At 40.1% G+C, this 57671-nt stretch carries 44 protein-coding genes (2 of these 44 cut by a window edge); 29 read left to right on the forward strand and 15 right to left on the reverse strand.

What is annotated here, in order from left to right:
• Together HDE70_RS02160 and HDE70_RS02165 are read left to right on the forward strand one after the other, a co-directional pair.
• A protein-coding gene (locus HDE70_RS02160; RefSeq protein WP_183887776.1) for a FecR family protein crosses the window boundary here: on the forward strand, positions 1-609 show its 3' portion. 420 nt of this gene lie to the left of the window's left edge; 609 of the gene's 1029 nt are visible here — the last part of the coding sequence; its start codon lies beyond the left edge, outside the window; its stop codon occupies positions 607-609.
• A 16-nt stretch (positions 610-625) separates the two neighbouring features.
• On the forward strand, positions 626-1348 hold the full coding sequence (locus tag HDE70_RS02165) for a M949_RS01915 family surface polysaccharide biosynthesis protein (RefSeq protein ID WP_183887778.1): 723 nt from the start codon (positions 626-628) through the stop codon (positions 1346-1348).
• 48 nt (positions 1349-1396) lie between these two features.
• On the opposite strand, the gene HDE70_RS02170 is transcribed toward HDE70_RS02165, so the two are convergent.
• Positions 1397-1672 (reverse strand): YtxH domain-containing protein, encoded by a 276-nt coding sequence (locus HDE70_RS02170; protein WP_260159875.1) that lies wholly within the window; start codon positions 1670-1672, stop codon positions 1397-1399.
• 52 nt (positions 1673-1724) lie between these two features.
• Between HDE70_RS02170 and HDE70_RS02175 the strand changes: the two genes are divergently transcribed.
• Positions 1725-4685 (forward strand): VIT domain-containing protein, encoded by a 2961-nt coding sequence (locus HDE70_RS02175; protein ID WP_183887780.1) that lies wholly within the window; start codon positions 1725-1727, stop codon positions 4683-4685.
• 85 nt (positions 4686-4770) lie between these two features.
• Here the strand turns inward: HDE70_RS02175 and HDE70_RS02180 are convergent, their stop codons facing one another.
• From HDE70_RS02180 to HDE70_RS02190, 3 genes are all read right to left on the reverse strand, one after another.
• On the reverse strand, positions 4771-5451 hold the full coding sequence (locus HDE70_RS02180) for a type 1 glutamine amidotransferase domain-containing protein (RefSeq protein WP_183887782.1): 681 nt from the start codon (positions 5449-5451) through the stop codon (positions 4771-4773).
• Positions 5452-5461: 10 nt separating this feature from the next.
• On the reverse strand, positions 5462-6460 hold the full coding sequence (locus HDE70_RS02185; protein WP_183867674.1) for an NADP-dependent oxidoreductase: 999 nt from the start codon (positions 6458-6460) through the stop codon (positions 5462-5464).
• Positions 6461-6536: 76 nt separating this feature from the next.
• On the reverse strand, positions 6537-6974 hold the full coding sequence (locus HDE70_RS02190) for a MarR family winged helix-turn-helix transcriptional regulator (RefSeq protein WP_183867673.1): 438 nt from the start codon (positions 6972-6974) through the stop codon (positions 6537-6539).
• A gap of 119 nt (positions 6975-7093) precedes the next feature.
• Between HDE70_RS02190 and HDE70_RS02195 the strand changes: the two genes are divergently transcribed.
• Complete coding sequence (locus HDE70_RS02195; protein ID WP_183887784.1) at positions 7094-7630, forward strand: hypothetical protein; 537 nt, start codon at positions 7094-7096, stop codon at positions 7628-7630.
• Here HDE70_RS02195 and HDE70_RS02200 read toward each other — a convergent pair.
• Complete coding sequence (locus HDE70_RS02200; protein ID WP_183867671.1) at positions 7627-8073, reverse strand: DUF2059 domain-containing protein; 447 nt, start codon at positions 8071-8073, stop codon at positions 7627-7629. The genes HDE70_RS02195 and HDE70_RS02200 overlap by 4 nt on opposite strands.
• A gap of 221 nt (positions 8074-8294) precedes the next feature.
• On the opposite strand from HDE70_RS02200, the gene HDE70_RS02205 reads away from it, so the two are divergent.
• The 6 genes from HDE70_RS02205 to HDE70_RS02230 all read left to right on the forward strand — a co-directional run bounded on the left by HDE70_RS02205 (position 8295) and on the right by HDE70_RS02230 (position 17006).
• Positions 8295-9566, forward strand: a complete 1272-nt coding sequence (locus HDE70_RS02205) for a Gfo/Idh/MocA family oxidoreductase (RefSeq protein ID WP_183887786.1) — start codon at positions 8295-8297, stop codon at positions 9564-9566.
• 43 nt (positions 9567-9609) lie between these two features.
• A complete protein-coding gene (locus HDE70_RS02210; RefSeq protein ID WP_183887788.1) occupies positions 9610-13029 on the forward strand; it encodes a DUF1080 domain-containing protein in 3420 nt (1139 codons plus the stop codon).
• Positions 13030-13039: 10 nt separating this feature from the next.
• The gene (locus HDE70_RS02215; RefSeq protein ID WP_409339006.1) at positions 13040-14497 is read left to right on the forward strand and encodes a Gfo/Idh/MocA family protein; all 1458 of its coding nucleotides are present in this window, start codon (positions 13040-13042) and stop codon (positions 14495-14497) included.
• A gap of 12 nt (positions 14498-14509) precedes the next feature.
• The gene (locus tag HDE70_RS02220; RefSeq protein WP_183887790.1) at positions 14510-15595 is read left to right on the forward strand and encodes a Gfo/Idh/MocA family protein; all 1086 of its coding nucleotides are present in this window, start codon (positions 14510-14512) and stop codon (positions 15593-15595) included.
• Positions 15596-15642: 47 nt separating this feature from the next.
• Complete coding sequence (locus HDE70_RS02225; RefSeq protein WP_183867666.1) at positions 15643-16563, forward strand: response regulator transcription factor; 921 nt, start codon at positions 15643-15645, stop codon at positions 16561-16563.
• A 224-nt stretch (positions 16564-16787) separates the two neighbouring features.
• Complete coding sequence (locus HDE70_RS02230) at positions 16788-17006, forward strand: hypothetical protein (protein ID WP_183867665.1); 219 nt, start codon at positions 16788-16790, stop codon at positions 17004-17006.
• Here the strand turns inward: HDE70_RS02230 and HDE70_RS02235 are convergent, their stop codons facing one another.
• On the reverse strand, positions 17007-17591 hold the full coding sequence (locus HDE70_RS02235; RefSeq protein WP_183887792.1) for a GyrI-like domain-containing protein: 585 nt from the start codon (positions 17589-17591) through the stop codon (positions 17007-17009).
• Between the two features lie 279 nt (positions 17592-17870).
• On the opposite strand from HDE70_RS02235, the gene HDE70_RS02240 reads away from it, so the two are divergent.
• Positions 17871-19175 (forward strand): alpha-L-fucosidase, encoded by a 1305-nt coding sequence (locus HDE70_RS02240; RefSeq protein WP_183887794.1) that lies wholly within the window; start codon positions 17871-17873, stop codon positions 19173-19175.
• Positions 19176-19255: 80 nt separating this feature from the next.
• Here HDE70_RS02240 and HDE70_RS02245 read toward each other — a convergent pair whose 3' ends face one another.
• The 4 genes from HDE70_RS02245 to HDE70_RS02260 all read right to left on the reverse strand — a co-directional run bounded on the left by HDE70_RS02245 (position 19256) and on the right by HDE70_RS02260 (position 26236).
• A complete protein-coding gene (locus HDE70_RS02245; protein ID WP_183887796.1) occupies positions 19256-20665 on the reverse strand; it encodes a sugar porter family MFS transporter in 1410 nt (469 codons plus the stop codon).
• Between the two features lie 17 nt (positions 20666-20682).
• Positions 20683-23589, reverse strand: coding sequence for a glycoside hydrolase family 38 C-terminal domain-containing protein (locus tag HDE70_RS02250; RefSeq protein ID WP_183887798.1), 2907 nt, complete (start codon positions 23587-23589; stop codon positions 20683-20685).
• Between the two features lie 20 nt (positions 23590-23609).
• Positions 23610-25415, reverse strand: a complete 1806-nt coding sequence (locus HDE70_RS02255) for a class I mannose-6-phosphate isomerase (RefSeq protein ID WP_183887801.1) — start codon at positions 25413-25415, stop codon at positions 23610-23612.
• An 86-nt stretch (positions 25416-25501) separates the two neighbouring features.
• Positions 25502-26236, reverse strand: a complete 735-nt coding sequence (locus HDE70_RS02260; protein WP_183867659.1) for a GntR family transcriptional regulator — start codon at positions 26234-26236, stop codon at positions 25502-25504.
• A 403-nt stretch (positions 26237-26639) separates the two neighbouring features.
• Here HDE70_RS02260 and HDE70_RS02265 point away from each other — a divergent pair, with 403 nt between their 5' ends.
• The 3 genes from HDE70_RS02265 (at position 26640) to HDE70_RS02275 (ending at position 32589) form a co-directional block, all read left to right on the forward strand.
• Positions 26640-27935, forward strand: a complete 1296-nt coding sequence (locus HDE70_RS02265) for a hypothetical protein (RefSeq protein ID WP_183887803.1) — start codon at positions 26640-26642, stop codon at positions 27933-27935.
• Positions 27936-27998: 63 nt separating this feature from the next.
• On the forward strand, positions 27999-31067 hold the full coding sequence (locus tag HDE70_RS02270) for a SusC/RagA family TonB-linked outer membrane protein (protein WP_183867657.1): 3069 nt from the start codon (positions 27999-28001) through the stop codon (positions 31065-31067).
• 10 nt (positions 31068-31077) lie between these two features.
• Positions 31078-32589: a RagB/SusD family nutrient uptake outer membrane protein gene (locus HDE70_RS02275; RefSeq protein WP_183867656.1), complete on the forward strand. Its 1512-nt coding sequence runs from the start codon at positions 31078-31080 to the stop codon at positions 32587-32589.
• 64 nt (positions 32590-32653) lie between these two features.
• Here the strand turns inward: HDE70_RS02275 and HDE70_RS02280 are convergent, their stop codons facing one another.
• From HDE70_RS02280 to HDE70_RS02290, 3 genes are all read right to left on the reverse strand, one after another.
• Complete coding sequence (locus HDE70_RS02280; protein ID WP_183867655.1) at positions 32654-33046, reverse strand: GreA/GreB family elongation factor; 393 nt, start codon at positions 33044-33046, stop codon at positions 32654-32656.
• 31 nt (positions 33047-33077) lie between these two features.
• On the reverse strand, positions 33078-33314 hold the full coding sequence (locus HDE70_RS02285; protein WP_183867654.1) for a hypothetical protein: 237 nt from the start codon (positions 33312-33314) through the stop codon (positions 33078-33080).
• A 94-nt stretch (positions 33315-33408) separates the two neighbouring features.
• Positions 33409-33567, reverse strand: coding sequence for a hypothetical protein (locus HDE70_RS02290; protein ID WP_183867653.1), 159 nt, complete (start codon positions 33565-33567; stop codon positions 33409-33411).
• Positions 33568-33921: 354 nt separating this feature from the next.
• Between HDE70_RS02290 and HDE70_RS02295 the strand changes: the two genes are divergently transcribed.
• The gene (locus tag HDE70_RS02295) at positions 33922-34308 is read left to right on the forward strand and encodes a group III truncated hemoglobin (protein WP_183887805.1); all 387 of its coding nucleotides are present in this window, start codon (positions 33922-33924) and stop codon (positions 34306-34308) included.
• Between the two features lie 134 nt (positions 34309-34442).
• Here HDE70_RS02295 and HDE70_RS02300 read toward each other — a convergent pair whose 3' ends face one another.
• Both HDE70_RS02300 and HDE70_RS02305 read right to left on the reverse strand, forming a co-directional pair.
• A complete protein-coding gene (locus HDE70_RS02300) occupies positions 34443-34847 on the reverse strand; it encodes a hypothetical protein (protein WP_183887807.1) in 405 nt (134 codons plus the stop codon).
• A 169-nt stretch (positions 34848-35016) separates the two neighbouring features.
• Entirely contained in the window at positions 35017-36099 is a 1083-nt protein-coding gene (locus HDE70_RS02305) for a Fic family protein (protein ID WP_183887809.1), read from the reverse strand.
• Between the two features lie 779 nt (positions 36100-36878).
• Between HDE70_RS02305 and HDE70_RS02310 the strand changes: the two genes are divergently transcribed.
• From HDE70_RS02310 to HDE70_RS02375, 14 genes are all read left to right on the forward strand, one after another.
• Positions 36879-37787: an SMP-30/gluconolactonase/LRE family protein gene (locus tag HDE70_RS02310; RefSeq protein ID WP_183887811.1), complete on the forward strand. Its 909-nt coding sequence runs from the start codon at positions 36879-36881 to the stop codon at positions 37785-37787.
• 48 nt (positions 37788-37835) lie between these two features.
• Positions 37836-38618 carry a helix-turn-helix domain-containing protein gene (locus tag HDE70_RS02315; RefSeq protein WP_183887813.1) on the forward strand — a complete coding sequence of 261 codons (783 nt, stop codon included), beginning with the start codon at positions 37836-37838 and terminating at the stop codon, positions 38616-38618.
• A gap of 64 nt (positions 38619-38682) precedes the next feature.
• Complete coding sequence (locus tag HDE70_RS02320; protein ID WP_183887815.1) at positions 38683-39219, forward strand: dihydrofolate reductase family protein; 537 nt, start codon at positions 38683-38685, stop codon at positions 39217-39219.
• A gap of 365 nt (positions 39220-39584) precedes the next feature.
• Positions 39585-39806 (forward strand): hypothetical protein, encoded by a 222-nt coding sequence (locus HDE70_RS27220; protein WP_260159877.1) that lies wholly within the window; start codon positions 39585-39587, stop codon positions 39804-39806.
• A gap of 294 nt (positions 39807-40100) precedes the next feature.
• Positions 40101-42446 (forward strand): TonB-dependent receptor, encoded by a 2346-nt coding sequence (locus HDE70_RS02330; RefSeq protein WP_183887817.1) that lies wholly within the window; start codon positions 40101-40103, stop codon positions 42444-42446.
• A gap of 12 nt (positions 42447-42458) precedes the next feature.
• On the forward strand, positions 42459-43421 hold the full coding sequence (locus tag HDE70_RS02335; protein WP_183887819.1) for a DJ-1/PfpI family protein: 963 nt from the start codon (positions 42459-42461) through the stop codon (positions 43419-43421).
• A 245-nt stretch (positions 43422-43666) separates the two neighbouring features.
• Positions 43667-45526 carry a CocE/NonD family hydrolase gene (locus HDE70_RS02340; protein ID WP_183887821.1) on the forward strand — a complete coding sequence of 620 codons (1860 nt, stop codon included), beginning with the start codon at positions 43667-43669 and terminating at the stop codon, positions 45524-45526.
• A 398-nt stretch (positions 45527-45924) separates the two neighbouring features.
• Positions 45925-47064, forward strand: a complete 1140-nt coding sequence (locus HDE70_RS02345; RefSeq protein ID WP_260159878.1) for a formylglycine-generating enzyme family protein — start codon at positions 45925-45927, stop codon at positions 47062-47064.
• Positions 47065-47094: 30 nt separating this feature from the next.
• Entirely contained in the window at positions 47095-47709 is a 615-nt protein-coding gene (locus HDE70_RS02350; protein ID WP_260159879.1) for an RNA polymerase sigma factor, read from the forward strand.
• Positions 47710-47770: 61 nt separating this feature from the next.
• Entirely contained in the window at positions 47771-48943 is a 1173-nt protein-coding gene (locus HDE70_RS02355) for a FecR family protein (protein WP_183887825.1), read from the forward strand.
• A 131-nt stretch (positions 48944-49074) separates the two neighbouring features.
• The gene (locus HDE70_RS02360; RefSeq protein WP_183887827.1) at positions 49075-52527 is read left to right on the forward strand and encodes a TonB-dependent receptor; all 3453 of its coding nucleotides are present in this window, start codon (positions 49075-49077) and stop codon (positions 52525-52527) included.
• A 19-nt stretch (positions 52528-52546) separates the two neighbouring features.
• Positions 52547-54217 (forward strand): RagB/SusD family nutrient uptake outer membrane protein, encoded by a 1671-nt coding sequence (locus HDE70_RS02365; RefSeq protein WP_183867640.1) that lies wholly within the window; start codon positions 52547-52549, stop codon positions 54215-54217.
• Positions 54218-54219: 2 nt separating this feature from the next.
• On the forward strand, positions 54220-55626 hold the full coding sequence (locus tag HDE70_RS02370) for an arylsulfatase (protein ID WP_183887829.1): 1407 nt from the start codon (positions 54220-54222) through the stop codon (positions 55624-55626).
• Between the two features lie 8 nt (positions 55627-55634).
• Positions 55635-57671, forward strand: partial view of a glycoside hydrolase family 2 TIM barrel-domain containing protein gene (locus HDE70_RS02375; RefSeq protein ID WP_221301999.1) — the 5' portion only. 1134 nt of this gene lie beyond the right edge of the window; 2037 of the gene's 3171 nt are visible here — the first part of the coding sequence; it begins with the start codon at positions 55635-55637; the stop codon falls past the right edge of the window.

Raw genomic sequence — 57671 nt, forward strand, 5'->3', positions numbered from 1 at the left:
GGTACCGTAGTTACGCTAAATGCCAATTCTAAATTACAATATTCTAAAAATTGGGATAAGACAGCTATCCGGGAAGTGTGGATAGAAGGGGAGGCCTTTTTTAAAGTGAATCATTTACATCAGTCAGGAATAATAAAAGATGCTGAAAAGTTTATTGTACATGCTCAAAAGCTGAATGTAGAGGTACTGGGTACTTCTTTTAATGTCAACAACAGAAGGAATCTTGTGAAAGTTGCTTTGCTTACAGGAAAGGTCAGACTTGGAGTAGCAGGTATCCAGGATTCGGAGATCAATCTTCAGCCAGGAGAAATGGGTGAATACCTGGGACGTAAAACTGCGCTGGTGAAAACTAAGGTACAGGCATCGGATATTGCCGCATGGAAAAATGGAGAACTGCATTTTGACAATATGCCGCTTTCCAAAGTTTTAACGCTCATTGAAGATAACTATGGTTATCAAACAATTTTAAAAGATAAATCAATTGGTGATAAAAGACTTTCAGGTACTTTCTCTGTGAGCTCGGAAGATGCGCTGTTCAAAGCGATTGCAATCTCACTGGGCATCTCGATAGAAAAGGATGAGTTAAAGCATCAGTTAATTATTAAATAGACTAGCTTTACTGTTTATGAACAGACCGCTTTCTTCATTTTTGAGCATTGGCCTGCGTGTCAGTGTTGTTTTAGTATTTACCCTTTTATTGTTTTCTTGCAGCCAATCCAAAAATGCTGAAAATAAGAACGGTGCCAGCGTCGATAGTACTGGTATTAATGCTGATCAGACAGCCTCGGGCGAAATTAAAAGTGATACGTTGAAAGCCACAGCTTTGCCTGCCGCTATAACTTATAAAGGAAAACCTGTTAAAATTATGGGCTGGAAAGATAAATTAGGGGACAATCTTTTGCTGCTAACCGAAACCGGTGAGTTTGCTTCAGCAGATTCGGCTGAATATGAAGATAACAGAGATGCGGAATTACATGTTTATCATTATGTGAAAACTGGTGCCGATTGGAATAAGGTGGCTACTGTGAATGATCAGATCAGTTCATGCCCGGTAGATATTGTGACCAGATTTATTCCCGGTGCTTTGTTTATTACCGACCTGAATGGTGATGGAATTGCCGAATGTACCTTCGCTTATCATTTAACCTGTACAGGCGGGGTTGACAATAAAGTAATGAAATTGATTATGCTGGAGTATAAAAATAAATATGTGATCAGAGGGACGACTTCAGTAAATGTCGGGGAGGAAATTCCAGGAACGATGAAATATGAAGCAGGGATACCTGAACGTTTTAAAATTTTTATGATTGCCAAATGGAAAGCATTTGAAAGAGAACACTATAACTAATAAAAATGGCCGGAATTTCTTCCGGCCATGATTACACACAGTCTTTATTTATGGCTTGACTTCCGTATAAGGATCAAGCTCTGAATTATATTTCTGTTCTATATCGTCTTTAAAGCGTTTTGCTTTATCAACCCATTCAGGAGCTTTGTCCTGAAGATCGTCAACTATAGATCTGCCAAAGGCATCTTTCTTTGTTATATATTTAATTGCACCGTAAACTGCGGCTCCAATTAACGCTGTTTTTAATAATCCCATTCCTTTTAATTTGTTGATATATCTAAGTAACAGCATTCTATCAGAAATGTTTAGAAAAAGATATTCCATACCTTCTATTATGGAATATCCGCCTTATCTGCATCTGAATAAAAACTACATTATGAAATTACAATCTATTTTTCAGACGCTGTTCCTGTCCTTATTACTTTTTGTAACACAATTTTCTGCGGGTTATGCACAAACCCCTCAGCTTAAAGTTGTAGGAACAACCGATCCGGCTGTACTCAAAGCAGTCCGCCTGAAATCAATGCATATCGAGGTACAGGTTTACGGAAACATTGCAACTACAGTGATGACCATGTCATTTATAAATACCAGTTCCCGTACACTGGAAGGAGAACTTACCTTTCCAATGCCCGGGGGCGTAAGTATAAGCGGGTACGCACTGGACATCAATGGTAAAATGCGGGAAGCAGTACCCGTAGAAAAAGCGCGGGCTACAGAAGTTTTTGAAAGTGTAGAACACCGGAGAATAGACCCTGGATTACTGGAAAAGGTAGAAGGAAATAATTTCCGTACCCGTATTTATCCTTTCCCTGCTGGTGGTTCCAGAACAGTGAAAATCAGTTATGAAGAAGAACTCCATTTTTCCCCTGCACAGCAACTTAGTTATCATTTGCCATTAGCTTATAAAAAAGCAGTTCCTGAATTTTCGTTGAAAGTGAGTGTATTGGAAAGTATTGAAAAACCTTCGATGGTTGAACAGCCTGATGGCAGTTTTAACTTTCAGCGTAAAGACAAAGCTTATATCGCGCAGCTGGAACGAAAGGACTTTCTTCCTGAACATGGATTGCTGATTAATCTGCCTGTTACAGATACTCCGGTTCATGCATTAATGCAAAAAGCCGGGCAGAGTTATTATTTTCTCGCCAATGTGGCGGTAAATGCACCATCACGCACCCACCTGTGGAGTAGTCAGGTCGGGTTGATCTGGGATGTATCTTTAAGCGGTCTGCAAAGAGATCAGGCTAAAGAACTGGCTTTACTCGATGCATTAATCAAAGAAAAAAAGAACTTAACTATAACATTGGGTTTATTGAATAATACTTTCAAAAAAGGTGGTGTATTTGTCATTAAGGACGGAAACTGGAAAGAATTGAGAGAAAAACTGAGACACGTGGTTTATGACGGCGGTACGGATTATAGTCAAATCAATTCAGGATTGCTTAAAGCGGATGAGTATTTGTTTTTTACGGATGGCTTCTCTGGTTTTGGCCATGCTATAGTCTCAATAACTAAGCCTGTATATACAATTAACTCCTCTTTACGTGCTGATTTTAGCTTACTGAAAAATATCAGCGCCAAAACAGGCGGACAGTTTATTAATTTGAATGTACAGTCTGCGGAAGCTGCTTATCAGCAAATGGCAAAAGATGAAATGCAATTTATAGGAATCAAAAATAATCCAGGGATCAGTGAATTGTACCCTGCTTTGCCAGTTGGTGTCAATGGTTATCTGAGTGTCGCTGGGATAGCAGCTTCGGAAGCTGAAGACCTGACGCTGCAATTTGGCTACGGTAAAGACGTAACACTGGAGCGTAAAGTGAAGTTGAGCGCGGCGGTACAAAGTGCCGGGGTAATTGAAGTGAGCAAAATCTGGGCACAGAAAAAGCTCTCCGATATGGACGTGAATTATGAACAGAATAAAGAGAAAATCAGTGCACTGGGCCAGCAGTTTGGAATAGTGACCAGGAATACCAGCTTGTTGGTTTTAGAATCGGTCGATGACTATATCCGGTATGGAATTGAGCCTCCTGCCGAACTAAAAGCAGCTTATGCACAAGGAATGAAAGGCCGGGTGCAGGAAAAAGAAAACCGGAAAGAAGGTTTGATGAAAGAAGCTATTGCCATGGCTGTAGAATTGAAAGCATGGTGGAACAAGGTTTTTAAACCGGAGAAGTTTTTCCCTAAACCTGATAGAAAAACGGTTGCTGGTGATCCAGTACCCACACCTGATCAACCCGCAGAAGCACTGCAAGGACAAGTTTCTGGTATAAGCGTTAGAGGAATGAATGCTCCGCAGAGGGAGAACCGAACCGAATCCAGTCAAATGTTGTATGAAACGGTAGTGGTTTCACCCTCAGCGACCAGCAAACTAAGGCCTCGTGCTTCGGATGCTATTGCAGACAGAGCGGCGGCAGAACAACCTGTGATTATTGTTCCGGAATTCAAAAGTGATAAGGAGTATATGAAAAAGATAAGTGGCAGTACGGATGATGCTTATCAGCAATATCTTTCTATTAGAAAAGATTATCAGACTACGCCTTCGTTTTATCTGGATCTTTCAAATTGGTTTCAGCAGCATCAGGATGCTGACAGGGCATTGCTGATTTTGAGTAACCTGACTGAACTGGATTTAGAGAATGCTGAAATCTATAAAACATTAACCTATAAACTGAGAGAAACGGGCAATGTAAAGGCAGAATTATTTACCAGCCATAAAGTATTGGAATGGCGGCCTATGGATGCGCAAAGTTATCGTGATTATGCACTGGCTCTCGCTGATTGTGGTTACTATCAACGTGCACTGGACACTTTATATACTGTGCTGAATCAAAGCTACAGTATGGATAATGCAAACCGTGACCATGGAATTGAAGAAATTATCCTGGCAGAAATCAATAATCTGGTCAGTCTTTACCGCGGGAAACTGAATACAGGGAAAATAGATAAAAGTCTCATTTTTAATTTTCCGGTTGAGGTGAGGGTGGTCATGAACTGGAACAAAAAAGATACCGATATAGATCTTTGGGTAACAGATCCTAATGGCGAAAAATGTTTTTACGGTAATAACCGGACTAAAGCGGGGGGAAGGTTAAGTGATGACTTTACCAGTGGATATGGGCCTGAGCAGTTTATGATTAAAAAAGCAATTAAGGGGACTTATAAAATTGAAGTAAATTATTATGGGGACAGCCAGTTGAGTATTAGCGGGCCAACTACAATTATGGCTGAGATTTATACGAATTACGGAAATGCAAACCAGAAGCGTAAAATAATTGCATTACAATTATCAGCTGAACAAAAGGGGGGTGTATTTATTGGAGAATTTACTTTTTAATACCAATGGCAGGTAAATCCAGCTAATTGAAGTATACCGTCTGCTGAATGAACGGCAGACGGTATGCTCCTAAATTCAAATTCAATTATTTTTTCAGTGCTTTTAACAATTCTAAAGCTGCTTCTTCCGAAGAACCTGGATTCTGACCAGTAATTAATAAACCGTCTTTTTTTACATAAGGGCCCCAATCAGCACCTTTGCTATAGTCTCCGCCTAGTTTTTTTAATTCGTCTTCTAATAAAAACGGAACAACATCGGTCAGCTGAACCGCATCTTCTTCAGAATTTGAAAAGCCTGTTACTTGTTTACCTTTTACAAAAGGGTCACCATTTCCGGCCTTAACTTTTACTAAAGCTGCTGGTGCATGACAAACCAGTGCTATTGGTTTTTGTTGCTGAAGGAAGGTTTCTATCAATTGAATAGAAGTCTTATCATTCGCAAGATCCCACATTGGCCCGTGGCCTCCCGGATAAAATACAGCATCATAATCAGCTGCATTGATCTCACTTAATTTTACAGTTTGTGCTAATCTGCCTTGCAGTTCAGTATCCTTATCAAAACGATGCGTTGCTTCGGTTTGGAAGTCAGGCAATTCACTTTTAGGGTCAATAGGAGGCTGGCCACCTTTTGGAGATGCCAAAGTTAATTCTGCACCTGCATCTGCCAGTACATAATAAGGTGCTGCAAATTCTTCTACCCAAAAACCGGTTTTTTCACCTGTGTTACCCAATTCACTGTGTGAGGTTAATACAATTAAAACTTTCATAATATTTATTTTAGATTTTTACGACCATTTTACCTTCATTCTTACCTTCAAAAAGATCCATAAAGGCTCCTGGAATATTGTCGAACCCTTCTACAACAGTCTCAGTATACTTTAGTTTATCTTCTTTCAGCCAGCCAGCCAGCTGCGTAATTGCCTGCTGAGACTTCGCCGCAAATTCGGAGACAATAAATCCACGCATCAAGACACTTCTGGTCACCAGGACTGGTTGTAATCTTGGGCCCGTTTGTGCCTCAGTTGTATTGTATAAAGAGATAGCACCACATACCGGTACACGTGCAAATCTGTTCAGGTTTACCATCACAGCATCCGAAATTTCACCACCTACGTTGTCGAAATAAATATCTACGCCATCCGGACATGCTGCCGCAATGGCTGCTGTCATATCTTTAGTCGTTTTGTAATTGATTGCTTCATCAAAGCCAAAACGGTTCTTTAACAGTGCTGTCTTTTCATCAGTTCCAGCTATTCCAACTACCCGGAGACCTAATATTTTACCAATTTGTCCGACAATACTTCCTACCGCACCCGCTGCTCCGGATACAACCAGCGTTTCCCCTGCTTTAGGCTGTCCGATTTCTGTTAGGCCCAGGTAAGCGGTTAAGCCCGTCATACCTAATGCACCCAAATAAGCACTAAGGGGAGCTGCCTCAGGGTCAACTTTTGAAAGTCCTTTTCCAGCAGAAACTTGAAATTCTTTCCAGGCTAAGCCCCCGGAAACAAAATCACCTTTAACAAATCCGGTATGGTTAGATTCAAGAACTTCAGCGATAACGCCGGATTCCATAGGTTTATGGAGTTCAAAGGGTGGAATATATGATTTTGAATCGTTCATCCTGCCTCTCAGATAAGGATCAACAGATACATATAGTGTTTTTAATAAAACTTCATTTTCACCTGGCACTGGCATTGGCTCAGTGATAAATTTAAAGTTGCTAAGCTGAGGTTTGCCAACAGGCCTGCTATTTAAAGTGATTACATTATTCTTCATAACTGGTATTAATTTAATTTGATACTCTTTTGTTCCACGGAATTATAATCCATGGATTATAATTAGGTAAATTTTTTTAAGGACGCATTTTTTCTAAAAGGTCATTTAATAAATCTGCATGTTCATCGCTGATGCCAATAGAAATATTGTTTAAAATCTGCCTGCCTTGTATCCTTAATTTTTCTCCGGCAGGAGTTAGTTTAACATAAACAACCCGTTGATCGGAAAGGTTTCGTTCTTTTTGGATTAATCCTTTTTCCATCAGTTTATTTAACAGGCGGGATACATTGGGCATCCGGTCAATTAAACGGTCTTTGATTAAATTAACGGTTGCGGTATGCTCTGGTTGTCCGTTTAAAATACTCAGCACATTAAATTGCTGTAAAGACAGGCCAGTTGGTTTTAAAGAAACTGAGATCTTGTTTAAAATCCAGTTCGCCGTGAAGATAATATTGGTACTCACTCTTTGTTGAGCATTTAAAAACTGATGTTGTAATTCATCTTCGATCTTCATGGAACAAATATATATACCATGGATGATACTTTGGCTAAAAGCATTTGTTTTTTACATTGTATTGATGTTTGACGGGTAGCAAATCAGTAATTTTAGCTATCAAACTGATAGATTGGAAGATGAGCCAAAATGATTTAATCCTGGATTATGATGGAAATAACGTATGTATTACGATTAAAAGTAAGGTGAGTTTGGCGCACCGGATCTTTTTAATCAGTAGTAACCTGTCATTTTTAGGAATGGCGGTTCTTGCTGTGGTTTTCCGGATGCCGGCGGTTGCTTTTGCAGCGATTATATTTTTTGCCTTTTTTTTACGGTATAGCCTATGGAAGCTTTATGGCAGAGAGCGGTTGACAATCAATAAAAGACTGGTTACTTATCGCCATAGCTGTCTTTTCTTTAAAACTGATTTACAAACCAGGCAGGTTGGTAAAAAAATAACAGTCATCCCTTATGAGTTATATGGCCGGCAATCACCGAAAATGGTCAATGTGATCTTTGAAACTTGTAATGTCAACAATGTACCCGAAAATGTTTATGAGTTTTCTCTGCCTGTCCGGGTAGAGCAGGCAGAGATGATCAGTTATATGCTTAGTCTTTTATATTTAAATAAAGTGAATTTTGATTTTAACAGGACTAAGCTTTGTCTGAATTAGTTTCCTTTTTCTGCAAGCTTTTTAGCGAATTCCTCCCCGATTTTCCGGCCCCAAACTTGTCCGGCCTGCATTGATTCTTGTGTAATAGCAGGGGTTTTTTCTGCAAATCTTTTGCCTGTTGGCGTTTGATAAAATGCTGTCATGTTATTGATGTCTTCCAGTGATAAATGTTTCTGGTAAACTGGTAAAAGCAGATCTAAAAGTTCTTCAATTCCTATTTTGTGAAAAGACTCTCCAAGACCATCCCAAAGCTCTTGCTTCACTTCTGGTCTTTCTAATTTATAGTTATTGATCATCTGATCAATTACCGTTTTAAAAGTTTGCTCAGATCCGTTGGCGATCATCATTTTTTTGAAACTCTCTCTGTAAGCAGCTTTATCCTGGCTAAATGATAAGGTAGCGGTCAATAAGCTGAGCGCGAATAACAGGACTATTTTCTTCATATTGTTGTTTTTTCGTGCAATGTTAAGAAAAATAACGTTTAATCAGTGCTTTAACTTTATGTTAACAATTTGCTTTTTATCAACAATAATACATCGGTTTTTCGGTAATAATATTATATTTGAAATAAGAGAGAAGCTGTTTTTAAGGTTGGTGGGGGAACGTATTAAAATAAAAAAACTGAACAATTAATATATATGAAACCTAACCAAATACTATATATATGCAACCTGAAGAACCAAATTCAAGAAGAAACTTCATTAAAAAAACGGCTGTGGGACTGGCCGTATTCTCTATTGTCCCGAGATACGTCCTTGGCGGAAATGGATTTATAGCCCCAAGTGACAAACTAACTAAAGCTGTTATTGGTGTCGGTGGAATGGGCCGGAACCATTTTCCTTACGACGGTACGCAAGTAGTTGCAATTTGTGACGTTGATAAAAGGCATCTGGCTTTGTCTTTGCCAATGCTGGATAAAGGCGTAAAAACTTTTAGTGATTACAGGGAGCTGATCAAACTTCCTGAAGTAGATATTGTACATATTGCTACCCCTCCGCACTGGCATGGGATTATGGCTGTTGATGCAGCAAATGCCGGTAAAGATGTTTGGTGTGAAAAGCCGATGACCCATAGTATAGGCGAAGGAAAAAGGGTAATGGAAGCAGTACAGCAGCACGGCAGGATTTTCCGCCTGAATACCTGGTTCCGCTTTAAGGATGATTTTTATGGCATGGGAACCCCTGTAAAACCGATTAAGAAATTGGTTGATAGTGGACTGCTGGGCTGGCCTTTAAAAGTTACAGTAAGCAAGCATACCGGTTTTGACTGGAAATTTTACTGGGTAGGGAAAGATAATTTACCTGTAGAGGCTGTACCCGCAGAGCTGGATTATGAAGCCTGGCTGGGCCCTGCACAATATAAACCCTATAGCACGCATCGTGTACATCAGACTTTCCGGGGATACTGGGATTATGATGGAGGTGGATTAAGTGATATGGGACAACATTATATTGATCCGATACAGTATTTTCTGGGTAAGGATGACACCAGTCCGGTATCCGTAGAAATAGACGCACCGCAACAACATACTGATGCAGTGGGCACCTGGCGCAGAATTACTTATACTTACGCAGACGGCTGCCAGATCATTCTGGATGGCGAAGGAAAAGATACTAATGTACCTTATATCGAGGGCCCAAAGGGAAAACTCTATCCTGGATTTAAATCAGATATTCCTGATTTGGAAAGAAAGCTGGCCAGTTTCCCTGATCCTGCGCCGCAGCTGACTGATTTCACACAAGCGGTTAAAACCAGGCAGCAATTTGCATTAAATGAGCAGAATGGTCACCGGTCTTGTAATATCATTAATATTGGATTGATTGCTTTACGTTTAGGACGATCTCTGAAGTTTGATCCCGTAAAACAGGTATTTATAGACGATGATGCAGCTAACAGGTTAATCAACCCGGTTTTGCGTGCACCATGGACTATTTAAATCATTCATTTCTCTATTTAAAACCTGCTAATTATTCTAGCTCATGATAAAAAAGATATTTTTTATACTGCTGACTGTTGCCCTGTTACAAAACAATGCTTTTGCCCAGGGAAAAACCGACCAGCGCACAACAACAACTCAAATCGCAGATTTATATGCGCAGCTACCAGCTCAGAATGCTGAATTGTTAAACGCTGGAATGCAGGAAATCTCCAATATGGGAGAAGATGGCTATGCAACGATGATCGGCGGAATGGCTGCCCAGGGAAAAGGCAATAATACTTTATTGGAATATGCAGTAGGTGGTTACTCTGCTTATGCGAGCAAAGCCGGCCGTGAAAGTGCAAAAAAGATGAGCATCCGTGCTTATTGTAAAGCTTTAACTAAGTTATCCGATGCTAAAAATAAGGCCTTCATCATTAGTCAGCTGGAATTAGTTGGAGATGATAGCGCAATTTCATGCTTACAAGGATTTTTAAGCGACAACCAGCTTTCAGATCCTGCGGCCAGAGCTTTGGTGAAAATCAATTCTCCGGCTTCTCAAAGTGCCTTATTAGCTGGCCTGGCAAAAGCTGCCGGCCCGGCACAACTGGCTATTGTGAATGCTTTAGGAGATAGCCGTTCTAAAGATGCAGCCGAAGCAATCCATAAACTTGCTGGTGATGGCCAGCCGGAATTAAAGAAAATAGCCTTATATGCACTGGCTAATATTGCTGATCCCTCATCAGCAAAAATAATGACCGGGGCGGCAGAACAAAGTGGGTTTCAATATGAAAATACGAACGCTACTGCCTCTGCACTGCTTTATGCAGAAAATCTGTTAAGAGATGGAAATAACACCTTATCTGGTCAGATCGCTGAATCGTTTTTGAAACAAGCATCAGCAGATAACCAGGTAGGTATCCGCTCTGCGGCGCTTAAAATATTGACAGACAGCCGCAAAGATCAAGGCTCAAATATTTTAATTGAGGCGGTGGGGGACAAAAATAGCCAATACCGTGCTGCGGCATTAAAATTTGCTGCACCATATTTAAATCCTTCATCTACGGTACTTTGGGTTGATAAATTAGAAAAATCTGATGCAATTACCAAAGCGGAAATAATCAATATGCTGGGCGCGAATGAGGCAAAAGATGCTTTACCTGCGATCCTTAAATTATTGAATAGTAATGATCAGCCAGTTAGATACGCAGCTATTAATGCGGCTGCAAATATAGGGCAGAGCCAGGTACTGAATAATTTACTTCAGGTCATGAGTAAAAGCGATGCGGCTACAGCAGCCGTGGTTTCTGACGCGATCAAAAGAATGAAAGGTGACGGGATTACCTCACAATTAGCACAATATATAGCGAAATCAAATCCTGCAATGCAGGTTGCTTTGGTTGATCTGCTGGCATCGCGCGCAGCAAATGACCAGCTCAATACAGTTTCTGGTTTGCTGAAAAGTAAGAATCCGCAGGTCAGACAAGCTGCTTTTACTGGCTTGAAATCGGTAGTGACCAGTGCTGATTTGCCTCAATTGTTCACCTTGCTAAATGAAAATTCTGATCAGACAGCATTAATCAGCCTGCAAGATGCAATTATTGCGGCTAATCGCGGAACAGCAAACAAAGCCGGACAAACAGCTCAGCTATTGCAACAAATGGAAAAAGTTTCGGCTGATAAAAAGCCTCTTTTTTATAAGATGCTGGCAAGTTTAGGTGGGACTAAAGGTCTGGAAACAGTTCAAAATGGCTTTACTACAGGAGATGAACAGCAGCAGAAGCTGGCAATTGGTGCTTTGGCTTTCTGGGCTGATGGAGAAGCTGCCAGACCGCTGATCCGGATTGCAAGGGAAACTAAAAATAGTGAGCAGCTGAACCAGGCAATTGATGGTTACCTGACCTTAGTCAGAAAAGGTGATTATCCTGCGGAACAACGATTATTGTTATTGCGTGAAGCCATGAGCCTGGCAAAAACACCTGCACAGCAACAACAAATCTTAAAAGATACAGAAAATGCTAAATGCTTTAATTCGTTAATTTTTGCGGGTAAATATCTTGATGATCCTGCACTTTCGGCAACTGCTGCTACTACAGTGATGAATATTGCATTAGCAGATAAATCGTATCATGGAGCTTTAGTGCGAAGTTTACTGGATAAAACGATCGCGTCTTTAAAGGGGGCTGACGGTGAATATCAAAAGCAGGCTATCCGTAAATATCTGGCAGAAATGCCTCAGGGTGATGGCTTTGTATCCATGTTTAACGGAAAAGACCTGACGGGCTGGAAAGGTTTAGTAGAAGATCCGATCAAAAGATCTAAAATGGATCCTAAAGACCTGGCTGCTGCACAGGAAAAGGCAAATGTTGAAATGCTGGATAGCTGGCACGTAGTTAATGGCGAACTGCTGTTTATGAGCCATGGAAATAACCTGGCAACGCTTAAAAAGTATGGTGACTTTGAAATGCTGGTGGACTGGAAAATCATTGACGACCATAAACAAAAAGGTGATGCCGGAATTTATCTCCGCGGATCTCCACAAGTACAGATTTGGGATAATGCAAGGGTAAAAGAAGGTGCACAAGTAGGTTCAGGTGGTTTATATAATAACCAGGTGAATGAAAGTAAACCTTTGAAAGTTGCTGATAACAAGCTGGATGAGTGGAATACCTTCCGTATTTTAATGAAAGGCGATCGCGTAACAGTTTATCTGAATGGTGAACTGGTAACAGATAACGTAATCCTTGAAAATTACTGGGACAGAACGCTGCCAATCTTTGCAGAAGAGCAAATTGAGTTACAGGCACATGGTTCGCCGGTAGCTTACCGTGATGTTTATATCCGGGAAATCCCGCGTGCAAAACCTTTTGAATTAAGTTCAGCAGAAAAAAAAGAAGGTTTTAAAATCTTATTCGATGGGACTAACATGCATAACTGGATGGGCAATACAACTGATTATGTAATTGAGGATGGAAATATTGCGATTCGTCCGAAGCCGGGAAAAGGTTCTGGTGGTAATTTATTTACAAAAGACGAGTACAGTAATTTTGTATTCCGCTTTGAGTTTCAACTTACTCCGGGTGCAAATAATGGACTGGGAATCAGGGCGCCCCTTGAAGGAGATGCAGCTTATGAGGGAATGGAATTGCAAATTTTAGACAATGACGCCCCAATTTATAAAGATTTGCATGCTTATCAGTTTCATGGATCAATTTACGGAGCTATTGCTGCAAAAAAAGGATTTCTGAAACCTTTGGGAGAATGGAATTATGAGGAAGTAATTGTGAAAGGCCCTAAAGTTAAAGTAATCTTAAATGGCACGGCTATTTTGGATGCAGATATCACAGATGCCAGGAAAAATGGTACCGTTGACGGACAGAAACATCCGGGGTTAAGCCGTGAGAGCGGTCATATCGGCTTTTTAGGTCATGGTTCTCCGGTACAGTTCAGAAATATAAGAATCAAGGATTTAGGTAAATAACACATTTATGATGGAAGAGCAAAAAGATTCAGCTGCTGATAATTCAAGAAGAGACTTTATTAAAAACTCTGCGATTGCAGCGGCGGCATTTATGATTGTACCCCGCCATGTTTTGGGAGGAAAGGGGTTTTTAGCACCTAGTGATCGTTTATTAGTTGCCGGCGTTGGAGTTGGTGGAAAAGGAGAGAGTAACTTAAGCAATATCTATAAAGGAGGAAAAGCTGACATTGCTTTTCTCTGTGACGTAGACGACAGAAGAGCTGCTAATTCAGTGAAGAGCTTCCCTAAAGCAAAATATTACAAGGATTACAGGGAAATGCTGGATAAAGAAGGCAAAAATATTGATGGCGTAGTGGTTTCTACGCCAGATCATAACCATGCGATGATTGCTATGGCTGCCATGCAATCAGGAAAACATGTGTATGTAGAGAAGCCTTTGGCGCATGATATTTATGAGGCGCGTAAATTAACAGAAGCGGCAGCTCGTTACCGCGTGGTTACACAAATGGGCAACCAGGGTGCATCAGGAGATGGCGTAAGGCAATTGCAGGACTGGTGTGATGATGGAGTAATTGGAAAGGTACATAATGTATATTGCTGGACTGACCGTCCGATATGGCCACAAGGGATTCCCTGGCCTGCTGCGGGTGGTACTCCTGTTCCTAAAGAGCTGGATTGGGATCTTTGGCTGGGTAGTGCACCCAATAAGCCTTATATCGATAAATTAGTCCCTTTTAACTGGCGGGGCTGGTGGGATTACGGAACCGGAGCAATTGGAGATATGGGCTGTCATTTGGTGGAACCACCTTTCAGGGTATTAGGTCTGAGTACACCTATTGATGTGCAATGCAGCGTTGGCAGCATTTATATAGATGAATTTAAACGTGGATATTTCCCGGATAGTTGTCCTCCTTCAAGCCACGTCATTATGACGTTTGAGAAAACTAAAAAGACGAAAGATGATTTGCAGATTCACTGGATGGATGGGGGGATTAAGCCTGCACGTCCTGAAGAACTTGGTGCAAATGAGCCTTTTGGAGCTAACGGAGTTTTATTTGAAGGAACAAAGGGTAAAATGATGTGTGATGTTTATGGATCTAATCCAAGACTTTTACCTTTATCGCGCAATAATGAAGTACATACCAAACAGAGAATAGAAAGAGTAAAAGGTGGCGTAGACGGACACTATTGGCAATGGGTAGAGGCAGCTATTGCCGGTTACGGTAAAATACAGCTGAGTTCTCCTTTTGATATTGCAGGCCCTTTGACTGAAACACTTTTAATTGCCAACCTGGCAATCAGGGGTACTGAAATTCAAAAAGCTAAAGCAACAGGTACCGGGTTTGATTATCCGGGAAGAGATATTAAATTGCTATGGGATAAGCAAAATCTCAGGGTAACGAATTTTGATGAAGTCAATCAATACATCAAAAGAGAATATCGTCAGGGATGGAGTTTAGGCGCTTAATGGAATAAAATAATGACTTTAAATAAAAAGAACCTGCGGGTACTTGTAGTAGGTTGCGGTAACATGGGGGCTTCCCATGCTACCGCTTACCATATTTTAGAAGGGTTTGAAATCTGCGGACTGGTTTCAACAGGAAATAGTAAAGTAGTTTTAAATGAACGGTTAGGGGGTAATTATCCCCTGTTCAGTGATTATGAAGAGGCCTTAAAAGCTACCAGTCCGGATGCGGTCTGTATTGCTACTTATCCGGATACGCATGAGGCATTTGCAGTTAAAGCGATGGAAAATGGGTGTCATGTTTTTATTGAGAAACCACTGGCTGATTCTCTGGAAGGTGCGCAGCGTGTGGTCGATGCAGCTCAAAAATTTGGTAAGAAGTTATTGGTGGGATATATTTTACGTTATCATCCTTCCTGGCAGAAGTTTATTGAGCTGTCTTCAGAATTAGGTAAACCACTGGTGATGCGGATGAACCTGAATCAGCAGAGCCAGGGAGCGAAATGGACGGTACACCGTAACCTTTTGAAGAGTTTAAGCCCTATAGTAGACTGTGGAGTACATTATATTGATGTCATGTGCCAGATGACGCGGTCTAAACCTGTTCAGGTCAATGCGATTGGTGCAAGGCTTACGTCTGATATCAGTGAGGACACCTATAACTACGGACAGTTGCAGATTCGTTTCGAAGATGGTTCAATAGGATGGTATGAGTCCGGATGGGGCCCTATGATGAGTGAAACTGCTTTTTTTATTAAGGATGTGATCGGGCCGGAAGGAGCAGTGTCAATTGTAGCAAAAGATGCAGGGGGGGCAGGTAAATCGGCTTCTATAGCGGCACATACAAAAACTGAATCCATAAAAGTACATTATGCAGCGCTGGATGATCAGGATCGTTTTCTAAAACAAGATACCTGGATTGATCTTGTCGATGAACCAGACCATCAGGAGCTTTGCAATCGGGAACAACGTTATTTCCTAAAGTCAATTTTAGAAAATATAGATTTGACGAACCCTTCAAACGATGCGATAAATAGTTTGAGAATTGCATTTGCTTGTGATGAATCGGTCAAAACCGGGCAAACAGTATTGCTTTCTTAGCTAAACTTAAATAAAAACGCTTTATTTGTCATTAATCTATTCGTCATATGCTAGTATTCGGTACAGAAATGGAGCTGATAACCTTCATTTTTGTGTTATTCGAATGTCTTATATTCTTTTTTCAGTTTATCTATTACTTGTTCAGACCGCAGGATAAAAAAAGATTATTCTACCTGATCTTACTGTTTTTATTGCTGATTTATAATTTCGGTGCGAATCTTTTTCCTGATGAGCGGATCCCACTGCCCATTATTCTTCAGAATATTATCGCTTACAGTAGTGGTTTTTTGATGGCTGCTTATATTCCTTATTATTTTTATAAGGTATATGATTTGAAGAAACTTCGTTTTCTGGCCTATTATGGAACATTGCTGTTTATCGTTGCTCCTTTTGTCTTATTTTTTATTATTGGTTACTCTCTGGACGGAGACCTGGATAATGCCAGTCAGCGGGGACTTTTTATACCCATGTTATATGGTGGATATTTTGTCTATGCGATTTTTAAAGAGGTTTATAAAAAGCTAAAGGAGAATGTAAACAGTGAAAATATTATCAATGCTGTGATTGTCTGCTGTGCTGTTTTACCCTGGTCAATTTTGCCTGTTATTGTTTATATGGATTGCAGTCAGACCATAGAGGTGCTGGTGTGTAACAGTGGTTTCTGTATCATGACTATTATTTTTATCAGGCAATCTATTAAAGAGTCGAAAGCTGAATATAAGTTATTGCAGGAGATGAACAAAGGACAAATCAAACAGGAAGAAAGGTATGAACTGAATTGTAAACTTTACAATTTGACGGCCAGGGAAACGGGAATTGTAAAACTGATCGATAAGGGATTAAAGTATAAATCTATTGCAGAAGAATTGTTTATTTCCGAGAGAACGGTGTCTAAACATGTTCAAAATATCTTTATAAAAGTTGGAGTGTCCAATAAAGTGGAGCTGATCAAAAAACTTAACGAATAATCCTGTAATTCAATTTAAATGAGGCTCTGTTCATAAAATACGCTGTTTCACGTACTCAATTTACTTGTTTTTACGTATTGGGTTTTCCATACGATGTGACGAGTTTTGTGAATAGGTATTAACCTCTTGGGGGTGTTTTGAAAAATACAGGATTGAAGTGTAGTGCCGGTTGGTACTACATTTCAAACACCTGTATACTAATTAATCAGTTGACTAATGATACGATGACAAAGAGTTTAATTTTGGATTTGACGGATACCTATCCTGGGTTTGAATACTCCGCTCATTTATTACATAAGTTTATATTTGCTGTAGACATTTTTACAATCTTGCTGAAGGATGGAAAAATCGTTCATCACAGAGCTGCGGATACGGAGTCGTTCAAAGAATGGCTGATTACGCACCGGATAGAAAATATCAAGCCCGATCAAATTGAGTTCTGATTATCTTACGGGCTGACGTAATATTGTCTTTAGCTTTTCAGGGACAGTGTTCCGAAAATCACTCAAATACACTTCGTGATGTAATCCGGTTTTCTCCAGGCCTTTCCTGGCAATAAAGGCATGCAATTGTTGTATTGCTTCGGGTTCTGCACTAAATGACCCGGTATGCAGCACCTGTACTACGTTATTTTCCCGCATCGTATAAAGCTCTATTTCTTTGGCCAGGATTATTTGCTTTTTTGAACAGACCTGTTCAATAGCAGTACACAAGGAGTCTTGCCGGATATAAGCTGGCATACGAATCAACAATTTGTATTTCCATTTTGAACGGGGCGTTTGTGCGTCAAGATCCCATAAACCTTCCAGTTTGGAGACCACGAAATCCTGGTTTATTGCCTTATGCATAAACTTAATGGCATAAGCGGTTGCATATAAAGCCTGAACCTTAGCTGCAAAAGACTGATCGTTTGGGTCTCCAATACCTGAAATGGCTATGTAGTTAGCTTGATCCAGGTCTAATAAAGCGGGAGCTTTACCTGCGGAGTAATAAGTTTTAAAAAGTTTTGTCAAGTCTAATTTTCTCATCTTCTGTTTGATTGAACTGCTAAGAAACGGCCCTGTGGTGACAGCCCTATGTCAGCAGTTGTGAGAATTATTTTAATTAAAAGATAGTCGCGGCGAACAGGAGTGATATCTACCCGGATAGGTATTGAAAGCCTGAACAGACTTTGTATTATTTATAGGAGGAATAGAATTTTCGGGGAAATTATTCGGTAAAAAAAACAGATAATCTTATGTTTATGAACCAAATAATAAACAACTATGACAGGACGGTTCCTTTTAAAATTAAGCTGTGTTTTTTTAATGACTACGATGCTTGTTACTACTGTAACAGCACAATCAAAGATTAATCCTGATTCCATCAGGACTAAAATGCAATGGTTTGCCGATGCAAAACTCGGCATATTTGTTCACTGGGGTATTTATGCAGTAAACGGGATTGATGAAAGCTGGAGCTTTTACAATAAAAAGATTAGCCATGTTGATTATATGAAACAGCTAAAAGGCTTTACTGCTGCCCGGTACAATCCTGAAGAATGGGCTGCACTGATCAAGGAGAGCGGAGCTAAATATGCGGTGATGACCACCAAACATCACGATGGTGTTGCACTTTGGAACACGAAACAAAAACACTATAGTGTTGTGAAAAATACACCTGCAAAAAGAGATCTGCTCACTCCATTTTATGCTGCCCTGGATAAACAGGGGATTAAGCGTGGCGCTTATTATTCTTTGATAGATTGGAGTTCGCCAGATTATCCGGCATTTACAAAAGATAGTACGCGTTATAAAATAAGTGATGATCCGGCACGCTGGCAGCGCTTTCTGACCTTTAACCAGGCTCAGATCGACGAAGTAAATAAAACATTCAAACCTGATTTGTGGTGGTTTGATGGCGATTGGGAACATTCCGCGGCAGAATGGAAAGCACCGTTAATCCGTCAGAATATCTTAAAAATCAAGCCAGATGCTATCCTGAACGGACGCTTGCAGGGTTATGGCGATTATGATACTCCTGAACAGAATTTCCCGGTCAGCAGACCTCATTTTAACTGGTGGGAGCTTTGTATGACAATTAATAATAACTGGGGTTATCAGCCACAGGACACCGCATGGAAAACACCTGCTGAAGTGATTTCTATTTTTGCAGATGCGATCAGCAATGGCGGAAATATGCTGCTGGATATTGGCCCGAAAGAAGATGGAACCATACCTGAACAGGAGGTTCATATTCTGAAAGAACTGGGTAAATGGAATAAGAAAAATGGGGAAGCCATCTTTAATACATTAGGTGGTTTACCACAAGGCCATTTCTATGGGCCTACTACTTTATCAAAAGATTCTGCTACGTTGTATTTATTCCTTCCGGGGAAGGTTTCCGGAAATGTAGTAGTGAAAGGATTGAAAAATACGATTAAGAAAATCCGTATAGTTGGTACTTCCAGAACAATTGAACCCAAAATTGTTGGGAAAATCTCCTGGAGCCCGGTCCCGGGATTAGTATTTATTGATATTCCTGAAGATACACAGGATGAATACATGTCGGTACTGGCGCTGGAGCTCGATAAGCCAGTAAGCTTATATCAAGGTCAGGGAGGGCTGAAATAGCATAGCTTATAATTAAATACTTATATAAAGATATATAGATTTCTATATGTCTTTATATAAGTATTCTTTGATATGTAATGCTAATGTATAAAGATATCCTGTACCTCTTCCAGTGACTTTCCTTTAGTTTCGGGTACCATTTTGCAGACCACTATAAATGAAACCAGGCAGCAGGAAGCGAAAAACCAGAACGTGACAGCTGCACCAGCAGACCCCAGCAGTAAAGGAGTTAGCTGACCCACTATCGTATCTGCAATCCACATGATCATGATACTTAATCCCATGGCTCTTCCGCGAATTCGTGTTGGAAAAATCTCTGAAGCAATTACAAATTTTAAAGGCCCTATAGAGAAGGCAAAACAGGCGAGAAATAAAATAATACTTATAACCAGCGCAATACTGTTTGTGGCTCCGCTGTAAAAGCACCAGCCTGTGAAAAACAAAGAAATAGTCGCACCAACAGAACCAATAATATAAAGAGGCCTGCGGCCCATCTGGTCAACTTTCCATACCGCAATCAGGGTAAAAAGGAAGTTCGCCAAACCGAAAATGATCTGTCCTGACAAAGCATTGGTTATATTGACCCCTGCATCATTTAAAATACGGGGGCCATAATAAATAATCGCATTGATCCCGCTAAACTGAGAGAATAAAGGGAGTAACAACCCAATCAATAACGGCCTCCTCATCTCTTTCGCAAATAATTCTTTATAAGAGCCTGATTCTTGTTTTGGCGTTTTTTTAAGCAGGAAAACATCCGCAGCTGCGCTTGCTGAACCACTGATCCTGGTTAAGATATTTATTCCTTCCTGCTCCCTGCCCTGATAGATCAGCCACCTCGGGCTTTCAGGCACAAAACACAACCCAATTAAAAATAACAAGGATGGAATAACACCTAAACCAAGCATCGATCTCCAGACCTCCTGAATCACTATATAATTTAATAGCTCTCCTAATGACTGATGCTGATAAGTTAATGATAAGCTTAATAACCCCGCATTGGTCAGATAAGCCACGAGAATCCCTGCTGTTATCGCCAGTTGATAACAGGTAACCAGCCGGCCGCGGATAGCAGCGGGGGCTATTTCTGAAATATACAAGGGGGCGACAATGGACGCCACACCGACACCCATGCCGCCCATCATCCTTGCCAGAATTAATAAGGTATAATCAATAGAGCCGGCCGTACCAATTGCCGAGCATAAGAACAGCAGAGCCGATAGCATCAGCAATTTCTTCCTGCCAAAACGGTCGCTCAGTTCTCCGGCAAACGCAACTCCGATAATACAGCCGACCAGCGCAGAGGAAACAAACCAGCCTTCTGCTGCTGGTGACAAACTAAACTGTTGTTTTACAAAAGGTAATACGCCAGAAATAACAGCCATATCAAAGCCGAAAAGCAGGCCACCCAACGTGGCCACTAAGGTAATAGCGATTAAAAAGAGCGTTGATTTTGGAGAGGAAACCTGTGGTTCATTCTTAAGGTTCATAGCTGTTTAAGGTTAATTCAATTTTCAATACAAATAGTCATCATCCCTTTTGAAGGAAGGTTAAAGTGGTTCTTTAATGACTTTTTGCGTGTTTCTAAAAGATCGCTTTCCCAAATATTCAGGGATGAATTGTTTTTTGGATTAATGTTCACCTCGCTATCCTGGTCCCCACAATTGACCAGCTGCAACAAGATACGCTTTCCATCATCAGCTTTTTTAATAGCTTCGATGTACACATTGTTTCCTTGAATAGCAAATGGCAATCCTTTTTCTATATTTTCAGCAGCGGGTGCGACGAGCAGCGGCTGATGATTATTGAGCCCGGTTTGATTCGCCTGGTAACTATCATATCCGTTTTCATGTGCCGTTATAAAATAATGGAAAGTAACCAGTCCTTGCTGATCGGCCTTAAAATTTGTATGCCATAAGTTATTCATCACCCACGAATAAATACGAGAAGATTGTGGCGTAAATGATAACCAGAGTGGTGCATGTGGTAAGCCGCCAAGCAGATTGGCCGTAGTTATCTTTCCAATTTCAAATAATGGGGCATCAGGGCTGGACAGGGTAATCCCATACCTATTATTTGATACGTCTATCCATCTTTGCATTGTATACCAATTCCTGTTTGAATAAGGCAACTGATCAGTTTCTGCAGTAATACTTCCCCATGGAATGCTGTAACGGACTTTGGCATCCGGTACATGAAAAGGAAAGGCGAAATGAACACTTTCCTTCGTCCTGATTGCTTTTTTATTAATTGTGTTAATCAGCTCAATTTGATCAAGGCCAGTAATTAACCGTATTTCCCTGGTAATTCCGTTAGTGCCAGGCGCAGCGGAAGTAATTAGTAAACTATTAACCACAGGCCCTTTCTCTTTGACAGTTATCCTGGCATTTGAACTCGTCTGAATTTTCTCAATAGAATCACCAGGCATATATAAATACTGATTCAGGCCGGCAGAATCTGCGGATAGATAATTGCGGTGATCAGCGAGCTTAATTAGTTTTTTAATGTCACCTGTTTGCGGTGCCAGTTCAATTTGATAAACTCCGTTACTTATTGTATTTCCAGCAAGCCGATTTGTTCCCGGACTTTTGCTATAAGCTTTTCCCGGATGAATACTAAAAGTACTTTTCCCCATTTGAGGAACCTGTTCTGCTACAAAAGCCAGCTCACCAGTACTTAAACGCTGAGATACTATGGGTTTTCCAGATGAATTTTTAACGAGATCCCCATTTTTACTTAAAGATGCAGGCACATAAACTATTGCTGTACGTGACCAGGAAACAGTATTGTAAACATCAATCTGGTTAGCTTTATTCAGATCGCTTTTTAAAGACTGCGTACTTAAAGTATCAATAATTTCTTTCGCTTTCAATACATAAGATTGTTTGACTGCCCATTCACTTTTTACCTTTTCGTCATCAGGATGAGATACGCTATTAAACGCACCCCAGGTATGCTCATTAAATAAGAGTAAGTTTTTCCAGCTTTCCTCAAAACGCTGAACAGGATAAGATGATTTGTTGCGAATAGCCCATACCGCATCTGCTTGTTTGAGCTGATCAGATAAATTACGGCTGAGTGCAGTTTCTTTAGCCGCAGAAGATACACCATCAGTCCAGTACTCTGTATAATCTCCGGCAAAAAAAGGGATTTCAGCCGCATACTTTTGTTCAAAATCAGTAAAAAACTGTTGCGTAGAAGTAATGATCAGCTGCGGAGATGCATATTTTTCATTCCATGCCTTAACAGCATCCGGTAACTCCGGGTCAATTGGCGCATTATCACTCATCGCCCAGGTTAAAATGGACATATCATAAGGGAAACCTTTTTGTGCCAACTCATCGAGATAGTCAAATAAATAGGGATTAAGGAAGTTTTCTGAAGGATGACCGGTGTAAAAAGGTTTTGGATCTTTAATCGTAAAGAAGTTAGGTATTTTGTCTCCTTTGAGCTGATAACCCAGTGAATAAGGTTGACATTGCCAGAAAAGGAGTTTCTGCTGGCCAGAAGGGGAGAGCCAGTAAAAAGGTTTATCCTGCCATTTGGCTAAATTCCCAATGCGGTCTGACGCATTCGGGCCAGAGAGAAAATACCGGATCCCTGTTTGTTCAACTTGTGCCGCCAAACCCCAGGAAGCTCCCGGTACATCACCCTGAAATAAAGTGTTGATCTCAATGCCCTGCTCTTTTGCCAGTTTTTGTGATTTAGCAAACATTTGCATCAATTGTCTGGAATCGGTAAGACTGGTATTGATATTTCCATAAGCACCATCCAAACTGATCCATCCTTTTTTTACAGCATTCCAGAACCTGTTTTTTTTCTCCTGACTGGCAAGCGATAGATAATTATCTACCACCCATATCGCTTCAGTTGTCCATTTGAAGCGTGCAGCAGCGGGATAGTCTTTTGTTTTTTCTGCAAGAGCGATAGCTTCATCAATATTGTCCAGATGCAGTTTCAGCACTTTGGCCTGTGTATTGGTATAGCCGATATCCACATGAGAATGCGGCAGGACATAGATATTCCAGCTTCTTGAAGGCTCAACAATGCAGCGTGCCGTATAGATTTGATGATTAATAGAAACCGAAACCGTTGCCTGTGTGGCCTTTTTTACCGGAATACCCGGCAAAGGGATTTCCAAAGACTCAGCTCCTTTGTTATTTGCAGGGATAATGATCTTTTCCGTTAAGTTATTAAAAGATACAGAGATTTCTCCTTGCTGATAGTTTTTTCCGTTTTTAAAAATCAACCTGACCATCCTTCTGCTTTCCCCCTTATACTTTAAATAAGCTATGGTTGGTTGTAGTTGAATGTCCGTAAAAATAGCTTGCTGAGCAGATATATTAAAGCTGTTCAAGGTTAGAAAAGCAATAAATAGTATTTTAAATTGATGTTTTTTAGGTATGGTTCCCATGGTGGTGGTCTTTAAATTAATTAACAACATTCGTCTTTTACAAAGGCAGTGAGGACTTTAGCACGTCCCTTGCTTTTATTGATGATTTGATATTGTACTGCATCAGCAGGAATAATAAAAGTTTCCGCATAATGGATCTCCTGTTCCATTTCTCCGGTTCTAACCAAAATAAGCTCTCCTTCTACCACGCTTAAGATGTGACATTGTCCTTTGGTATGCCCTTCAACAATGGTGTCAAATTCAAAACGGTGAATCGCATAAAAGTGATCAGGATGCGTAATCAAATTAACAACCTGCCAGTCATTGCCCTGCTGAATGATACTTTGTTTTGCAATCAGGGTGTCTTTAACTACATCGCCCTTTCTTTCAAAGTTCAGGTTAGCGAAAGCGCGGTCAATATTCAATGGTCGTGGTTTGCCATTTAAATCAGGACGCAGCCAATCGTACATCTTAAAGGTGAAAATATAAGGGGTTGCACTAATCTCCAGTACCAGGTTGTCCTTACCTGAACTATGCACAGTGCCGTTTGGAATCAAAAAAAGCTCATGTTTTTTAGAATCAAATGTCTGTACATAATCTTCCACCGCTACAGGTATGTGCTGGTTAAAGCTTTCTTGCAGCACGTGTTTAAATTCTTCCTGATTGATGTTTTCCTGGAAACCTAAATATACCTTGGCCTGTTCCTTATGGTCAAGAATGTAATAAGTTTCATCTTGTGTAAAGTCTTCACCAAAATGTTCTTTCGTATAAGCTACAGCAGGATGGCACTGTAAAGACAATTTATCCCCATCCATTGTATCCAGAAAATCAAAACGGATAGGAAAGTGATAACCGAAGCGTTTTGCTGCCTTACCTAAAATTGCGTTACTGTTATGGAAAAGGAGCATATCAAAAGATACTTCCAGTAACCTGCCTTCATTTTCCAGTATAATTCCATTTTCAGGAGCAATCAATTCAAACGACCAGGCATAATTCACAACTGCCTGATTCAGACCTGCTATATTTTCTTTGATCCACTGACCTCCCCATACCCCAGGTTCAAACCATGGCCTGGCTCTGAAAGCATGTCTGGACATTTTAGTCAATGCAGTGCGGAGCGCTGTACCGCTCATCCAGGAAATTTCTGTGATCCGCTGTTCGTCCACAATGACATCGATATGGGCTAATAACTGCTGTTTGTGTTTATTTAGAACTGGCCAGTCTACAAAATAAAAACGTTTATACTGTAGTTTAGGATCTGTAGTGGTTATTGCACCCAGATTATAGAGGTGGTTCGCTCTGGAACGGAACTGTATCTCATTTTTAGGGACATCAATATAAATGATTTTGGCATCAACAGGGGCTAATGCAGCGCCACAGCCATAAACAATAGTGAGCTCCTGGGAAACAGGCTGAATTAAACTGAGCTTTTCTGTATCAAAAAAGTCTTTTAATTCCCCTTCGTATCTTTTACCAAATACGGGATCATCCTGTTGCAGGTTCTTTTCAATTAGCTGATCGATTACCAGGCTGTTTTTCAACGCGGTATCGATCGAAATCCAATTTACAGTTTTACCCTTCTGTACTAAATGTTCATGGAGTTGTCTGACAAAGACATCCCAGTAAACGCCAGAATAACCATCAATAATAATATTTTGATGCTGATCGATGATCCATTCAGACAGGCCATTAAAATCATGATGTATGGTATCTTCAATTTTAAAGGCAGGATATATAGCATATCCTGGCTCAGCGGTTTGAGCTTTTTTTTCTGGAATAACAAACTGCGTTGTATTTCGCAAGGAACCGATATCGGTATTTATTCCGTCTGGGTAAGGGTCAGTCATTACGTTTGGTTGGTTATATGTTATAATGTCCAAACATATGACATTTCTCTTAAATATTCAAAGGCCTTTTTTAAATCGATTAAAATCTAATGATTTCTTCGGCTTTCTACGGTGTAGATAAAACTCTCCGCATTGTAATAGCCTAAGTTATATTCCATTGCGCGGTCTCCCTGGTCATAAACGAACCTCTTTCTGAATAAAATGGGGCTTCCGGTTTCCACCTCCAGTTTTCCGGCAATAAATTTATTTGCTGTGATGGCACTGATCTCTTCCTTCGATAAATTAGCGATTACTGAATGTTCTGTTTCCAGCATTTCATATAAAGGCTGCTTAAAATCTTCTTCTCCTGTAAGCCCGATCCTGGGGTGAAAGTAAGAGATGAAATAAACAAAAGCACCCTCAGCTCCACCACGTAAACGTTCTAATTTCAAGATTTTTTTATCTGTTTTAATATCAAATAAATTAGCGATCTGTTCGTCAGGATATACCCAGCTCACATGAAGTTCATAGTTTTTAACAGGTATGCCCCGGGCTTTCATTTCTTGAGAGAAACTGAGCCAGTTCATTGATTTAGAGCTGATTTTAGATGGAGCGACCTTAGTTCCATATCCCTTTTTCCGAACTAGTAATTCTTCATAAACCAGTTTGTTTAAGGCTTGGCGAAGTGTAGTCCGGGAGATCGCCAGCTTTTTTGCAAGATCGACTTCATTGGGTAACAGTTTACCAGCCTGGTAAGCCGGGTCTTTGATCAGTTCTCTCAATAAGAGTTCGGCCTGGATGTGAAGGGGGATATGACTTTTATGGTCGATGGAAATATTCATGGTCAACTTAATAATGATGGGATTATCAGTTGTAAACTTAAGCTTTTTAGTACATACATAGCAAATTGGAATGTAGGTATATATCCAATGCAGGTTGACAACCTGAAAACTGATCATCCCTGGTTAAGCCGGATGAACAAAAATATCACTCAGACGAAAAGTCAAATGTTATCAAATATTATTCTCAATGGCAAGTATGAATAATAAGTAAAATGGCAATCAAACCCCAATAAAGCTTAACCGTTTTATCAATATGAAAAAAGATCATCTAAAATTTGGAAATACCTAGAATACTTCTATGTTTGTACATAACTATTAACCAACCAAATATAAACGGTAATCATGTTCTCTCGTAAAAACAGGAGCATGTGCGCTTTTATTTATTGTATTTAAATAAAACTGAATGAAAAAATCTTTACTCCTTTTTTCTGCTGTTTTTTGTTTACTACATCTGAACTCTACCGCACAGGTAGCAGATAGAGCAGCACTTGCCAAATCAATACGCGCTGATACTCGTTTAGACACGATTCAGGCCAGAGCAATTCAATTACTTACCGGATTTTCAGCAGGCACATCTTATGATGAAGTCTGGATCAGAGACTTTAATACCTTTATCAAAGGCTCTTTGAAAATTCAACCCAAAGAGAAAGTCAGAAATATGCTCCTGATGTTTTTTAAAATCCAGGGAGATGATGGAAACATTGTAGATGGCGTAGTAGACAGCGCGAAAGCAAACGGAGGATATCAATACCGTTATTCTGCTTTATTACCAGGATGGGCAGCACATAAAAATACAGTTGAAACAGATCAGGAATCCTCATTAGTACAGGCAGTCCGGAAGTATGTCGACGTAACTGGCGATCGTACTATTCTTTTCGAACGCATAGGAGCTAAAACCATTTTGCAAAGAATGGAGGAATCTTTCTCTTATATCTTAAAAGACAGATGGTCAGAGAAATATGGCCTTGTAAAAGGCGCCACTACAATAGATTGGGGAGATGTACAACCAGAAAAAGGCTGGGGTGTAGCGATCAATGCGCATACCAAATGGTCGGTTGATATTTATGATAATGCCATGTTTGTTATGGCTATCAATGATTTTCTGGCCATGAAGCCTGAAGATTATAAAACAAAGCAAAACTGGGCTGTTCTGGCCAGTAAAATTAAAACAAATGTCCGCAAACATTTGTGGATGCCTGAAACTCAAAAATACAGACCTCATTTATACCTGAATGGCAATCCTTTCTCTAAATCATTTAACGAAGACCAGATTTTATACACCGGCGGCTCAGTATGTGCAATTTTGGCCGGATTTAATACCCCAAAAGAGGTCGCACAAATTAACCTTCAAATCGTAGCCGCGGCAGCAAAAGAAAAGTTTGCAACGATAGGTTTTACCGTTTATCCCCCTTATCCGGAAAGTGAATTTCCAAACATGCTCCCTTATTCTTACCAAAATGGCGGTGACTGGACCTGGTTCGGTGGCCGGATGATCAGCGGTCTGATCTCTCATGAGCTGGTTAAGGAAGCTTATGATGAATTGATACCTATGGTAAATCGTGCATTAACGCATAAAGGATTTTATGAGTGGTACAATGTACAAACCGGTGAAGCCAAAGGATCGGGCGATTTCAGAGGCGAGGCGGGCGTTTTATTTGATGCCGTTGAATCACTTAAACAATGGGCAGCCAAAAATTAACAACCGAATAGCTTTTAAACGATCATATAACCACACCAAAAACCAAAAACTAAAAACCAAATTATGAAAAAAGCATTTATTTACTCCATTCTGCTCTCGCTGCTTTCCTTGCAGGTGATGGCACAAATTAAAATTACCGGGAAGGTCACCGGTTTAAAAGACAACCTGCCCATTCCCGGGGTTAGTATTAAAGTAAAAGGGACAACAGCAGGTGCAATAACTGATGCTGCTGGAAATTACCAGATCCAGGTGCCTGATGATAAAGCGACCCTGGTTTTCTCTTCTACTGGTTTTACAGCACAAGAGAGAACGATCAGCGGCAGAAGTACCATCAACATCCAGTTAGATGAAAAGGCAGATAACCTGAGTGAAGTAGTTGTAATTGGTTACGGTACAGTTAAAAAATCAGATTTAACCGGTGCCGTTACGACTATTAAAGGGGAACAGCTGATGGATAAACCTGTAGCAAATATCTCTCAGGCACTGCAAGGTAAAATAGCAGGTGTTGAGGTGAGTTTGAACAGTGCAGCTCCAGGAACCGCAGCTAAAGTAAGGGTGAGAGGTATTGGATCTATTAACTCCAATATTGATCCATTATATGTAATTGACGGTGTTGCTGGTGTTGATCCCAATTCGATTAACCCGAATGACGTGGCTTCATTAGAAGTACTGAAAGATGCTTCTTCTACTGCTATTTATGGTTCCAGAGGTGCAAATGGTGTGATCATGATCACCACGAAAAGAGGGCGCAGAGAAGGGACACAAATTAGTTATGAGGCTAATGCAAACGTAAGTGAGTTATACAGACATGTGAAAACTTTAAATTCAGAAGAATTTCTGAAAGTGTATAATGAGGCTTTTGCCAATGGTACAAAATTTGACCCGGCAGGTGGCGTATGGACTCCTCCAAAAGCATTGAATTATGCAAATTATCCATTGTTATTTGATACAAATAATAAACCTCTTTACGATACAAACTGGGAAAAGGAAACTTATAAACCTGCTTTCTCACAAAATCATCAATTAAACGTACAAGGTGGTAATGAAAAAACACTGTACAGCTTATCATTAGGTTATTTAAATCAAAAAGGACTGGCGCCTACTTCGGGCTTTAAACGCTATTCTGTAAAGATGACCTTAGACAATGACGTAAAAAGCTGGTTGAAAATAGGTGGTAATGTAAACCTGATCAGAAGTATACAACGTTTGGTTACCGATGGTAACGGAAGTTTGAACGTGGCCAGAGCAGTAGCTGAAGAAGTACCGATTTTACCGATAAGATATCCTAATGGCCTTTATGCAGGGAATTTTGATATTGCCGGATTAGAAGGTGCACCAAATCCAATTGATATCGCGAACAACAGATATACGATCAACAATACATTGCAGATGCTGGGTAATGTTTACGCTTTATTCCATATTACCAGTGAACTTGATTTTAAAACCGACTTCGGGTATAACCTGAGCTCCAATAAAAACAACTTCTTTTCTTCTCAGAATTTACAGCATTTATCTGCTGATGAGGGGGGGGTAGCCAATATCAATGCTTATGATAATTACTACTGGCAGACTGAGAACTATTTGACGTGGAACAAAAAGATCAATGACCGTCAAAAATTCACAGCCTTAATAGGGGCATCTTTACAGCAGACTGGTTATGAGAGAGTTCGTGCAGAAACGCAAAACTTTGTAGATGATATTTTCCAATATCATTATCTTCAGGCTGGTTCAGTAAGATCGGCATCTGAATCTTATGATACTAAATCTGCTTTAAGTTCATTCTATGCAAGGGTAAATTATAGCCTGGATGATAAATATTTATTTACTGCTACAGGCCGTTATGATGGTTCATCAAGATTTGGAAAAAACAATAAATACGCCTTTTTCCCTTCTGTAGGTGCTGCATGGCGCGTTTCACAAGAAGATTTTCTTAAAAACAGTAAAACTGTCTCTAATTTAAAGATTCGTGCAAGTTATGGTACTTCAGGTAACCAGGAAATTGGGCAGGCCCGTTCTTTATCACAAATTCAACCAAGTACAACTGTTTTAGGCGGTTCAGCACAATCTACGCTGTTGCCTAGTTATATTGGTAATCAGGATTTGAAATGGGAGAGATCAATTCAGGCAGATGCAGGAGTTGAATTAGGATTATTCAATGATAGAATCAACCTGACTTTCGATTATTACAACCGTGTTACCAAAGATTTGTTGTTGCAAACTCCAATTCCATGGTCGGCAGGTTTTACCAATGCAAACGTTTACAAAAACGTAGGTTCAGTAAGAAATTCCGGAATAGAGATCAGTTTGAACACTGTCAATGTTAAAACAGATGATTTCACCTGGTCTACCAGCTTCTTGTTCTCTGCGAATAAAAACAAAGTGATCAAGTTAAATGATGGTAATGCTGATATTTTCCCTGGCCCGAACTTCCTTGGTCAAAACTATGTGGTGCGTGTAGGTGAACCAATCGGATCTTTTTACGGAATGACACGTCTGGGTACTTATGGTGAAAATGAAGCAGCTGAGGCCGCTTCGCATGGCTTAAAAACCGGAGATAGAAAATACCTTTACAACGCAGATGGCTCAGTGAACTATAGTATTATAGGCAGGGCTTATCCAAAATGGACAGGAACATTCAGCAGTAGTTTTAAATATAAAAACTGGGATTTATCATTTGATATCCGTTTTGTTCAGGGTGTAAATACAGCAGCTAACTTTAAACACTCATCCGAAGACAGACAGACGATTTCGAATAGTTTGGCCACAGTCTTAAATGCCTGGACACCACAAAATCAAAATACTTCTGTTTCACAGGTACGTAACTATAAATTCGCTCAGGATTCACATTTTGACAGCTGGTGGGTAGAAGATGGTTCATTTATCCGTGGTCAGAATTTTATTGTGGGTTACAGCTTGCCTGCGGCAGTAAATCAGAAGTTGCACATCAATCGTTTAAGAATTTACGCAAACGTTCAGAACTTGTTTATCATTACTAAATACACAGGATATGATCCGGAGGTAGATACATTTAATCAAACTTACGGTTCAAATGCTTCATTCTCTCAAAACATTGACTTTTTCGCTACGCCAAGACCTCGTATTTGGAATTTAGGCGTTCAACTTACCTTTTAAACTGAATCACATGAAAACGACAAAAAATATATTATTTGCGGTACTGGTGTTACTTACCTGTGCCTCTTGTAAAAAATTCCTGGAAGAAAAGCCCACCGATTTTATTACACCCGACTCAGAGTTATCGAGTGCTAAAGTAGCCAGGGCCTTTGCGAATTCAAGTTATCAATATCTTCAGGGGATGTTGCAGGGACAACCCTCGTCTTATGGCGGAAATACCTGGAACCTGATGGAGTTTATGACAGGAAAAGCAAATAGCGATCTTGGACAAACCGGTGCTGTTAATTTTCAGAACCTTTCTTACAATACTACGTCATTTTATATCGATACCTGGTGGCAGAAAATGTATCAGGGGGTTGGTGCATGTAATATAGCTATCGAAAAAATACCTGGTATCAATGCTCCGGGACTTAGTGAGGCAGATAAAACAAACATGATGGCGGAAGCGCGTACGTTAAGGGCCTTATACTATTTTTTCCTGGTAAGAATGTACGGGGCTGTTCCAAAGGTGACTGAAATCCCTAAAAACCTGAACCTGTCAATTCCAAGAACAGCTGCAAAGGATATTTATGATACGGTGATTATCCCGGATTTACTGGAAGCAGAAAAATCTACTTTACCCTGGAAAGACATTACCGGAAAAGTATCAATGAGCGCTGTAAAATCGATTCTGGCAGATGTTTATTTAACTTATGCAGGTGCTGCAATCAACGGAGGAAAACAATATTATGCTGAATCGGCTAAACGCTCACTTGCGGTTACCCAAACAGGAGGTTTTTCTTTATTTCCGGAATATACAGATATGCTGAAACCTGCAAATAAAAACAACGGAGAGTTTATTTTTCAGGTTCAGTATGCGGCTTCAGTTCCTTCAAACAATCCATTGACTTCACTGACTATCCCGAATTATTCTGGTATTTCAGGTTATTCGGATGAATATGGATCAGTTTATCCAACGCCACAGTTTATCGCTTCTTATGCACCTGGAGATAAAAGGGTAGCAGAAAAACAGTTTTTCTATACGAGTTATAAGAGCTTTAAGACCAATGATATTGTAAAGTTTAAAGGAAATTATATCTACAAATGGTTTGATTCTACGGCTGTAGTGAGCACTTTAAAGTCTGACCTTAACTTTACTTTGTACCGTTTAGCGGATGTAGAATTAATGTATGCAGAAGCGTCTAATCAGGCGGAAGGTGCACCAAATGGTACAGCGATTCAGTTTGTAAATGATATCAGAAAAAGAGCTAAACTAGCTCCGATCGGCGCGTTATCATCAGCAGCTTTTGAGCAGGAAGTATGGGCACAACGTTATTATGAATTGTGTTTCGAGAATAAAATGTGGTTCGATATGATCCGTACCAGGAAGGTTCACAATGATGTTACAGGTAACTGGGACAATTTTGTAGGACACAAAACGGTATTTGGTGCAACATTCTCAGAGAAGCAGTTGTTATTCCCATTACCTAAACAGGAAACGGATGTGAATTCAAGCTTATTACCAAATAATCCAGGGTTCTAAGCGGCTTTGTTTTCTAAATTGAAACGCCCTGTTAATCCAATTAACAGGGCGTTTTTTATATGCTTTAACTCGCTTGTGCTTTTTGATGGGTGACCTTTAAAATAGCAAAGGTCCTCATGCCGTCTGGCATTTCCCATTGAACTTTTGAACCTACGCGGTAGCCTAATAAGGCTGTTCCGATCGGGGCAAAGACAGACATTTTATTTTCTTTCATATTGGCTTCTGAAGGAAATACAATTTGGAAAGTATACTTTCTTTCGCTTAATACTTCCTGTATTTCCACTTCCGATCCGATACATACGGCATCATCAGGTAGTTCATCTTCTTTGACAACTTTTGCGGAGCCCAGCTCTGCAAGTAATTGATTTTTATTGTATTCGGAAAGATTAGAATCTTTTAGATGCTTTTTTAACAGATCCAGTTCTTTTTTAACGATCATTAATTGTTCCGTTTTCATATGTTATTCTTTATCTATTTTGTGTTATTTATTAATTCGAATGATGTGATTTCCGGAGATTGAGCAACCGGCTATGGATTTTAAATTTCCGCCTGTGTCTGCTTAATTTATGGTGCAGGAATAGTTGCAGCACAGATACCAGTATGGCCAGGATGTTTAACCACAGGTGATCCAGTAATAAAGCAGCAAGAACAAGTACCACGTTCAGGCCGAAAAGGCTTATCAAGCCTAAGCCGATCCATGAAATGGATTTAAATTTATTGAGCATAAGAATATTAATTCAGTAAAAAAAGAGAGAAGAGCTGTTTGATAAACAACTTCATGATTTTCCTGAAGGCCCCAAACCAAATGAGGGTCGGGGCTTACTTAATAAAGTCCTTGCTGGTAGTTTGGGAGTGGAATCCAAAGTGGTAATGAACAGATACCATGCGGCAATACATTGCAAAAGCAGCACACATTCCTTTAGTAAAGGAAATTTCGAGCATTGCATAAATAAAGCGGTGTGTATGGATTGTTTTCATCAACAAAATAAATTAAGATATAAAAAAATGAAGCTTTATAATTGGCCCTGATCCTGAAGAAGGGCCGGGACTTACTGAATAAAGTCTTTACTGTTTTTACGGAAGAAGTATCCTAAATTAGCGTGATAAGAAACGGGTTGGCGTTGCAGCACACGGGCAGGTTGCATTTTTGATGCAATCGCCATTCGAAGCGTGTAAAGTAAGTGCCTGATTAAACCCATTAAAACAAATCTCTACTTTTAAATCACAAAAACAAATATTTCCTGATATAATATATTATTCTCTTAGGAATGTTACATTACTATGATTTGGGATATGAATTTTTCAATGTGCTTAATCCGTAAATTTACAGCAATGAAAGCCGACGTTAAAAATCTGGGGGATATCATCCTGTTTGTAGATAAGTTTTACGAAAAAGTGCAATATGATGAGCTGATCGGGCCGGTGTTCGCAGGTGTTATCCAGAACTGGACTCCTCATCTGGAACAGATGTACCGGTTTTGGAATGCTGCATTATTTGGTGTGCCCGGTTTTCGGGGTAATCCTTTTGCAAAACATGCTCCACTAGCTATTGAGGAAAAGCATTTTGAACGCTGGTTGATCCTGTTCACAGAGACTATTGATGAAGACTTTGAAGGAGAAATTGCCACAGCGGCTAAAAACAGGGCCGGATTGATGGCAGAAATGTTTCTTCGCCGTTTGCGTGGAATGAATGGTGATCCGGCTAAAGTAATTGTTTAAAACTTTTATTTTGTTAAAGACTTATTGCAAATTCTCCTAAATGTTCCGTTTCTGAAATAAACTTTAGATCATCAGATACAAAGAAAAGCCAGACCTGTACTTCACCTGATCAGGATAACTACCCGAGATGGCATTTAATCTATCACAAATAATTCTTGAACAGTAGTTCCTTCGATAGTTAGCTCCTGATGGTCATATTTATCAAGAATATCTAACGCATAAGCATAATCAGTTACTACTTTTAATAATCCTGTGGCTTCATCGTTGTTTAATGATTTGTTTTCAATTACGTTACTTAAAAGTGTCACTGCATTTTTCAGAGAATTTAACTGCTCATTCTGCTCTTTTAGGCGCTTTTCATTAAGAGATGTACGGTCTGTCTCGAAAAGTTCAGCGAGTTGATACTGTGTGAGCCAAATAGTATCATTGACTAATTTTACATCAATGGCTGTCTCGCCATTTTCTGTTTTATAAATTGCGATCTGATCGTTCTGCATCGTTTCTATGTTGAATAAAGTACAAGCAAACTTATACTTCATTCTGCATAGGATGGTTAAATTTGTTTTGGAAGAAATCCTAAAATTCTGTTCTATTTTGCTTTAATAAAGGTATTTGAACTAAAATTTGCTTAAAGCGTTTCGACTCCGGCAGGCGTACGACTTAAAGCCTTCGATGAAAATCGGAGGCTTTTTGGTTAATTTCTATAGTCTATTGCTTTAATATTTGCATCAATTCAGTATTCAGATATAGCTTTTCCTTTCCTACCATTTCACTTTTAAGAATACCTGCTTTTTCTAATTCATTTAGATAGCTCCCCGCAGTTTTTAAATTACCTAATCCGGCCTGTTCCAGAAATATCCTCTTAGTATAAGGTAATTTGAATAGCACTTCCATGAGGTCTTTAGAATATAATTTTGGTAGTTCCTTTTGGATTCTTTCACTCATAGTCCTCATTAATCGTTCTATGCTAGCAATTTGTTTGCGGCCTTTTGTAGCTGTATCTTCTACCATATCAAGCATATAAAGTATCCAGCTCTTCCAATCACCTTTTTCAGTGACCCTTTTAAGGCTTAAATAATAATCTTGTTTATGCGTTATAATGTATTCACTCATGTAGAGGGCTGGTAAATCCAATAATCCGGTTAATTTGAGATATAGTAGTATTATTATCCGTCCGGTTCGTCCGTTGCCATCGACGAACGGATGTATAGCCTCAAATTGATAATGAATCAGTGCTAATTTTATCAACGGATCAATATCATCTTCACTATGAATAAAGTCTTCCAGGTCTTTAAGTTTTTCTCTTATGATGTCCTCTCCTTCTGGCGGGGTATAAATTATCTGTCCAGTAGTTGGATTGGTAAGTTTTGTTCCAGGAGTATTTCTTATTCCAGATTGGTTCTCTTTGATGATTTGCATAATAGAGATGAACAAATTAGTATTTAAAACCTGTCGTTTATTTAATTGTTGAAAGCCATACCATAGCGCATCTTTGTAGTGAATCACCTCTTTGGTTGCGAAATTTTCTATTTTTTTGTCAGCAATAAATGCCTTAAAAAGTTCATCTTGTGTAGTTATAATATTTTCTATAGCCGAACTTGCCTGGGCTTCCTGCAAATAAATAGTGTCAATAAATAATGTCGGATTTGGTAGATTAGTAATTGCCCCCTTTAATTCTGATAGCGCTCTACTTGCTAAAATAGTTTTCTTAAGTATTTCCACTGTTTCAATCTTAGCCTTAGGTGGCAAGGAAGGTAGATCGTTGAAAGGTTTTTCAAAACGATATGCCATATGAAATCAAATTTGAACAAGGGCACTGTTTGCCTTTGTAAATTAAACGAAGGCAAATATATGTATATTTTGCCTTCGTTTAATTTTAAGCGTAATTTTTACTCTTGTTAATTAGGTGTTGTCAATCCAATAGTTAATGACATCTAACGAGAGCCTGAATTAGCAATATGCATTTTTTGCACATTGTTTTTTTCTGTATTAACTAAGTACACGCAAACTTATATCTAATCCTGCGTATGGTGGTTAAATTTGTTTTGGAAGAAATCCTAAAATTCTGTTCTATTTTGCTTTAATAAAGGTATTTGAACTAAAATTTGCTTAAAGCGTTTCTACTCCGGCAGAGGGTACCGAGCCGGGGTTAGTATTGATTTTAGTTCTAACTCCGGTTTTTTTAAGCTATAACATTTTACGACTTCTTTAAAAAGTTCAACTACACCAGGTAATGGAACAAATTTTTTCAATTCCCCTACAAAGTCAGCATTAATCCTTCTGCACTAAATCTAACTTTATATGGGGATTTTTAATGCAAAAAAAAACCTGTAAATAAGATAGTTAGGTAACAGAATGATGAATGAAAGTTAAATTAATATCCCAACCGGATACAATCAAAATATCTCTTTTGGGCAGGTATTCAATATTTCAGGAGCTCCTGCCATTACACTGCCTTTATTTTAGCCTTCGCTGCTGGAAAACATGAGCCCGCACGGATCAGTTTCAGATCTTCAACATCATTTTAACCATCAAAGGCTCCATTTAAAATTAAAATAATAAATTACAAAATGAATCATCCACATCCCTCAGGCAGGCTATACTTTTCTTTTTTATGCGTGCTGCTTTTTTCTCTTACTTCATTGCAGGTCAATGCTCAGCTATTCAGCCAGGATAGTTTAAAACTCATCTCCCGCCAGTTTACATTCACTGAAGGGCCGGCTGTAAATGCAAAAGGAGATATTTATTTTACTGATCAGCCTAATAACCAGATCTGGAAATATGACACAAACGGAAAACTTTCCTTATTTATGAATAAAGCCGGCCGCGCAAATGGAACCTACTTTGATAAAGATGGTCAGCTGCTGGTTTGTGCGGATGAAAACAATGAGTTATGGTCTGTCAGTGAAAATAAAAAGGTAAAAGTACTGCTGTCAACTGTAGATGGCAAGAAACTGAACGGGCCTAATGACCTTTGGGCTGATGCTAAAGGTGGGATCTATTTTACAGATCCTTATTACCAGCGTGATTATTGGACAAGGAAAAAGGCAGAAATTGAAGGCCAGAAAGTCTATTACCTGCCGTCTGATCAACAGGCTAAGGTAAGAGTGGTGGCAGAAGATGTAACCAAGCCAAATGGTATCGCAGGCTCAGCAGATGGCAAATACTTGTATGTTGCAGATATTCAGCGGAACAAAATATACCGTTATATCATTGGTGAAAACGGGGATCTTAGTGGCCAGACAAAGCTCATTGACCAGGGGGCTGATGGAATGACACTGGACAGCAGGGGGAATTTCTATCTTGCAGGCAATGGTGTTACTATATTTAATCCCGAAGGCGTAAAGATTGGTCATATTGAGGTAAAAGAGCCATGGACAAGCAATGTATGTTTTGGCGGGAAAAACCGGTCAGATCTCTTCATTACTGCTTCAACCGCAATTTACACGATACCAATGCAGGTAAAGGGAATTGAATAAGAAACTACAATGTAATTCGTGGAGAGAAGATATTTTATATTTGAAATTATGCATATAAAATCATATGATATTATTCCAGCCTTGCAGCCGTATGTAAAAATGATATGTACCATGGAGTGTGATGATGATACTGATACAAATTATATTCGTGTATTGCCCGATGCTTGCGTAGAACTGTTTTTAAACTATACAAGTACACCTGTGGCTATCATTAATAATGAATTACATCAACGCAGTATTGTTACTTTTCGGATGAGCCATCCTAAGGATGTTCAAATGCGGAAGGGGACTGGGGTTATTGCGATTTGTTTTTACCCCGGCATGGCCTATAAATTTATACAAATCCCAATGCATACATTATCCGATACTACCGCCTCTCTTTCTGATATTTGGGGTTGTATTGCAGCAGAGATAGAAAATGAAATGGCAGAATCCAGCAATAATGAAGTACGTGTAAACCTGTTACAAAAGTATTTGTTTAAGAAATTGGCCAATGATAAAAATGATTTGCAAATCGCACATTGTCTAAGGCAGGTGCAATTGTCAGAAGGATTGATCTCTGTGGGAAGACTGGTCAATAATACCGGACTCAGCCAGCGCCATCTTTCAAGAAAGTTTCAGGAGTATGTAGGTTTGTCACCAAAAGAATATCTGCGTGTTTCCAGGTTTATACTTTCGCTTGATCATCTGAAAAGATATCCTTTATTTTCTCTTACTGAAATTGCCTGCAAAAGCGGATATTATGATCAGGCTCACTTTATTCGCGATTACAAGGATTACACAGGCTACACACCAGGTCAGGTAGTGCGGGCCAGTCATATTTTATATTAATGTCCGTTTTGTACAATTAATCGAAATTGAGTCTGCGCATTTTTGCAATATAAAGATTAATAGTATGCGAAAACTAATATTGGGATTGGCCATCACATTGGATGGATATATTGAAGGCCCTAACGGTGAACATGACTGGTGCTTTACAGATCAGGATTACGGATTAAACAGATTTTTTGAACGCATTGATGCGATCTTCATTGGACGTAAAAGTTATGAAATGGCGCAGCAGCAGGATGGCACCAGTATTGGAGAGACTATACCTGGGGTGCCTGCATGTAAAGAATATGTATTTTCGAAAACGTTGACAGCTGTGAAAGAAGGTGCTGTACTGATATCGGGGGATAGTATTGTTGAAGCACGAAGAATAAAAAATCAACCAGGGAAAGATATCTGGTTATTTGGTGGGGCTTCGCTATATCATACACTGATGAAGGAGGGGCTGGTAGATGAATTGTGGCTGTCTGTGCACCCAATATTGCTCGGCGGTGGTAAACCTCTGTTCCGTGAACAAGAAAGCGGGACCAGGCTTAGGCTCCTGGAAAGTAAGACCTATAAAACCGGACTGGTATCAATCTCTTATAGCGTCGAAAATAACTAAGCATTAACTAATTTCTTGTCTTTTAATTCTACGGCCTTAATGATCTGGTAAAAAATAAACAAGCTTCTGGCCGTAGACAAGATATCACCGATGTTAAGACATTATAAAAGTTAATGAAATCTAAAAAAGGCAGTTCCCCGGATAAAACCGATGAAAATTTTTTAAGTGGTCAATAAAGCTTAGTTTTGAGCAGGATTATGTTCAAAAGTGCTATTGCCATTGTTATTCTGGTTTTACTGATATTATCTAATTTCAGTAGACTGTTCATTTATGCTGGTTTTGAACTGAATCAAAAATATATTGCCAGTACACTGTGCGAAAATAGGGATAAGCCTGAAATACATTGTAATGGTAAATGCTATTTGATGAAAAAGTTAAAACAGGCGGAAGAAAAAGAAAAGAAACAAGAGCAAGATAGTTATAGGAAGGGGTCTGTTGACCAATGCATTTTGAAACAAAGTATTACACCTGTTCTATTCTCTAATCAAATAAAAGAAATCCACCTCCTTGAAATCACTTTCCATTTACCCAAATTTAGTTTGGAAGTACCTCATCCACCACCTTCTATATTTAATCCCATCTCTTAATTAAACATCATTTTGCTCATCGTCTTTTTTGTCTTTTGACAATTCAGCTATTGGCGCTATTTTAAAAAAAAAACTGCCAGCCAGGTGTTTACGGGAGTTTTATCTATTACCTGGTAATTCAGGGTCTATTGGTCATTATTTAATAATGTAAGTGTATCCCTATGGATGCTTCATATTATTTTATATATAACTCGTCCATAAAAGTGATTATATGGAGCGTGCTTTCAGGTATGTAGAAAAATAAATTACTTAGCTAAGTCGCAACAGATTACAAAAAAACACAAATAAGATTTCATGAAGCAGTTCTTATACACAATACTTGGAATATTTTTAACAGCAAATTTGCAGGCACAACCCATAAATGGAAAAGTCAGCGCATCAAATGGAAAGCCCATTGAAACAGCAACCATCAGTGTTTTAAACAGCACAAAAGCGACTACTTCTGATAAGGAAGGTAAATTTACCCTCTTTTTAATGGCAGGGGATTACCAATTGTCAATAAATGCGGTTGGTTTTGCCACTCAATTTAAAAAGGTTACCATAACAGATCAGGCACCCATCAATTTACTGATCGAACTTCAATCAGCTAACCGGCAGCTGAACGAAGTAGTCGTGACCGCAGACAGTAAACAGCAGGATGTTCAAAAAGTTCCTGCTGCAATTACTGTGTTAGATGCTAAACAGATTAAGGACTACCGCCTTTGGGATATTACCAACCTGACTGCTATTGCGCCTAATTTGTTTACCGTAGAACATGGTAACAGCACCAGCTCTAATTTCTTCAACATACGCGGAGTGATGGGTTTTTCTAGTGAACAGGCTGTAGCTACCTATGTGGATGGTGTCTACCAGTTTGATTATTTTTCTGCGCCGCCATTGTTCAATGATGTGCAAAACATTGAGATCCTGCGGGGCCCTCAGGGAACGCTCTATGGGCGTAACGCTTTTGGTGGTGTGGTAAATATCACCACCAAACAACCTGGTAACAAGCCAGGCGGCTATTTTGAAACCACCTTTGGCAATTATGGTCAACAGCGCTATACAGCCAGTTTATCTAGCCCAATTGTTGCGAATAAACTTTTTGCCAGCGGCTCTTTTACCTATAATCACCGTGGATCAATCTATTACAACGAATTTACTAAAAGTGGTTTCGACCGGAGAGAGGACTACTCGGGCAATTTCAACTTGCGTTACCTGCCATCAGCGAATTGGTCACTTGCATTGAATGCAAAATTGGAAAATGACAATGATCGTGGCAGTTTTCCGTGGTTAGGCTCAATTGAAGAGGTATTTGCTAAGCCTTACCAGGTGAATACCAACGATACTAACGTGGAACGCAGGAAAAATTTCAATACGTCTTTAGCTGCTAACTACTACGGGAAGCATTTTAATTTTACTTCGGTATCTTCTTACATTAACTGGCATGCCTATTACGAGGGAAAAGGCGTTGATTATGATTTCAGCCCTTTAGATGCTTTGAGTACCGCGCCTGATCAACGGCAACATGTTTTTACCCAGGAAATCCGGTTTAGCTCGCCATCGACAACTCAGAACAAGCTTAAATGGGTAGCAGGCGCTTACGGATTTACACAAAACACCCGCATGAATGCACCGACATTTTACGGGCCGGATTACGTTTTGTTAGATCCAACTGCTGTTAATGCTCCATTCACTAAAACCAGTATCAGCAGGGGCAATAATAGAGGCTATGCATTCTTTGGACAGGCAACTTACAACATTACCGGCCAATTGGATTTCACAGCAGGTATACGCTACGATCATGAAAACCGTAAACTTAGTCAATATACCGAATATCAGAAAGATCCTGACCCTGTAAGCTTGTTAACACCTAACCAGGATTACCGGGCCAACTTTCACGCGGTTACACCCAAATTCGTCTTAAGCTATAAATTAGTGGATAACATGCTTATTTATGGTTCCTATGCAAGAGGTTTCCGTGCAGGCGGATTAAACACCAATGCAACAAATCCCGCGCAAGTCCCTTACCAGCCAGAACATTCAGATAACTACGAGATTGGTTGGAAAAATATGTTTTTTAACAACAAGCTGAAATTAAACCTGACAGCATTTTATTTAGAACAACATAATCAGCAGATCAGTACTGCAATGGACGGTATTAACGCATTAATCCTGAACGTAGGCGAAATGCATAATAAGGGGGTAGAACTTGAAGTAACAGCTCTTCCGCTAAAAGGGTTGCAAATTGACTGGAATGCAAGTTATTCGCATGCACGTTATACCTCACTCTTATTGTATAGTGATGAGGTAAAAGCAGTGGTAAACTACAAAGGTGGCCAGCCAATTAATACACCTCCTGTCAGTTCGATGTTTGCTGCTCAGTATACCTATGATTTCGCAGGCAGTAAACAAAAATTATCCGCGTTCGTCAGGGGTGAATACCGTTACATTGATAAATATTATTTTGATTTTATCAATGGATTAAGTCAGCCCGGCTATAGTCTGTTCAATGCTAAAACCGGTATAAGCATCAAAAACTTTGAATTAAATTTCTGGGCCCGTAATATCACAGATAAAAAATATGTGGCTTATGGATCGTTCGGCACATTCCTTTTGGGAAGTCCGGGAACCTATGGAACTACATTAATCGCTAAATTTTAAACCACAAGAATTATGAAAAAACTGATTTTTGCTGCAACTATAATCTTAATGCTTGCAGCTTGTAAAAATAAAACAAATGATCCAGGAACAACAACAACCGAAAATCATACGGAACAGATGTCTTTAGGCTTTCCTGAGCCTAAAGTGAAGATTAAGACCGTAGGTATTTTGCTTTATGATAATTACGCCGTTTTGGATGCGATGGGCCCCTATCATGTATTGAGTGAACTGATGGGCGCCAGGGTGTTTTTTGTGGGACGGCATAAAGGGCTCATCACTACAGGAGATGGACTGAAAGTGCAGTGTGACTCATCGATCGCTGAGGTAAAGCAGTTAGATATCTTAGTTATTCCTGGCGGATTGAATGAAACTTACATGGCTACGAAAGATACCGTTCTGCTGAACTGGATAAAAGCGATCGATTTGCATTCTAAATATACCACAAGCGTGTGCACTGGCGCCTGGCTTTTAGCTGCTACCGGTTTATTAAAAGATCAACAGGCCACAACGCATTGGTTTGGAAAGCAAATCCTGAAAGATCAATTCGGAATAAGCGCTCAAAATAAGCGCTATGTGAAAAGCGGTAAGTACTGGACCAGTGCTGGTGTCTCCGCTGGTATTGATATGAGCCTGGCCCTGGTCAACGAGATCAGGGGCGAAAAGTATACACAAATGGTCATGCTGGATTTGGAGTATAACCCGCAACCACCGGTCAAAGGCGGAAGTGAACAAAATACCGATAAAAATATTGTGGAGAATATGCGCTCGATGTACAACAGTGCTATAGCACCGCTATTACATCCTGAAAATGCATCGGCAAAAATAAAAACCGATAACGACCCGGTTTGTGGTATGTCTTTATCAGCAGGTTATGCAGACACGACCAATTACAAAGAAAAAGTTCTTGGTTTTTGCTCAGTCACGTGCAAGGAGACATTCAAGGGAAATCCAGCTTCTTATTTGGGGACAAAATAATTAGAGATACGTATACTTTCCCGAAAAATCATAACCTGCGTTTCATCAAGAGAACGCAGGTTACCGTAAAAGGTTTGACCGGCACGATTTTTAACTGACTTAAATAAACCAATTATAAAAAACACACATTACCTGTCAAATTAATATCATAAACAATATATATCATTTGTAATATTGTAAATAATATATTGCTGCTGTGATTAACAGATAGATGATCACCCGCTTAACTAAATTAATTGTGTTATATGAAAAAACTGATCCTGCTTTTTCTTCTTCTGCTTGCAATCAGGGTTGTTGCCCAGGATGCTTCAGCTGATTCAGCCTATATCAAAGAAAATTACAGTAAATATGAATACCAGCTGCCAATGAGGGACGGGAAAAAATTATTTACAGCAGTCTATGTCCCAAAAGATCATTCTAAAACCTATCCGATCATGATGCAGCGTACCTGTTATAATGTTGGTCCGTATGGCCCTGAAAATTATAAGACAAGTCTTGGGCCTTCCTCATTGTTTTTGCATGATGGATATATTTTTGTTTATCAGGATGTAAGAGGCAGATGGATGAGTGAAGGGATTTTTCAGGAGATGACCCCTGCACTTGAAGAGCATAAAACCAGCAAAGACATAGACGAGGGGACAGATACTTATGATACTATTGACTGGCTGATTAAAAATATACCCGGAAACGATGGGAAGGTTGGTGTCTGGGGGATTTCCTATCCGGGTTTTTATACTACCGCGGCTTTATTGAGCAGGCACCCTGCATTGCTGGCCGCTTCTCCGCAGGCGCCCATTGCCAATCTTTATCATGACGATGCCTTTCACAATGGGGCATTTATGCTGGCTGCCAATTTTGGTTTTTATCCATTCTTTACCAACCGGCAAGATGATAAACCAACGCAGCAGGCAGGAAAGCAATTTGAGCCCGGGACTAATGATGGCTATGATTTTTTTCTGAAAATGGGCAGTCTTCGAAATTCAAACGTTAAATATTATCAGGATACGATCCGGTTATGGAACGAAATGATGGATCATCCTAATTACGATCAGCATTGGAAGGACAGGAATATTTTACCGCATCTCCATGATATTAAAACAGCCACACTGGTTACCGGGGGATGGTATGATGCGGAAGACTTATACGGCGCCATTAAAACCTATAAGGTGCTGAAGATACGAAACCCGAATACACCGGTTTATTTTGCTATGGGGCCATGGGTACATGGCGGATGGTCCAGGGGAGATGGTGATCATCTTGGTGATGTGGATTTTGGCGCAGCAACTTCTGCCTATTACAGGGAAAAGATTGAATTTCCTTTTTTTAGCCATTATTTAAAAGGAACAGCTTTAGACTTACCGAAGGTTTCTGTGTTTGAAACTGGTGTTAACCAGTGGAAAGCTTATGATCAATGGCCACCTGAGGATGCTAAAGAACAGAAACTTTACTTTCTTCCAAATGGAAAACTTTCTTTTGAGGCACCAAAAGATAAAGGCAATACCTTTAATGAATTTGTTTCAGATCCGAACAAACCTGTACCCTTTATAAACCATCAGACCATGGATATGGACAGGGAGTATATGACTTCTGATCAACGCTTTTCTGCGGCAAGGCCGGATGTTTTGACTTATCAAACTGATATTTTAACCAATGACGCCACCTTGGTCGGGGATATCCGGGCAAACCTGAGCATTTCTACTACTGGGACAGATGCCGATTGGGTGGTAAAGGTAATTGATGTTTATCCGGATACTGTCCAAAATAACAAATGGACAGGTAAAGATGTTCAAATGGCCGGTTACCAGCAGATGGTAAGAAGTGAAGCGATGAGAGGCAAATTCAGGTATGGATTTGACCATCCGGTAGCATTTACGCCTGGAAAAGTAAGCCAGGTAAACTTTGAACTTCAGGATATACAGCATACTTTTAAAACCGGGCACCGGATCATGGTGCAGGTTCAGAGTACTTGGTTCCCCTTGATTGACCGTAATACGCAACAGTTTCAGGATATCATGAAAGCAAAGGATACTGATTTTAAATCAGAAACACACCGCGTTTTTACTTCTGTTGCACAACCGAGCTTTTTAAGGGTCAAGGTTTTGTAGTCGGTATAACGAGTTGGCCATAGTGCCAACTTTTTTATTTTATCGGGCAAAAATCGACTAAAACCTTATTCCTAATCCAAAACAAACGTTTGTGCTGAGATTTAACGGCTAATTCCTCCAGTCTTAACTAAATCGTTAAAACGGCCTTAATTAACTTGATTATACATTTATTTTGTATCACGTCAAGCAAAAAACACCCGGATCTTCTTTTTAATCAAGGCAATTATGCAAGCGTTTGCGTAGTTCTCGTGCTTTTTAATGGCTCTGCTTGCCAGTATATTAGTTCTGAAGCTTATACGGTTTAAACTAAAACCTTTAACCCTGAACAAACAATCCTTTCCCTGAAAATTTTTTTGGCAGATGATAGATGAACCTCTTGTGGCAGATGTGATATGAAAATGAATAAAAGAGTTTTTTACCTGCTGCCGCTACTTTTTAGTCTGGCTTGTAAACAAAAAATAAAGCAACAGGACACCGTCACGCTATCTCATAAGCCCAATACTTCTTGCAGCAGTACTTTACCTGTGCGTTATGGTGTACCAGTAGCTTGCAAAATAAGTAAAACCAGCATTGTTAAAAAAGGAAATGTAAGCCATAAAATGAGGTGGGTTCCTGCTGGTAATTTTGTGATGGGCGCAAGAGATAATGAAGGCAGGATGGATGAATACCCAGCCCACGAAGTGAAATTGAGTGGCTTCTGGATGGATGAAACCGTAGTGACCAATGCACAATTTGAAGCTTTTGTGAAAGCTACCGGTTATGTTACCGTTGCGGAACGTAAACCAGATTGGGAAGAACTAAAAAAGCAACTGCCGGCTGGTACCTCAAAACCAGCAGACGATGTATTGGTTCCGGCAGCATTAACTTTTACCCCGCCATCACACCCTGTTCCATTAAACAATGCCAGTTTGTGGTGGAGCTGGACACCGGGCGCTAATTGGAGACATCCGGAAGGCCCGTCATCTGCGCTTAAAGGAAGAGAAAATTATCCTGTCACACAAGTGGCATGGGAAGATGCGGCGGCCTATGCCAAATGGGCTGGTAAACGTCTGCCTACAGAAGCAGAGTGGGAATATGCCGCGCGCGGAGGACTCAAAGACGCTATCTATTCCTGGGGAAATGAACCTGTTCAAAAAGGAAAACCAAAAGCAAATACCTGGCAGGGAAGCTTTCCTGATAAAAATACAAATTGGGATCATTTCTGTGGGATAGCACCAGTGGCCTCTTTTACGCCAAACCAGTATGGTTTATACGACATGTCGGGAAATGTGTGGGAATGGGTAGCCGACTGGTATGATGTGAATTACTATCAAACTATAAGTAATCAAATTACATGGAATCCTAAAGGCCCCATAAAAAGTTATGATCCGCAAGAACCTTCCATTCCTAAAAAAGTAACCAGGGGAGGATCATACTTATGTAATGAATCTTACTGCAAAGGATACAGAGTGACTGCAAGAATGAAAACATCACCAGATACAGGACTTCAAAATACAGGTTTCAGATGCGTTTCTTCCAAGCCTAAACCAAAAAGCTGACCCATACGAACCAAGACTAAACTTAAGAAAATGCTGCATTCAATGTTTACCATCAGGAATACAAAATCCTATGCTACCCTTTCAGATCATGAACTGGCTGGTTTGCTTGCGGCTGATGATGAAGCAGCATTCAATGAACTCTATAAAAGATATTGGGAAAGACTATATGTTATTGCCCGTCAAAGAATCGATGACGCTTATGAAGCAGAAGAAATTGTACAGGATATTTTCTGTAACCTGTGGAGAAAACGCAGCACATTTGAATTGACGAAAGGATTTCAATATTATTTCTCCGTAGCAGTGAAGTTTGAAGTTATCAACCGGATGGCGAAAAAAAGCAGAGAGAACAGGGTGAAAAAAGAAGTATTGGTTCTGAGTTCCCCGTTTGATGAATCTACCTCAGATCAGCTGGATTTCAATGAACTGAAAAGTCAACTGGCCTTAACCATCAAGGTTTTACCTGAAAAATGTCTGTTGGTTTTTAAGCTTAAACATGAACAAGGATATTCTCAGAAGCAGATTGCACAAGAAATGGATATTGCAGAGAAAACCGTAGAAGCACATCTTGCCAAGGCCAGAAAGACTATCCGGCTTAGGTTCGGGCACCTCGCATCCATGGCTAAGTCAGTCCTGTTTTTATATTAATTTCAAAATAGACTAAGGGATTTCATGAATTGATTTGGCTATTTATTAAACAGCCCTTATCATGAGTTCCAATCAGGACAAAGACAAACTATCAAAACTCGCAGAAAAGTGGCGTAATGGTACGATCACAGAAGCAGAGAAAATTAAGTTTAATAACTGGTATAACTCTTTTGATGATACAGAGTTCACCGTGGAAGAGCAGGGCAGCCGTATTGATCTTGAAAAAAGTATCAATGAAAAGATAAAAGATAAACTTCGTCTTCCAAAGCGAAGAAACAGTATAAGGATTTATTCAATTTTAGCAGTAGCAGCAACCCTGGTGCTGACTTCAGGAATACTAATCTACCTTTCTTTTCACACATCCTTATCTCCCGAAAAAAAGCCCATCACACAGATTGCTTCTATCATTCAGCCCGGTGGTAATAAAGCAACGTTAACACTGGCCAATGGTCAGAAGATCAGTTTAACAGATACCTCAAATGGAGAAATTGCGGAGCAATCTGGTATAGCGATTACCAAAACCGCTGATGGACAATTAGTTTATACGATTAAAAAATCATCGGTTGTTTCCGCTGCAAACCAGACCACTCAATTTAATACGATAGAAACCCCTGTAGGCGGACAATATCAAATCAATCTGCCCGATGGAACAAAAGTTTGGCTCAATGCCGCTTCTTCCCTTAAATATCCAGCACAATTTGCAGCTCATCAACGTAAGGTTGAATTGACAGGTGAAGGTTATTTCGAAGTATCAAAAGATAAGAAAAGACCATTTACAGTAATAACCGATAAACAGCAGGTTCAGGTGCTGGGCACTCATTTTAATGTCAATGCTTATAAAGAAGAACAGGCTACAAAAACGACACTTTTAGAAGGCAGCGTTAAAGTTTCCAATTCTGTTCAGCAAAAGCAAGGTAATTCAAAACTGCTAATCCCCGGAGAACAATCCACCTTAACCCAGGCTTCATTTCAGGTAGAAAAGGTAGACATTGAAAATGCAGTAGCGTGGAAAAATGGCTATTTCACCTTTGCCGATGAAGACCTTGAAGTCTCTATGCGCAAACTCAGCAGGTGGTACAACGTAGACATTTCTTACCAGGGGAAATTTGATAATATATCTTTTGGTGGGACAATTTCAAGATCAAAAAGCCTGTCAGAAGTGATCCAGATTCTTGAATTAACCCGAAAAGTGAAATTCAAAATAGAAGGAAGGAGGATTATACTGATGTCATAACTTTTACTTCCAATACTAAACACACCAACAACATCCAGCACACCAACGCTGCCAAACACACCAAACAAAAATCAACTTAACCAGATTACCTGGCCTCAACAGCAGGTAATCGTCTAAACACAACCAAATCAATGTATGAAAACCTAGCCCCTGATTCATACGGGAAATCCTGTAGGAATCAGAAAATTCTTCGTGTTACGAAGTTTACGATGATTTTAATGCTCACGGCTGTGCTACAGTTTAATGCAATGGCCTTTGCACAAGGCCGTATTACGCTGTCCCGTAAAAATGCACCGCTGGAAAAAATTCTCAATGAAATCAAAAGTCAGAGCGGATATGATATCTTTTTTATCAGAAAAGACCTGAAACTGGCCAAACCAGTCAATATAGAAGTCAAAGAAGCAAGTCTGGAAGATGCATTGCTGCAAGTTTTTGCCAATCAGTCTCTTGAATATACCATTGCAGCAAAAACAATAGTTGTACAGGAAAAAAAAGTAACCACCCCTTCGGCCGTTAAAGCAAATATCAATGTAACCGGTAAGGTTGTAGACGAAAAAGGAATGGGTATTCCTGGCGCAACTGTTAAAGTCAAAGGTACAATACAAGGCGGAATCACGGATAGTGATGGCCAATTTAAACTAGCTAACGTAGATGAAAAAGCAATTCTTGTAGTCTCTTATTTAGGCTATATCACTCAGGAAATCAGTGCCGGACCGGGAAGCCCGTTAACAATTAAACTGGCCGTACAAGCAAGTAATCTGGACGAAGTAGTTGTGGTTGCTTATGGTACACAGAAGAAAAGCAGTTTAACAGGTGCTATTGCTACAGTGAGTGCAAAACAATTGAAAGACAGGCCTGTGAGTTCCTTACAGAATGCTTTACAAGGAGTTTCTCCGGGTTTGACCATTTTGCAACGTCCTGGCGATGTGGGCCGTAAAACTGACGGTACTTCAAGCAGTACAGGTACAATTTCCATCAGGGGAAGAGCGAGTTTGAGTTCTGCCAGTGAACCGATGTATGTAATCGACGGAATTCCGGCGACGGCAGCAGAGCTAAGTGCCATCAATTCAAATGATATTTCCAGTATTTCTGTTTTAAAAGATGCTTCATCAGCCTCTTTATATGGTTCCAGAGCTGCAAATGGAGTAATTATGGTCACGACCAAACGCGGTGGCGGAGATAGAACCCTGGTAGAACTGAATGCAGATTACGGCTGGCAAACTGCCACACGTTTACCAAAATATGCAGGCTCGTTTGATTACGCTAATCTCTACAACGAAGCGCTAACCAATGCCGGTGGAAAACCAATATTTACAGCTGCGCAGCTTCAAGCTTATCAGGACGGCTCTCAGCCAGATTTATATCCAAATACAAACTGGTATAAAGAAGTATTGCGTCAAAGCGCACCACAAAGTAATATCAGTCTGAATGTGAATTCGCCGGGTAAAGTGACCAGCAGTTATCTAGGCTTGAATTATCTGACACAAGCCTCTTTAATCCCCGGTAAAAAACAAAGCCGTGTTGGTGGTAAATTGAATACAGAAAGTATTATCGTCCCGAATATTTTAAAGTTCGGTACAAACCTATCCTTCACCAATCAGAATTTTGATCGTAAAGGAGACCTGAACTGGACAGAATTAAACCGCTCTTTGCCAACTTCAGTACTGCGTCAAAGTAACGGAGACTGGGGATCTATGGACAATGGAGTGGTCAACTCACAAACGGCGAAACGTAACCAGATGCGTATGATCGAAGACGGCGGCAGTGCCTGGGATAAAGATAATTATCTGCAAACGGCAGGAAATGTTGTTTTAACTCCTTTGCCGGGCCTGACGATCAACGGACTAGCTTCGTTTAAATTTACAGATGGAAACTCCTGGGCATTTACCAGCACACTGGATCCGATCAACAACTTCCTGACCGGGGCACCTATTGCTTCTACTGCAATGACAGTGAATAACATGAAGGAATATTACCGTAAAAGAAGAGAAACCCTGGTACAGGGAACAGCAGATTACGAGCGTACCTTTGGTAAACATTTTGGTAAATTAACAGTTGGCGCAAGTCAGGAAAGTAATACTTACAGAACAGCCTTTCTGGGCAGAAAAAACTTCCCTAACAATGATTTAACTACAGTAGGCAGCGGTTCATCGAATGCCGAAGATATCAATACGGATGATGACGGACAGGCCAATACATCAGCAGAACAACAATGGGCAATACGTTCGCTGTTCGGCCGTTTCAACTATGCTTTTAATGACAAATATTTACTGGAAGCCAATGTGCGTATAGATTACTCTTCCCGTTTCGAAAGCAGTGTGCGCAGAGCAGTATTTCCTTCTTTTTCTGCGGGATGGATAGTTTCGAAGGAAGATTTTATGAAGAACATCGGCTGGATAACTAACCTGAAATTGCGTGGCTCTTACGGCTCTTTAGGAAATGAAAACCCAGTAACCATTGGTAACTATTCTAACCTGTTAAATAACGGTTATGCTTACAGTTTTGAAGGAACACCACAAGGAGGTGTATGGCAAAACAGGATACCTAACCTGCTGACTTCATGGGAAAGCGTATACATGACGAATTTTGGTTTAGACCTGAGTTTGTTTAAAGGCAAATTGGATATTACCGCAGATTATTATATCAAAGACACCAAAGATCTGCTATTAAGAGTTTCGACACTCGAAACAATTGGGGTAAATACCAATACGACCGATGCAAAGACCAGCGGATTGCCTTTAGTCAATGCAGCTTCCACCCAAAATAAAGGATTTGAATTAGGGTTGACGCATAACAACAAAATAGGCAACGATTTCAGTTATAGTATCGGTGCAAACTTCTCTATCATTAAAAATAAAATTACAGGATTATCAGACAGCAGAGACAACTTTGATGGCAGATATATTCAGAGAGTAGGAGAGTCTATCGGCTCATTTTATGGCTATGAGGCCGACGGTCTTTTTACAAATGCCGCAGACGTAAAAAATCATGCTTTTCAATCCGCAGCAACCGGCCCCGGTGATATTAAATACAAAGACCTGAATGGCGATGGTAAAATTGATGCGCTGGATCGTAAAGTTTTAGGGACGGATGTTCCGTGGTTCAATTACGGCTTTAATATCAGTGCAAGCTATAAAGGTTTTGATTTCAGCGTACTTACCTATGGTGTGGCCAATGTGAAAACGTACCTGTCAGAAGAAGCAGCTTATCCATTTTTTAATGGAGCAGGTGTCAAAGAACAATGGAAAAACCGCTGGACTACAGCTAATCCTGATCCAAACGCAGACTTTCCACGTATCCTGACTACCGCAGCAGGTGGACAAAATTATACACCAACCTCTTCTTTCTGGTTATTCAGCGGTTCTTATTTCAGGGTCCGTGGAATCACTTTAGGTTATACCATTCCACAGCAGGTGAGTAAAAAATTCGGCATGTCAAGACTGAGATTTTACGGTACAAGCAGTAATCCATTTACGATTATGGCAGATAAACGTCTGGCTGATTATGATCCTGAATCAGGTTCTGGCCGTGGTGGCTACCCTGGTATAAAAACATGGTCACTAGGTTTAAATGCAAGTTTCTAATCATAAAAAAATTAAAGCAATGAAAAGATCATCCAAATATATACTTACAGGCTTATTGGCAGCTTTTGCATTTACTTCCTGTAAAAAAGACTTTTTAGAAAGACCCCCGCAGCAACTTTCTGAACTTACGTTCTGGAAAAATGAAAATGATGTTTACCAGGTCGTGATGGGTGTTTATGCCAAACTTCCCGGTGCAGACGGTGCTTTTGGTACTTTATACGCCGATGGTGCGTCTGACAATGCCCATGCGCAGTATCCATGGGAAAGTTTTGCTACTGACGCTTCTTCAGGAGCGATTACTTCTACGATAACACCAGAATTAGCAGGGTGGGATTATACAGGTATCCGCAGAGCAAATTATTTTCTGGATAATGCCGATAAAGTAACTGCGATTGATAAAGCCTTGTTAGACCGGTATAAAGCAGAAGTGCGTTTTATGAGAGCTTTCTCTTATTTCAACCTGCTCAGCAGATTTGGTGCAGTTCCATTAATCAAAAATGTGGTAGCCATAGGGGATGAGAATATTGCACAAACCCCAAAAGCCGAAGTTTTAAAATTCGTATTGGACGAACTGGATGCTGTTTCAAAAGTCCTGCCTCAAGCTTATGCAGGTGGTAAACCAAATGAGAAAGGGAGAATTACAAAAGGTGCAGCATTAGCCTTAAAAGCCAGAGCTTATCTATATGATGGGCAGTGGCAGCAAGCAGCCGATGCAGCGAGCCAGGTGATGGGATTAGGGTATAGCCTGTTTAAAGTAACGACGGCCGATCCGCTTCAGGCAAATGATAAATACACGGATCTGGTAAATTTCACAGATGCAGCCGATGAGCGTAAATTCCGTTTAGGGCTAAGCAGTTACGAAGCGCTTTTCTATCAGAAAAATAACGGAAATGCCGAAGTTATCCTTGATCAGCAGCATATCAAGCAAATTGATGTGAACCCGCTGAATACTTTATTGCCTCCGGGTACAATAGGTGGCTGGAGTTCGGTAACGCCTACACAATCACTGGTAGACAGCTACGCAAGCTATAAAACTGGAGATGCGGTAGCTCCGGCAGATCCGGCAAAACGTGCGGCGCTTTATTTAGCTAAAGATCCGGCGCTTGCCAATGAATATAAAAATCGTGACCCACGCTTTTATGCGAGTATTTTGTTCGAAAATGCCCCCTGGTATGCGGTAGAAGATAATTATCAGTTTAAATGGGTGGAGGGCGCTGCTAACATGTCTCAGACAGGTTATAATTTCCGCAAAATGATAGATCCCTCTATCTTAAGGGAACAGGTTGATAACTATTCAAACGTAATCCTGATCCGCTATGCGGAAGTTTTATTAACTTATGCGGAAGCTAAAAATGAAGTGAGCGGGCCTGATGGTTCGGTTTATGACGCATTGGATGCCATTCGTACCCGTTCAGGAATGCCAGTAGTGGACCGTACAAAATATGCAGATCAGAACGCTTTAAGAACATTGATCCGTAATGAACGCAGAGTAGAGCTGGCTTTAGAAGGGCAACGTTATATGGATATCCGCCGCTGGAAAATTGCACCACAGGTGATGACTACAATCAATAATATTAAAAATAGCCAGGCACAACAGCGGATATGGAATGATAAATTATACCTGATGCCAATTCCTCAATCACAAATTGACCTTGCAAAAGGAGTATTGAAACAAAATACCGGGTATTAAATATGAAGAAATTAGCTGCGCTTGTCTGTTTAAGCCTGACATTCCTGACTACCCTGAAAGCACAGGAAAAACCTAATGTGGTTTTTATCCTGGCCGATGATATGGGCTATGGTGATTTGGGGGCTTATGGGCAGAAACTTATCCGGACGCCAAACATTGATAAACTCGCAGAGAACGGCATGTTATTTACGCAATTTTATGCAGGTACTTCTGTGTGTGCGCCCTCGCGTTCTGCTTTAATGACTGGCCAGCATACCGGGCATACACCTATCCGCGGTAATTATGAAATTGAACCAGAAGGGCAGCGGCCATTACCTGATTCAACAATTACACTGGCTAAAATATTCAAAAAAGCAGGTTATGCTACAGGCGATTTTGGTAAATGGGGATTAGGATTTGTCGGTTCATCCGGCGATCCGTTAAACCAGGGATTCGATCAGTTTTTTGGTTACAACTGTCAGCGTCAATCCCATAACTATTTTCCGGAGCATTTATGGGATAACAGGACAAAAGTCAGCCTGGATAACGATTTTACAAAACTGAAAGCATATGCTCCTGAACTCATTCAAAAGCAAGCTTTAAACTTTATAGCAGCTAACAAGGCGCAACCATTTTTTCTGTATCTATCTTATACTTTGCCACATGCCGGGTTGCAATTACCAGCCGGAAACAAGGCATTTGAGGACTATAAAAAAGAATTTAATGAACAGCCACGGGCGATAAAAAAAGAATGGGACGGTAACGGTTATCAACCACAAGCTTATCCGCATGCAGCTTATGCGGCTATGGTGACCACACTCGATACTTATGTAGGACAAGTTGTAGCGAAATTAAAAACCCTTGGATTAGACAAGAATACCCTGATCGTTTTCACCAGCGATAACGGGCCCCATCGGGAAGGAGGGAATGATCCTGGATTTTTCAATAGTAGTGGTGGTTTTAAAGGAATCAAAAGATCGCTTTACGAAGGGGGAATCCGCGAGCCGATGATCGCTTACTGGCCGGGGAAAATCCAAAAAGGTAAACGTACCCGGCAAACAGGTGCATTCTGGGACTTCCTGCCTACTTTCGCTGAACTGATTAAACAACCCGTTCCTGCTGCGGTAGATGGAATTTCTATTTTACCGACGCTGCTTTCCAGAGGCCGGCAAAAGCAACATGAATTCTTGTATTGGGAATTTCATGAAGATGGCGGAAGGCAGGCTGTAAGAAAAGGGAAATGGAAAGGAGTCAGAAATAAAGCGGATACGGAGTCTTCAAAATGGGAACTCTACAACCTGGAAACGGACCCTCAGGAAAGCAAGGATCTTGCTGCAACGCAACCGCTGATGATTAAACAACTACAAGAAATAACCCGCCAATCACATCGCCCATCGGATGTGCCCGCATGGAACTTTAAAAATAATTAAACACACCAATGAAATCTTCACTCCAATCAACGCTTCTGGGAATGATCGTTTTGCTTTCAGGTACGTTCACTGTCAAAGCGCAATTGATTCCAACAGAGCTGCAAACGCCCGATATCGTGTCCGTTAACCGGATGCCTATGCGCGCAGAAGCCTATGCTTATGAAAATAAGGCGCTGGCTGCTAAAAGGCAAAAAGAAAACTCTGCCTATTTCATGTCCCTGAACGGAACATGGAAATTTAACTGGGTGCAAGACCCTGCAAAACGTCCTTTGGACTTTTATAAAACAGATTATAACGATGCTGGATGGAAGGACTTTAAAGTTCCTGCCAACTGGGAAACCAATGGTTACGGGTTACCGGTTTATGTCAATCAGCCCTATGAATTTGCTGGGCAGACCAAAAGAGGCGCACGCTTAAATCCTCCTTTTGATATTCCGGTTGATAACAATCCGGTAGGCTCTTACCGTAAAACAATTGAAGTGCCTGCAAACTGGGACGGCCGCCAGATATTCATTCATTTAGGCGCTGTAAAATCGGCCTTTTACATTTGGGTAAATGGTAAAAAGGTTGGGTATAGTGAAGATAGTAAGCTTGCTGCTGAATTTGACCTGACCAAATATGTGAAACCAGGAAAAAACCTGATTGCTTTGGAAGTATACAGATGGAGTGATGGAAGTTACCTGGAATGCCAGGATATGTGGCGTATTTCTGGTATCGAACGGGATGTCTATTTATATTCGACACCTCGATTGGATATCCGCGATTTCAGGGTAAATGGTAATCTGACAAAGGATTATAAAGACGGTCTGCTGGATGTACAGCTTAATATAGATAATTACAGGATGGATCAGCGGACAAATCACAGCAAACCGGATACTTTCTCTGTCGCATTGGAATTAAATGATGCAACTGGAAAGTCAATCTGGAAAGATAACGCTGAACAGCAAACTGTATTGGGTAATTACCATCAACAACTGAATTTTAAGAAAGAGATCCCTTTAGTTAAGCAGTGGTCTGCTGAAATCCCTTATCTGTATACTTTGAATATCATCCTTAAGAACAGTAAAGGGGCGGTCATAGAAGTAATTCCACAGCGTGTAGGTTTCCGCAGTGTAGAAATTAAAGGCAGTGATTTCCTGGTAAATGGTAAACGTGTATTTATCAAAGGGGTGAACCGGCATGAACACAATGCTAAACAAGGCCATACTTTAACGCATGCGGATATGCGCAAAGATATGGAAATGATGAAAAAGCTCAATATCAATGCAGTCCGTCATTCTCATTATCCTCCAGATCCATACTGGATGGAGCTTTGTGATGAATACGGTTTATATGTGGTTGATGAAGCAAATATTGAGTCTCACGGCCGTGGATACGATCTGTCGGTTACTTTTGCGAATGACAAGACCTGGCGTAATGCGCATTTTGAACGGATACGCAGGATGTATGAAAGAGATAAAAACTATCCTTCGGTAGTGACCTGGTCACTCGGCAATGAAGCAGGGAACGGAATCAATATGTATGAAGGTTATAACTGGCTTAAAAGCACAGACACGACGCGTCCGGTACAATATGAACGGGCAGAAGAAGACTTTAATACCGATATGATTGTACCACAATATCCGGATCCGGAATGGTTAATTGAGTATTCGGAAAGTAAAGAGATGCGTCCGTTGATCATGAGTGAATTTGCCCATATTATGGGGAACAGCTTAGGGAATTATGATGAATATTGGAATGCCATTGAGCATCATCCAAAATTGCAGGGAGGATTTATATGGGAGTGGATTGACCAGGGATTAGATACGGTTAAAAACGGGAAACGTATTCTGGCTTATGGTGGCGATTTTCCTTTGGAGGGGCCAGTGAACGAGAATTTCAGTGATAATAATTTCTGTGTTAAAGGTGTGGTTACGGCTTACAGAGGATTAACGCCAATGGCTGTGCAGGTAAAAAAGACGCACCAGTTTATTAAAACGACTTATTTGGGTAATAACCAGGTTAAAGTTAACAATAGCTATTTTTTCAGAAATATAAACGATACG

Origin of the sequence: Pedobacter cryoconitis (genome assembly GCF_014200595.1) — a bacterium.
GTDB classification, from domain to species: domain Bacteria; phylum Bacteroidota; class Bacteroidia; order Sphingobacteriales; family Sphingobacteriaceae; genus Pedobacter; species Pedobacter cryoconitis_C.

Excerpts from the sequence above, each read along its gene's own strand:
- HDE70_RS02260 (WP_183867659.1), bottom strand. The coding sequence starts at position 26,236 with ATGAATATTTCCATCGACCATAAAAGTCATATCCCCCTTCACATCCAG.
- HDE70_RS02310 (WP_183887811.1), top strand. The coding sequence starts at position 36,879 with ATGAATCATCCACATCCCTCAGGCAGGCTATACTTTTCTTTTTTATGC.
- HDE70_RS02370 (WP_183887829.1), top strand. The coding sequence starts at position 54,220 with ATGAAGAAATTAGCTGCGCTTGTCTGTTTAAGCCTGACATTCCTGACT.
- HDE70_RS02330 (WP_183887817.1), top strand. The coding sequence starts at position 40,101 with ATGAAGCAGTTCTTATACACAATACTTGGAATATTTTTAACAGCAAAT.
- HDE70_RS02200 (WP_183867671.1), bottom strand. The coding sequence starts at position 8,073 with ATGAAGAAAATAGTCCTGTTATTCGCGCTCAGCTTATTGACCGCTACC.
- HDE70_RS02335 (WP_183887819.1), top strand. The coding sequence starts at position 42,459 with ATGAAAAAACTGATTTTTGCTGCAACTATAATCTTAATGCTTGCAGCT.
- HDE70_RS02245 (WP_183887796.1), bottom strand. The coding sequence starts at position 20,665 with ATGAACCTTAAGAATGAACCACAGGTTTCCTCTCCAAAATCAACGCTC.
- HDE70_RS02230 (WP_183867665.1), top strand. The coding sequence starts at position 16,788 with ATGACAAAGAGTTTAATTTTGGATTTGACGGATACCTATCCTGGGTTT.
- HDE70_RS02170 (WP_260159875.1), bottom strand. The coding sequence starts at position 1,672 with ATGGAATATCTTTTTCTAAACATTTCTGATAGAATGCTGTTACTTAGA.
- HDE70_RS02295 (WP_183887805.1), top strand. The coding sequence starts at position 33,922 with ATGAAAGCCGACGTTAAAAATCTGGGGGATATCATCCTGTTTGTAGAT.
- HDE70_RS02290 (WP_183867653.1), bottom strand. The coding sequence starts at position 33,567 with ATGAAAACAATCCATACACACCGCTTTATTTATGCAATGCTCGAAATT.
- HDE70_RS02180 (WP_183887782.1), bottom strand. The coding sequence starts at position 5,451 with ATGAAAGTTTTAATTGTATTAACCTCACACAGTGAATTGGGTAACACA.
- HDE70_RS02300 (WP_183887807.1), bottom strand. The coding sequence starts at position 34,847 with ATGAAGTATAAGTTTGCTTGTACTTTATTCAACATAGAAACGATGCAG.
- HDE70_RS02280 (WP_183867655.1), bottom strand. The coding sequence starts at position 33,046 with ATGAAAACGGAACAATTAATGATCGTTAAAAAAGAACTGGATCTGTTA.
- HDE70_RS02315 (WP_183887813.1), top strand. The coding sequence starts at position 37,836 with ATGCATATAAAATCATATGATATTATTCCAGCCTTGCAGCCGTATGTA.
- HDE70_RS02240 (WP_183887794.1), top strand. The coding sequence starts at position 17,871 with ATGACTACGATGCTTGTTACTACTGTAACAGCACAATCAAAGATTAAT.
- HDE70_RS02275 (WP_183867656.1), top strand. The coding sequence starts at position 31,078 with ATGAAAACGACAAAAAATATATTATTTGCGGTACTGGTGTTACTTACC.
- HDE70_RS02235 (WP_183887792.1), bottom strand. The coding sequence starts at position 17,591 with ATGAGAAAATTAGACTTGACAAAACTTTTTAAAACTTATTACTCCGCA.
- HDE70_RS02360 (WP_183887827.1), top strand. The coding sequence starts at position 49,075 with ATGTATGAAAACCTAGCCCCTGATTCATACGGGAAATCCTGTAGGAAT.
- HDE70_RS02340 (WP_183887821.1), top strand. The coding sequence starts at position 43,667 with ATGAAAAAACTGATCCTGCTTTTTCTTCTTCTGCTTGCAATCAGGGTT.
- HDE70_RS02220 (WP_183887790.1), top strand. The coding sequence starts at position 14,510 with ATGACTTTAAATAAAAAGAACCTGCGGGTACTTGTAGTAGGTTGCGGT.
- HDE70_RS02205 (WP_183887786.1), top strand. The coding sequence starts at position 8,295 with ATGCAACCTGAAGAACCAAATTCAAGAAGAAACTTCATTAAAAAAACG.
- HDE70_RS02185 (WP_183867674.1), bottom strand. The coding sequence starts at position 6,460 with ATGAAGAATAATGTAATCACTTTAAATAGCAGGCCTGTTGGCAAACCT.
- HDE70_RS02320 (WP_183887815.1), top strand. The coding sequence starts at position 38,683 with ATGCGAAAACTAATATTGGGATTGGCCATCACATTGGATGGATATATT.
- HDE70_RS02365 (WP_183867640.1), top strand. The coding sequence starts at position 52,547 with ATGAAAAGATCATCCAAATATATACTTACAGGCTTATTGGCAGCTTTT.
- HDE70_RS02265 (WP_183887803.1), top strand. The coding sequence starts at position 26,640 with ATGAAAAAATCTTTACTCCTTTTTTCTGCTGTTTTTTGTTTACTACAT.
- HDE70_RS02355 (WP_183887825.1), top strand. The coding sequence starts at position 47,771 with ATGAGTTCCAATCAGGACAAAGACAAACTATCAAAACTCGCAGAAAAG.
- HDE70_RS02225 (WP_183867666.1), top strand. The coding sequence starts at position 15,643 with ATGCTAGTATTCGGTACAGAAATGGAGCTGATAACCTTCATTTTTGTG.
- HDE70_RS02350 (WP_260159879.1), top strand. The coding sequence starts at position 47,095 with ATGCTGCATTCAATGTTTACCATCAGGAATACAAAATCCTATGCTACC.
- HDE70_RS02270 (WP_183867657.1), top strand. The coding sequence starts at position 27,999 with ATGAAAAAAGCATTTATTTACTCCATTCTGCTCTCGCTGCTTTCCTTG.
- HDE70_RS02345 (WP_260159878.1), top strand. The coding sequence starts at position 45,925 with ATGAATAAAAGAGTTTTTTACCTGCTGCCGCTACTTTTTAGTCTGGCT.
- HDE70_RS02285 (WP_183867654.1), bottom strand. The coding sequence starts at position 33,314 with ATGCTCAATAAATTTAAATCCATTTCATGGATCGGCTTAGGCTTGATA.
- HDE70_RS27220 (WP_260159877.1), top strand. The coding sequence starts at position 39,585 with ATGAAAAAGTTAAAACAGGCGGAAGAAAAAGAAAAGAAACAAGAGCAA.
- HDE70_RS02190 (WP_183867673.1), bottom strand. The coding sequence starts at position 6,974 with ATGAAGATCGAAGATGAATTACAACATCAGTTTTTAAATGCTCAACAA.
- HDE70_RS02250 (WP_183887798.1), bottom strand. The coding sequence starts at position 23,589 with ATGGGAACCATACCTAAAAAACATCAATTTAAAATACTATTTATTGCT.
- HDE70_RS02305 (WP_183887809.1), bottom strand. The coding sequence starts at position 36,099 with ATGGCATATCGTTTTGAAAAACCTTTCAACGATCTACCTTCCTTGCCA.
- HDE70_RS02215 (WP_409339006.1), top strand. The coding sequence starts at position 13,040 with ATGGAAGAGCAAAAAGATTCAGCTGCTGATAATTCAAGAAGAGACTTT.
- HDE70_RS02195 (WP_183887784.1), top strand. The coding sequence starts at position 7,094 with ATGAGCCAAAATGATTTAATCCTGGATTATGATGGAAATAACGTATGT.
- HDE70_RS02175 (WP_183887780.1), top strand. The coding sequence starts at position 1,725 with ATGAAATTACAATCTATTTTTCAGACGCTGTTCCTGTCCTTATTACTT.
- HDE70_RS02210 (WP_183887788.1), top strand. The coding sequence starts at position 9,610 with ATGATAAAAAAGATATTTTTTATACTGCTGACTGTTGCCCTGTTACAA.
- HDE70_RS02165 (WP_183887778.1), top strand. The coding sequence starts at position 626 with ATGAACAGACCGCTTTCTTCATTTTTGAGCATTGGCCTGCGTGTCAGT.
- HDE70_RS02255 (WP_183887801.1), bottom strand. The coding sequence starts at position 25,415 with ATGACTGACCCTTACCCAGACGGAATAAATACCGATATCGGTTCCTTG.